40 protein-coding genes and 1 CRISPR repeat array are annotated in these 54,770 nt (G+C 47.1%); of the genes, 21 read left to right on the plus strand and 19 right to left on the minus strand.

Going from position 1 to position 54,770, the window contains the following annotated elements; genetic code table 11:
• Positions 1 to 75 precede the first annotated feature (75 nt).
• The gene (locus QUB12_RS22785; protein ID WP_333308472.1) at positions 76 to 1,251 is read right to left on the minus strand and encodes an FAD-binding oxidoreductase; all 1,176 of its coding nucleotides are present in this window, start codon (positions 1,249 to 1,251) and stop codon (positions 76 to 78) included.
• A gap of 211 nt (positions 1,252 to 1,462) precedes the next feature.
• On the opposite strand from QUB12_RS22785, the gene QUB12_RS22790 reads away from it, so the two are divergent.
• Positions 1,463 to 1,741: a hypothetical protein gene (locus QUB12_RS22790; RefSeq protein ID WP_333308474.1), complete on the plus strand. Its 279-nt coding sequence runs from the start codon at positions 1,463 to 1,465 to the stop codon at positions 1,739 to 1,741.
• 50 nt (positions 1,742 to 1,791) lie between these two features.
• Positions 1,792 to 2,331 carry a DUF2231 domain-containing protein gene (locus QUB12_RS22795; protein ID WP_333308476.1) on the plus strand — a complete coding sequence of 180 codons (540 nt, stop codon included), beginning with the start codon at positions 1,792 to 1,794 and terminating at the stop codon, positions 2,329 to 2,331.
• Between the two features lie 67 nt (positions 2,332 to 2,398).
• On the opposite strand, the gene cutA is transcribed toward QUB12_RS22795, so the two are convergent.
• From cutA to QUB12_RS22810, 3 genes are all read right to left on the minus strand, one after another.
• The gene (gene cutA / locus QUB12_RS22800) at positions 2,399 to 2,719 is read right to left on the minus strand and encodes a divalent-cation tolerance protein CutA (protein ID WP_333308478.1); all 321 of its coding nucleotides are present in this window, start codon (positions 2,717 to 2,719) and stop codon (positions 2,399 to 2,401) included.
• A 452-nt stretch (positions 2,720 to 3,171) separates the two neighbouring features.
• Entirely contained in the window at positions 3,172 to 4,071 is a 900-nt protein-coding gene (locus tag QUB12_RS22805; protein WP_333308480.1) for a pentapeptide repeat-containing protein, read from the minus strand.
• A gap of 254 nt (positions 4,072 to 4,325) precedes the next feature.
• Positions 4,326 to 6,932, minus strand: a complete 2,607-nt coding sequence (locus QUB12_RS22810) for a VIT domain-containing protein (protein WP_333308482.1) — start codon at positions 6,930 to 6,932, stop codon at positions 4,326 to 4,328.
• 248 nt (positions 6,933 to 7,180) lie between these two features.
• Between QUB12_RS22810 and QUB12_RS22815 the strand changes: the two genes are divergently transcribed.
• From QUB12_RS22815 to QUB12_RS22825, 3 genes are all read left to right on the plus strand, one after another.
• Entirely contained in the window at positions 7,181 to 8,137 is a 957-nt protein-coding gene (locus QUB12_RS22815; protein ID WP_333308484.1) for an Rpn family recombination-promoting nuclease/putative transposase, read from the plus strand.
• Positions 8,138 to 8,242: 105 nt separating this feature from the next.
• Positions 8,243 to 9,901, plus strand: coding sequence for a CTP synthase (locus QUB12_RS22820; RefSeq protein ID WP_333143212.1), 1,659 nt, complete (start codon positions 8,243 to 8,245; stop codon positions 9,899 to 9,901).
• Positions 9,902 to 10,358: 457 nt separating this feature from the next.
• The gene (locus tag QUB12_RS22825; protein ID WP_333104639.1) at positions 10,359 to 10,781 is read left to right on the plus strand and encodes a hypothetical protein; all 423 of its coding nucleotides are present in this window, start codon (positions 10,359 to 10,361) and stop codon (positions 10,779 to 10,781) included.
• Positions 10,782 to 11,136: 355 nt separating this feature from the next.
• On the opposite strand, the gene QUB12_RS22830 is transcribed toward QUB12_RS22825, so the two are convergent.
• The 5 genes from QUB12_RS22830 to QUB12_RS22850 all read right to left on the minus strand — a co-directional run bounded on the left by QUB12_RS22830 (position 11,137) and on the right by QUB12_RS22850 (position 16,139).
• Positions 11,137 to 12,024 carry an ROK family protein gene (locus QUB12_RS22830; RefSeq protein ID WP_333308486.1) on the minus strand — a complete coding sequence of 296 codons (888 nt, stop codon included), beginning with the start codon at positions 12,022 to 12,024 and terminating at the stop codon, positions 11,137 to 11,139.
• Positions 12,025 to 12,247: 223 nt separating this feature from the next.
• Positions 12,248 to 12,970: a tetratricopeptide repeat protein gene (locus QUB12_RS22835; protein ID WP_333143210.1), complete on the minus strand. Its 723-nt coding sequence runs from the start codon at positions 12,968 to 12,970 to the stop codon at positions 12,248 to 12,250.
• 153 nt (positions 12,971 to 13,123) lie between these two features.
• Positions 13,124 to 14,347 carry a murein transglycosylase A gene (locus tag QUB12_RS22840; protein ID WP_333143209.1) on the minus strand — a complete coding sequence of 408 codons (1,224 nt, stop codon included), beginning with the start codon at positions 14,345 to 14,347 and terminating at the stop codon, positions 13,124 to 13,126.
• Positions 14,340 to 14,597, minus strand: coding sequence for a hypothetical protein (locus tag QUB12_RS22845; RefSeq protein WP_333040861.1), 258 nt, complete (start codon positions 14,595 to 14,597; stop codon positions 14,340 to 14,342). The genes QUB12_RS22840 and QUB12_RS22845 overlap by 8 nt, the downstream gene beginning before the upstream one ends.
• 1,347 nt (positions 14,598 to 15,944) lie before the next feature.
• Positions 15,945 to 16,139 carry a hypothetical protein gene (locus QUB12_RS22850; RefSeq protein ID WP_333143207.1) on the minus strand — a complete coding sequence of 65 codons (195 nt, stop codon included), beginning with the start codon at positions 16,137 to 16,139 and terminating at the stop codon, positions 15,945 to 15,947.
• Positions 16,140 to 16,915: 776 nt separating this feature from the next.
• On the opposite strand from QUB12_RS22850, the gene carB reads away from it, so the two are divergent.
• Positions 16,916 to 20,227 carry a carbamoyl-phosphate synthase large subunit gene (carB, locus tag QUB12_RS22855; protein WP_333308507.1) on the plus strand — a complete coding sequence of 1,104 codons (3,312 nt, stop codon included), beginning with the start codon at positions 16,916 to 16,918 and terminating at the stop codon, positions 20,225 to 20,227.
• Positions 20,228 to 20,774: 547 nt separating this feature from the next.
• Here the strand turns inward: carB and QUB12_RS22860 are convergent.
• Both QUB12_RS22860 and QUB12_RS22865 read right to left on the minus strand, forming a co-directional pair.
• Entirely contained in the window at positions 20,775 to 21,029 is a 255-nt protein-coding gene (locus QUB12_RS22860) for a DUF6737 family protein (protein ID WP_333046688.1), read from the minus strand.
• A gap of 52 nt (positions 21,030 to 21,081) precedes the next feature.
• Positions 21,082 to 21,684, minus strand: a complete 603-nt coding sequence (locus QUB12_RS22865) for a Uma2 family endonuclease (RefSeq protein ID WP_333143205.1) — start codon at positions 21,682 to 21,684, stop codon at positions 21,082 to 21,084.
• 247 nt (positions 21,685 to 21,931) lie between these two features.
• Between QUB12_RS22865 and QUB12_RS22870 the strand changes: the two genes are divergently transcribed.
• The 7 genes from QUB12_RS22870 to QUB12_RS22900 all read left to right on the plus strand — a co-directional run bounded on the left by QUB12_RS22870 (position 21,932) and on the right by QUB12_RS22900 (position 30,119).
• Entirely contained in the window at positions 21,932 to 22,594 is a 663-nt protein-coding gene (locus QUB12_RS22870; RefSeq protein WP_333143204.1) for a VWA domain-containing protein, read from the plus strand.
• 288 nt (positions 22,595 to 22,882) lie between these two features.
• Complete coding sequence (locus QUB12_RS22875; protein WP_333308488.1) at positions 22,883 to 23,656, plus strand: PP2C family serine/threonine-protein phosphatase; 774 nt, start codon at positions 22,883 to 22,885, stop codon at positions 23,654 to 23,656.
• A gap of 426 nt (positions 23,657 to 24,082) precedes the next feature.
• A complete protein-coding gene (locus QUB12_RS22880; protein WP_333143202.1) occupies positions 24,083 to 24,751 on the plus strand; it encodes a hypothetical protein in 669 nt (222 codons plus the stop codon).
• Positions 24,752 to 24,902: 151 nt separating this feature from the next.
• The gene (locus QUB12_RS22885; RefSeq protein ID WP_333308490.1) at positions 24,903 to 25,595 is read left to right on the plus strand and encodes a hypothetical protein; all 693 of its coding nucleotides are present in this window, start codon (positions 24,903 to 24,905) and stop codon (positions 25,593 to 25,595) included.
• A gap of 351 nt (positions 25,596 to 25,946) precedes the next feature.
• The gene (locus tag QUB12_RS22890; RefSeq protein ID WP_333308491.1) at positions 25,947 to 26,954 is read left to right on the plus strand and encodes a ribonuclease III domain-containing protein; all 1,008 of its coding nucleotides are present in this window, start codon (positions 25,947 to 25,949) and stop codon (positions 26,952 to 26,954) included.
• 33 nt (positions 26,955 to 26,987) lie between these two features.
• The gene (locus tag QUB12_RS22895) at positions 26,988 to 27,704 is read left to right on the plus strand and encodes a Uma2 family endonuclease (RefSeq protein ID WP_333308493.1); all 717 of its coding nucleotides are present in this window, start codon (positions 26,988 to 26,990) and stop codon (positions 27,702 to 27,704) included.
• 282 nt (positions 27,705 to 27,986) lie between these two features.
• Entirely contained in the window at positions 27,987 to 30,119 is a 2,133-nt protein-coding gene (locus QUB12_RS22900) for a DNA-binding protein (protein WP_333308495.1), read from the plus strand.
• Positions 30,120 to 30,397: 278 nt separating this feature from the next.
• Positions 30,398 to 32,916: a CRISPR direct-repeat array (repeat unit 37 nt; unit sequence GCCGCAATTAACCAAACTCCCTATCAGGGATTGAAAC).
• Positions 32,917 to 32,958: 42 nt separating this feature from the next.
• Here the strand turns inward: QUB12_RS22900 and QUB12_RS22905 are convergent.
• Positions 32,959 to 34,059, minus strand: a complete 1,101-nt coding sequence (locus tag QUB12_RS22905; RefSeq protein ID WP_333308496.1) for a precorrin-8X methylmutase — start codon at positions 34,057 to 34,059, stop codon at positions 32,959 to 32,961.
• A 781-nt stretch (positions 34,060 to 34,840) separates the two neighbouring features.
• Between QUB12_RS22905 and QUB12_RS22910 the strand changes: the two genes are divergently transcribed.
• Both QUB12_RS22910 and QUB12_RS22915 read left to right on the plus strand, forming a co-directional pair.
• On the plus strand, positions 34,841 to 36,754 hold the full coding sequence (locus QUB12_RS22910) for a heavy metal translocating P-type ATPase (protein ID WP_333143196.1): 1,914 nt from the start codon (positions 34,841 to 34,843) through the stop codon (positions 36,752 to 36,754).
• 299 nt (positions 36,755 to 37,053) lie between these two features.
• Complete coding sequence (locus tag QUB12_RS22915) at positions 37,054 to 39,120, plus strand: elongation factor G (RefSeq protein ID WP_333308497.1); 2,067 nt, start codon at positions 37,054 to 37,056, stop codon at positions 39,118 to 39,120.
• Between the two features lie 348 nt (positions 39,121 to 39,468).
• Here QUB12_RS22915 and QUB12_RS22920 read toward each other — a convergent pair whose 3' ends face one another.
• From QUB12_RS22920 to petP, 4 genes are all read right to left on the minus strand, one after another.
• Positions 39,469 to 39,873 (minus strand): HEPN domain-containing protein, encoded by a 405-nt coding sequence (locus tag QUB12_RS22920; RefSeq protein WP_333308499.1) that lies wholly within the window; start codon positions 39,871 to 39,873, stop codon positions 39,469 to 39,471.
• Positions 39,863 to 40,540, minus strand: coding sequence for a hypothetical protein (locus tag QUB12_RS22925; protein WP_333308501.1), 678 nt, complete (start codon positions 40,538 to 40,540; stop codon positions 39,863 to 39,865). Before QUB12_RS22925 ends, QUB12_RS22920 begins: the two co-directional genes overlap by 11 nt.
• Before the next feature lie 528 nt (positions 40,541 to 41,068).
• The gene (locus tag QUB12_RS22930; RefSeq protein WP_333308502.1) at positions 41,069 to 42,163 is read right to left on the minus strand and encodes a Get3/ArsA fold putative tail anchor-mediating ATPase NosAFP; all 1,095 of its coding nucleotides are present in this window, start codon (positions 42,161 to 42,163) and stop codon (positions 41,069 to 41,071) included.
• A 259-nt stretch (positions 42,164 to 42,422) separates the two neighbouring features.
• Entirely contained in the window at positions 42,423 to 42,623 is a 201-nt protein-coding gene (gene petP, locus QUB12_RS22935) for a cytochrome b6f subunit PetP (protein WP_172186826.1), read from the minus strand.
• 88 nt (positions 42,624 to 42,711) lie between these two features.
• On the opposite strand from petP, the gene QUB12_RS22940 reads away from it, so the two are divergent.
• From QUB12_RS22940 to QUB12_RS22950, 3 genes are all read left to right on the plus strand, one after another.
• Positions 42,712 to 43,056: a hypothetical protein gene (locus tag QUB12_RS22940; protein WP_333147579.1), complete on the plus strand. Its 345-nt coding sequence runs from the start codon at positions 42,712 to 42,714 to the stop codon at positions 43,054 to 43,056.
• Between the two features lie 225 nt (positions 43,057 to 43,281).
• Positions 43,282 to 44,388, plus strand: coding sequence for a FecR domain-containing protein (locus tag QUB12_RS22945; RefSeq protein WP_333147581.1), 1,107 nt, complete (start codon positions 43,282 to 43,284; stop codon positions 44,386 to 44,388).
• Between the two features lie 388 nt (positions 44,389 to 44,776).
• Positions 44,777 to 46,591: an adenylate/guanylate cyclase domain-containing protein gene (locus QUB12_RS22950; protein ID WP_333147583.1), complete on the plus strand. Its 1,815-nt coding sequence runs from the start codon at positions 44,777 to 44,779 to the stop codon at positions 46,589 to 46,591.
• 392 nt (positions 46,592 to 46,983) lie between these two features.
• Here QUB12_RS22950 and glsA read toward each other — a convergent pair whose 3' ends face one another.
• Positions 46,984 to 47,910: a glutaminase A gene (glsA, locus tag QUB12_RS22955; RefSeq protein WP_333147798.1), complete on the minus strand. Its 927-nt coding sequence runs from the start codon at positions 47,908 to 47,910 to the stop codon at positions 46,984 to 46,986.
• Between the two features lie 517 nt (positions 47,911 to 48,427).
• On the opposite strand from glsA, the gene QUB12_RS22960 reads away from it, so the two are divergent.
• Positions 48,428 to 48,769: a hypothetical protein gene (locus tag QUB12_RS22960; RefSeq protein ID WP_333147802.1), complete on the plus strand. Its 342-nt coding sequence runs from the start codon at positions 48,428 to 48,430 to the stop codon at positions 48,767 to 48,769.
• On the opposite strand, the gene QUB12_RS22965 is transcribed toward QUB12_RS22960, so the two are convergent.
• Together QUB12_RS22965 and pap are read right to left on the minus strand one after the other, a co-directional pair.
• Positions 48,766 to 49,761 (minus strand): YdcF family protein, encoded by a 996-nt coding sequence (locus QUB12_RS22965; protein WP_333147803.1) that lies wholly within the window; start codon positions 49,759 to 49,761, stop codon positions 48,766 to 48,768. The genes QUB12_RS22960 and QUB12_RS22965 overlap by 4 nt on opposite strands.
• A gap of 353 nt (positions 49,762 to 50,114) precedes the next feature.
• A complete protein-coding gene (gene pap, locus QUB12_RS22970) occupies positions 50,115 to 51,602 on the minus strand; it encodes a polyphosphate:AMP phosphotransferase (protein ID WP_333147805.1) in 1,488 nt (495 codons plus the stop codon).
• Positions 51,603 to 52,352: 750 nt separating this feature from the next.
• Here pap and QUB12_RS22975 point away from each other — a divergent pair.
• Entirely contained in the window at positions 52,353 to 53,312 is a 960-nt protein-coding gene (locus QUB12_RS22975) for a GNAT family N-acetyltransferase (protein ID WP_333308504.1), read from the plus strand.
• Between the two features lie 186 nt (positions 53,313 to 53,498).
• Positions 53,499 to 54,647, plus strand: coding sequence for a flagellar assembly protein H (locus tag QUB12_RS22980; RefSeq protein ID WP_333308506.1), 1,149 nt, complete (start codon positions 53,499 to 53,501; stop codon positions 54,645 to 54,647).
• The last annotated feature ends 123 nt before the right edge of the window (positions 54,648 to 54,770 follow it).

Consider the following 54,770-nt stretch of genomic DNA (forward strand, 5'->3'; position numbering starts at 1 on the left):
CTTCCTTCTTCCTTCTTCCTTCTTCCTTCTTCCTTCTTCCTTCTTCCTTCTTCCTTCTTCCTTCTTCCTTCTTCCTTATGCGATAAACCGACTGGGAGACAAAAGCTCGATCGCCCTATCTTCTTCTCCCCCCGCCACATTAGCAAATCGCTCAGCCAAAGCAGGTACAATAGTCAAAGGATTGCTGAGGCCGGAAAAAACGTGCAATCCAGGGCGATCGGCAATCGGCCCCACTACAGGCAAATTATCCGCGCTGAATGCCACACTACACTCGTGCCAAGTTGCCGATAAACCTGCCAAATCAGGCAAAACCTTGCCGATTGCTGCACGAATTGCCGTTTCGCTGGTTTCGCGATCGACTTTAGCATTCAAATCGCTCAAAGTGCGAGACAATTGCCCGATCCGCAAACTGCCATCATTAAACTGAATGGCACCAGAATCTAAAATCGGCGGCTGTAACTCTTTACCAGGTTCATCCCAAAGAAAATCCACCTCATTTCTACTCGATTCAGCTTCCAATTCAAAACGTTTTAATACCGCAGGCATCACCAAAGTCCTGAGTTTCAAATCCACAGGTGCAGTTTCCAAAATCTCGGTGCGAGTAAAATAAACTCCCGCAGAAACACCAGCCAGCTTCAGTAAACTCCGACTCCAACCTCCAGCACAAATAACCGTATTTTCGCAGGTATAAATTTCCTGTACCGTCTGGACTCCCGAAATCCGATTTCCCTCTTCTATAAACCCAATTACTTCAGCAAATTCTATAGTTCCTCCCAACCGCAGAAACCCTTGACAATAAGCTTTATTTGTGGCCGTCGGCGAAATGTGACCGTGACGCACAGTCAGAGCTCCGGCGATCGCACTTTTATTCAACAAAGGTTCCAACTCACCAGCTTCTGCAACACTCAAAAGCTGCGGAACAATCGCAAATTGCGCGTAATTAGCCGCCACTTTTTCGGCATCGGAACCCGCATCAATTGTCAGCAACAAATCCAACTCGCGAAACTCAGTATCACCAGCTAATTCCGCTGATAAATTGCGGTGGCGATCGATACCTTCCCGACACAATTGCCGAGTTAAATCAGTCGTTCCCGACCAATAAGCCAAGCCGCCATAACTAAAACGAGTAGCATTTTGCATGGTAGCATCTCGTTCCAAAAGCAGCACAGCAAAACCTTTTTTTGCCAGTTCGTAACTCAGTGCCGCACCCGTAATGCCACCGCCGACAACAATCCAATCGTAACTTTTCATGGGGAACTCAAAGGGAAGGAAAATATTATGCTTAGATTTTAGCTTAGGTTTTTTCGGAACCAATCGAAAAACCTCTACCTACAGGAAGAGGCTGCCTGCGATCGCCCTAACTGAAACTTCCACCCGTCGGGAGATGTTTAGGTAGAGAGATTTTTCGTTCAATAGTAGGAATTAGAGTCAGCAAAAAATTAGAAATACCAGAGAGGTTTTTATGAGTATCGACAAACCAGGCAAAGATATGGAGCGCACGGTCAATCCGGGCGATCGTATTTCCGACGAACCGCAAACCATCGAAGAAAAAGCCAAGCAACTGGCAGTTGACCACGTGCCGGATATCACGGGAGATGTTGTTACAGTTCCAACTTATGTGATCGTCGAAGAACCGGATGGGGAAAAGAAAGCTTTGCACCACGTCAAAGACGCCGAGGAAATTTCCGACGTAATTCGGCAGGCCCGCGTTGACGAAAATGGCGAACGGGTTTGGGATTAAGTTCAATCCAATAAAAACGGCTTTGTTGTACAAAAGTTATCAGAGAAATCATGGAAACAAATCCCAGAAATAGTACGCCCTATCCCAATCTTCCGCCGATTCTCGAAAGTGACGACGCAGAGTACCGCGACGCCGGCATTACGAGTACGCTTTCAATTGCAGGCCATCCCATCCACCCCATCATCGTCATCTTTCCGGTAGCCTTTTTAGTAGGAGCAGCGGGTACGGACATCGGTTATTGGCTGACAAGCGATCCGTTTTGGGCGAGAGCTTCGGTTTGGCTGATGGGTGTCGGTTTTGCTGCGGGGATTTTGGCCGCAATCACAGGCTTTTTAGATTTTTTCAAAGTTAAAAGAGTGCGCGATCGCAGTGCCGGTTGGTTGCACATGGGCGGCAATGTGGCGGTTATGGTACTTACCCTGATTAACCTGGTGTTGCGACAAGGAAATCCGGCTGAGCCGATCGTATATACAGGTTTAGCAATATCGATCGTCGTGGCAACCTTGCTGGGCATTACAGGCTGGTTCGGCGGCGAACTAAGTTTTCGCCACAAAATCGGCGTCATCGGCCCTACGAGTCATAATTCCTAGGTGTCTGACCATTTGTAGTAGGGACTTCACTCCCTCTTCATTGGATAATTTAGGACTAAAGTGTTGACTACAAACTTAAAGATTGTCCCAGCCAATTGAGATAAGCATCGCTGCCAGCGATAATAGGAATAGCAATAATTTCGGGAACTTCATAGGAATGGAGTTCCTGAACTTTTGTTTTTAAAGCCTCAAATTTAGCCAAATCAGTTTTAATCAGCAACTGCCACTCTGACTCGGCATGAATCTCGCCTTGCCAAGTATAAATAGAGCGAATTGGCGACAAACTCACACAAGCAGCCAGCTTGTGTTCAACTAGAGTTTTAGCAATATTTTCCGCCTCCGCCTCCGATGCCGCAGTTACCAGCACCACCCCAAAATTAATTGTCATAACGATTTTAGATTTGAGATTAAATAATTGATTTGAACAGAAAACCTTGAGCTTAGTCACTTGTAGGGAAACGGCCCAGGCTACCTCCGGCGCGGATATCTGCCACTTTTAATAATTATAGGACTTACGCACCGATGCCGAGAAACCGGGTTTTTCAACCAAAATACTTGGTTTAAACTGAGATATTGCACTATTCTCAATAAGCCTTTTATGGGCGGGCAGGATGCCCACCCCACAAGAAAATTCACTCTTTGTGGAACAGGCATCTTGCCTGTTCTGGAGAAATGTGCAAGATGTAAGTTTAAACCCTAAATCTCGGTAAAAAAACCCGGTTTCTTTGTGCGCGAGAGCGTCGATTGATTTTAAAGCAGTGCGAGCGGGACGCTGACACTCACCTATAATTGCGTAGTTACCAGATTTGATATTCCCAATTACCAATTCCCCATTCCCCATTACCCATTTTTAATTTCCGTAACTTCCCAAGAATTGACTCTGCCCGCCCCAGCTAAAGAAAAATAGCGCCTAGTAGATTCCGGCAAAATAGCTCCAGCCAACAAAGCATTATCTAAATTAGCTCCTATTAACGTCGCCTCGCTCAAATCTGCCGCCATCAAATCTGCTTGACATAGCTTTGCCCAATTCAGATTTGCCCCTCTCAAACAACTTCCCCTCAACTTAGCCCCGGTTAAGTTTGCACCCGCCAACTTCACCCCCCGCAACTGAGCCGCGCTAAAATTTGCACCCGCCAAATTCGAGCCTTCCAAATTAGCTCCCATCAGTTTAGCTTCACTGACGTTAACACCGCTTAAATCTGCACCGCAGAGATTCACCCCTGCCAACTGCGCTCGCCGCAGACTGACTCCGGTTAATTGAGCTCCAAAAAGTTTTGCACTGTTGAGCCTTGCACCGTAAAGGTTGGCCCACTTAAAATTAGCTGCCGTCAGATTAGCGCCAAGCAAGTTAACTAATTGCAAGTCGGCGCTGCACAAATTCGCATTCCACAACACAGCACCCCGCAGGTTTGCGCCAGTTAAAGTTGCGCCGCTTAACTTTACCCTGGGCATTTTTGCTTTTACCAAAAAAGCACCGCTGAGATTGGCTTTTGTCAAATCTGCACCTGAGAGTTGGGTTTCACCCATTTTGGCAAAACTCAGATTTGTTCTGTGCAGCAGTGCACCTTTAAGTGTTGCTTTGGTGAGAAACGCTCTACTGAGGTTGGCCCCGGAAAGATTAGCTCGCGAAAGGTTGACTCCGATTAAGATTGCTCCGCTGAGGTCTTTCCCGCTGAGGTCGGCTCCAGTAAAGTCTCTTTCTCCTTTTTCGTAATTGTTGAGCAGTTCGCTAACTTCCATAGGGCGTGATACCTTCTATGATTGGGGGGGTTTCGATCGAGAAATCTCTAATCTTAAGGTTGTTTCAGAAATTAGACTGTTTCAGAAATTAGACTGTTCCAGCGTTTGCCTCAAACTGTATAAATCCCAATAACATCACTTTCTGTTTAAAGGCAATCTCTTAATAAAGATTTTATATCTTCCACGGGGTAGCGATCGCGCTTTCGGTATTTTTGAATTAAAAGTTAATGTTTCTTGACATAGATACTCGTTGCTTAAGGATCGACCGTTATTCGCAACTTCAGGCGCACCGTGCCCTTGAATCCTGCGGGAGGTTGCCAGGAACTCAGGGCCCTATTGAGAGCCTCTACGGCGTCTGTTGCTTGCAGCGTCGAGGTTTTAGTGTCGATCGCCAATCGGGCAACGCGGCCGTCTTGTACCAATAACTTCCATACCGTTTCACCGCTAACCCCCGCCGGGAGATTAACAGATTGCAGGTATTGAGTCAAAGCCGCGATCGCCCCTGCATCCAACCCTTCGACGCTAACTACTTGCAGGCGAGAAGCCTTTGGCTGCGATGGTTGCAACTCACCGTAACCTCGCGGCGGCGCCATAGCAGGAGCTGGACTCACCGGTGCCGAGTTGCGATTCGAGGTAACGCTGCGAGTGCCGCCTCTAGTTGGCTCTGCCGCTCCCGACTCGAAAATACCCTCATAGCTGACACCCTGCGGCAATTCTACAGGCACTTGCACTCGGCGACGAGTTCCATCGGGTTCGACTCGCACTTCTTCGCTCACAGCCACAAAAGCCGTGTATTCCGACAGCAAACGATAAGTCAGAGCAGTATTAGTCACAGCTTCCACCAGAGATTTAGTCTCACCACCAAACATTTGATTCATTAAATCTTTAATGCGCGATCGCCCCCAAAGTTGAGCTACCGCCGGATTGCCAAAATCCGTAGCGGTTGCGGCGACTGAAGTAGACTCCCGCTGCCGCCCGCCGGATTGAGCAAAATTAACCGGTAAAACTTGCTCGTAAGCTTTGCCGCCGGCAAGAGTGCCGCGGATGCGAAGTTGGCCGTTAGTTCGATCGGTCTTTTTGCCAAACAAAACCAGCGGCTGACTCGCAAACAAGTCTGGGGGTGCGATCGGATAAATCTCCGGTTTTTCCCCCATTCCTTCCCAACTAATTTGAATATTAGTCAATACCGGACGATTAATTTGACTAAAAAACTTTTCTGCTGCTTCGGCTGACGGTTCATCTTGACGAATTACTTGAGACGTGCCTCTTCCCACTTCCGCCAAACGGTTGAGCAAAAACCGATTCACCGAACCGCCGACACCAAAACTATAAAGTCGATTTCCCGGTTTCAGACTCTGCTGAACCAGAGCCAGCACTTCATTTTCATTACCAATGTAACCATCCGTAATTAATACAATACTCCGCAGCCTTCCCGTAGCCGCCGCCGGAAAATTCATCACTGCTTGAATGCCGTTAAGCAGTTCACTGCCTCCGTTAGCCTGCAACTTTTCGATATAATTAATTGCGCTTTGTCGATTTTCTGCCGTATTCGCTAAAGGAGTAGTTGAAAGCGCTTGCGTAGTGTTGGCAAAATCAATAATAGTAAAAGTATCGTTGGGATTCAGTCCTTGGATGAAGCGGCGCATCAACTCCTTAGATTTTGCTAGTGGTTCGCCCTTTTGAGAACCGGAAGTATCCATCAGAAACACGACATCTTTAGGTACAATTTCATTAGTTTGGTAGTTTAATGCCGGAATCAAATAAGTAGCAAAATGACCGCCCCGCTGGTCGGATTGAGTCAAAATAGTTGCCCGTGTATTTTCGCCCGCCACTCGATAGCGCAAAATTAAATCTTTATTGGGAATTGTGTCAGAATTGGCTAATTGGACTTGCACAATATTTCCCCTGCGGTCAGTTGTAATTTGATGGGAAGTAGAGCGGACATCGCCGATCGCAACTCCGGCATCTATTTCTACCGAAACAGCAATATTGTGACCCGATCGCGTTCCTGGAGGCAAGACAGGCGGGTTAATGCGATCGGCATCGGTATTAACCCCCCCCTGCCCCCCCCTTGCTAAGGGGGGGGATTGAGCATCGCCCCCCCTTACTAAGGGGGGGAATTGAGAATCGCCCCCCCTTAGTAAGGGGGGGTTGGGGGGGGTCGAATTTCTCGAAATATAGCGCGGCCCTACCACCATTGGAAACACAAATTCGTAATCGCCGCCGACAAACTTGAGACTTTCCGTGTAGCGAATCGTAACTTCAATTTTTTCTCCCGGTTTGATATTAGCCAGAGACTGAGTAAAAATATTATCGCGTTCTTGTTCCAACAAACCAGCACTCCGGCCTTGCTTTCTGGCTTGTTCGTACATTTCCACAGCTTCCTCGCGGCGTTTGATATCAGCTTTAATAATTCGATCGCCTATTTTAATTTCCATATCATCCACCGCCGCTTCATCGGGCAAAGGAAATACATAAACAGCTTCTATAGATTCGGGAAAAGGATTTTCAAACTTCTGAACAACTTCGACGCGGGAGATATTGCCAGCTATTTTGGCTTTAACTTCCGTCTGCTTGAGAGGAAAGACTTGTTCTGAGGTCGTATTGGGAGTTTTGACGAACAAACCGCCGACAGGACACCGATTTTGTGGCGATCGTCCGCCATTGCAATTAACATCGTTACTAGCGAGGATTTTCGGCGACACAGACGAATAATTTTCCCCAAGAGCCTTGGCCCGCGCCCCATTGGGAGCGAGCCACGCGCCGCACTCGTTAGCGAAGCCCTCGAAGAGGATCGCCGCGATCAATGCGATACCAGCAGAAAGCAACCGTTGAGGGGATAGAACGCAGACAAACTTCATAGCTGTTGTTTTTAGCAGACTTGAGGTGCTTTGTTTACCATGACTTTACCCTTTGCAAAACGTTCCTGAGTTAGCTTTTTGGGAAAAATGAAGAAACGGGCTGCACAAACGAGCAGGTTTGGTCGATCCTCTTCGAGGGCTTCACCAACGGGCGATCGAGCCCAACCTGCAAGATTGTATAATTAAGTTAGACGACAGTTAAATAGCTCTAACCGAAACCCCTGAAACCCTAATAAATTGTAATTACCATGAATTTTATCAACCCCAAAACCGACTTTGCCTTTAAAAAAATATTCGGCTCGGATGACAGTAAAGACATTTTGATTAGTTTCTTAAATGCTCTCCTCTACGAAGCACAGCCCGTTATCGAAGATTTAGAAATTATCGACCCCTATTTAGCTCCAAACATTAAAGGCATCAAAGATACTTACTTGGATGTTAAAGCCAAGATTACTGGTGACAAAACTGTGATTATTGAAATGCAGGTTTTGAATGTAGAATACTTTCAGCAGCGGGTTTTGTATAATGCAACTAAAACTTATTCAATGCAGCTAAGCACAGGAAGTGGCTACAGCAATTTAAACCCTGTGATTGCTCTGACAATTACAGATTTTAAAATGTTTGAGAATATGGACACAGTGATTTCGCACTTCATCTTCAAAGAAAAGACATTTTTAGTAGATTATCTAGCGGATCAATTTGAGCTGGTATTTGTGGAGTTACCAAAATTCAACAAGGGACTAGATGAATTAGAAACCTTGACCGATAAGTGGATATACTTCATGAAAACAGCTCAAGCTTTACAGTCTGTTCCAGAAGAATTGGAAAATGTACAGGAACTGAAACAGGCTTTTAAAATTGCCAATAGAGCGAATCTAAATGCTCAGGAACTAGATGATTTAGAGAAGCGAGAAATCTTCATTCAAGACCAGCGTGGCTCCATTAGTCTAGCTACCAAAATAGCCCTTGCAGAAGGTATCGAGCAAGGTATCGAACAAGGTATCGAGCAAGGTATCAAACAAGGGAATTTGCGATTAATTACTCGCCAGTTGGAACGTAGTGTAGGCGCACTGTCGCCGGAGCTCCAAGCCTGTATAAGTCAGTTATCCGTTGAGGAATTAGAGAGTTTAGGAGAGGCTGTATTAGACTTTGCCACCTTGTCAGATTTGACAGCTTGGTTGCAAGCACATAACAATCGTCAATGATGGGTCAAATGGGTGTAGGGGCAATCCCCCGTGGTTGCCCTTATGGATTACCTATGTCACATTTGAGTCTGACCTGACATTGAAGCATCTAAAGTCGAAAATCCTATGAGCAAATTTGTGTTTGTGACTGGCGGCGTGGTTTCCAGCATCGGCAAGGGAATTGTCGGTGCTTCCTTGGGCCGCCTATTAAAGTCGCGGGACTATTCTGTCTCGATTTTGAAGCTAGACCCCTATATTAACGTTGACCCCGGCACTCTGAGCCCGTTTCAGCACGGAGAAGTCTTTGTCACGCAAGACGGTGCGGAAACTGACCTGGATTTGGGGCACTACGAGCGTTTTACCGATACTTCCATGTCTCGCCTCAATAGCGTCACCACGGGTTCCATTTATCAAGCGGTGATCAACAAAGAACGCCGCGGTGAGTATCAGGGGAGCACGGTGCAGGTGATTCCGCACATCACTAACGAGATTAAAGAGCGAATTCACCGGGTAGCAAAAAATACTAATCCCGATGTGGTGATTACGGAAATTGGCGGAACGGTGGGAGATATTGAATCTTTGCCGTTTTTGGAGGCAATTCGCCAGTTTCGCAAGGATGTCGGCCGGCAAAATGTTGTGTATATGCACGTCACGCTGATACCTTGGATTCCTTCGGCTGGGGAGATGAAAACTAAACCGACTCAGCATTCGGTGAAGGAATTGCGATCGATCGGCATTCAACCAGATATTTTAGTCTGTCGGTGCGATCGCCCCCTGTCTTTGGGCATGAAACAGAAATTGTCGGAATTCTGCAACGTCCCCGAAGAATGTGTCATCACCGCTCAAGATGCTAAAAGTATCTACGAAGTGCCGCTGATGATGGAACAGGAAGGTTTGGCCCAACAAACCCTCAATTTGCTGCAACTCGAACATCGCCAGCCAGATTTGCATCAGTGGCAAACTTTAGTCAACAGGCTTTACAGTCCCAATCACAAAATTGATATTGCTTTAGTTGGCAAATACGTGCGGTTGAACGATGCTTATCTTTCGGTGGTCGAAGCTTTGCGGCACGCGGCAATTGCGATCGGCTGCGACCTGAATTTACACTGGATTAACTCAGAAGATTTAGAATCGGGAAACCTCGATAATTATCTCAAAGGTATCAACGGCATTGTTGTACCGGGAGGTTTTGGGGTTCGGGGAGTTGACGGCAAAATAGCGGCGATCGAATATGCTAAACACCACAAAATTCCATTTTTGGGATTGTGTTTGGGGATGCAGTGTGCTGTGATTGAATGGGCGCGCAACATCGCCCAACTACAGGATGCCAACAGCGCTGAATTTAACCCAGATACAGCAAATCCGGTAATTAATTTATTGCCAGAACAGCAAGATGTAGTCGATTTGGGCGGTACAATGCGACTGGGTTTGTATCCGTGCCGTGTCAACCCAGACACGCTAGCTTTCAAACTTTATCAGAAAGAAGTGATTTACGAGCGGCACCGCCATCGGTACGAATTTAACAACGCCTACCGCAATCTTTTCTTAGAATCAGGTTATGCAGTCTCCGGTACATCTCCAGACGGCCGATTGGTAGAAATGATCGAATTTCCCAACCATCCCTTTTTCATAGCCTGCCAATTTCACCCCGAATTCCAATCTCGACCTAGCGCCCCCCACCCATTGTTTCAAGGGTTTATCCAGGCCGCTAGCATCCAGGGAAAGCAGGATGTTTTAGAAGATGAGGGTCGCGACTTGGTGGCTGGGAAAGTTGTCGCAAACTGATCTCATATCATGTGCGATCGATTAGTTCTGATATATTAGATGTCTGTAGGGGCGGTTCCGAGTAGACAATATTCAAATCGCCCCGACTATCGACATTACAAAACCCACCCAACAGACCAATAGGATTTGATAGGGGTCGCACTTACCGGACTAGATATCGGGCAGCATTCTCAACGAGTGAAAAACCTCCCCCCCAACCCTATGCTAGGGCTGGGGGGCTAGTACCACAAGGGAGAAGGCAGAAGACAGAAGGTAAAAATGCTGATATATTTTTACTTAACTTTTTACGGATTTCCAGGGTGATACCAGTTTCCCCAAAAAATGCAACTTTAGGCAACTTCCCAACCCAGATAGTCATCAGTCATGCCCAATCTAAAATCTACAATCTAAAATCTAAAATGGTAGCAGTTGTCAAACTATCCTAAAATACCAGGAAACACAGGTTTGAGGAGGCTTTGTGGCTTATTGGAGCAAAATTACTTATGAGAAAAGTACATACATAATTGACCTTGACACTATTAGTGCTTTTTCTAGCGAACTGGATAACAAGCGTATCACCTTTTGGCTGCCTAATAGCAGTCAGCCGATTATCCTCAATCCCCAAGGCAATTCGGAGGCTTACAAGCAAGTTCTCGATTACCTAAAAAAAACCATCGATCGCAATTCTAGAGGTTCGTGGATTAAAATTAATTATGACCGCAAAGAATTTGCGATCGATATGAGTCGAATTAGCTCTTTTGCTTGCGAACAGAACGGTCGGCTAAGCTTTTGCCTGCCTGACAGCGCAACTAATATTATTATCCTGCGCCAAAGCAACCCGGAAACTTATCAAGAAATTCAGGAATACATTAAAAATACGACTGGACAATCTCTGCCATGAAGAAGTCATTAGTCAGTAGTCAGTAGTCAGTAGTCAGTAGTCAGTAGTCATTAGTCATTAGTCATTAGTCAGTAGTCATTAGTCAGTAGTCAGTAGTCATTAGTCAGTAGTCAGTAGTCATTAGTCAGTAGTCAGTAGTCATTAGTCATTAGTCATTAGTCATTAGTCATTAGTCATTAGTCATTAGTCATTAGTCATTAGTCATTAGTCATTAGTTTAGAAGCATGAACAATGAAGGAGACTATGTTTAGTAACTCCTCACCTTCCTTCTATTTTTTTTTAGCTAAAGTGCTTAGGTTGCACTCTAATTTTAGTAAAAAAGCGCAGTAAAATGCGCTGCTTTTTTTAATTTTAACTATTGAACAAGCTGCCAAGCTAATTTTGCTGCCCCTACCATCCCTGCTTGATTGCCCAATTCAGCAACCAATAACTGTAAATCTTCGCGAGAAGTCGGCAGTACACGTTGCTGAATTTCTTCTCGAACCTGCGGCAAGAAAAATTCTGCACCTGCACTAATTCCACCGCCGATAATAATAGCTTCCGGCGTCAAAATATAAATTATACTTGCCAAACCGATACCCAGATAGCGCCCGTAATTTTGCCAGAATTCTAAAGCTTTGGCATCTCCAGACTTAGCTAGATTTGCTAATTCTAGGGGTTCCAAACCCGTTTCTCGGCGAATTGCTTGCACCGAAACGTACTGTTCTAAAGAACCGCGATTGCCGCTGTTGCACTCCGGGCCGTCGGGATTTATAGTAATCAATCCTAGTTCTCCGGCCGCGCCTTGATGACCTACAAATAGTTTGCCGTCTAGGATAACTGCGCCGCCGACTCCTGTACCTAAAGTTATTAAAATTAGGTCTTTAAAGTGCCTTCCTGCGCCCAACCAAGCTTCTCCCAATCCGGCACAGTTGGCATCATTTGCTAATATTGTCGGCAGTCCGGTTTTAGCTTCCAACCAGTCAGCTAGGGGGACGTTATGCCAGTTTTTGAGGTTAATTGCTACTCTCGCTATTCGGCCGGCGGCGTCTGCGGGGCCTGGAGTACCGATGCCGATCGCACTTACAGCATTTTCGACCGGATTAAGTTGTAAAATAGCATCGGTCATTGTAGCTACAACGGCTTCTGGCGTTGCGGGTTGAGGGGTGGGAACAGTTAAGGATTGGTGACAAATGCCGTCTTCGCTGAATCTGCCGAGTTTAATGGCGGTTCCGCCTAAGTCAATGCCGATTACTTGTGTCATTCAATTTGGGTTTGGGATGGAAGAATTTGCGATTAATTTTAATAGGATAAATATTTTGTGTTATCCGCCTTGGCACCTTACAAATTCAGTGTTTAGTGAGGACTGAAGTCCTAAAAGTCCTATTTTAGTGTATAATAATTAGCGACGAAAACTGCGCTTAATTCTCAATAGTATCATACCGATCGCAATACGTAGCAAAAATTAGGGAGACAAGCGAGTTCGCCTATTTAATTTCGCCTAACTTACGTTGCGCTACCTCTCGGTTGTGCAAAGCATCGTGATAATCTGGTTGGAGAGCAATTGCCTGGTTATAAGATGCGATCGCCTCTTCAAATCTTCCTAAATTATACTGCTCATTCCCTCTCTCGCACCACGCTTTCGCCTCTACATTAACTTCCGATTCTGCCTCCGCAGCCTCAGCGCCTCTGCGATTCACTTCCCCAGAAAAACCCAAACCATCCCCAACAAACACCGCCTCAATCACCCTCCCCTTTGTATCCTCCTCCTCAACCTCCGGCAGCGGAAACCGTGTCAATATCTCCCGCCCAATTTGCCGCGCCACCTCTGACAATTCCCCGCTGCCAATTCTACCTAACAATACCAGCCGCTGCGCCAATTCCTGAAGCGATGCCACCGCATCCGTAGGGGCGGTGCCCCCGTGCCCGCCCTGCAGGTTTTCCCCCTCTAACAATCTTTGCCCAAACCGTCGCAGCCAAGCAGCCACTTCACCATCTTTAAGGCGTTTTGCGATTAAGAATCCCGCTACATCCCCTCGACTCCAGCCAGCATTCACCCCTTCTAGAATTTCCATGAATTTCGATTCGTATTCCGCGTCAGTTAATGTTGGGCGGATGGCGGTATTTTCCGAAGGCGGGGAGGGTTTGGTTGGGGTTCCGAACAGCCGCTGAATTAGTCGTTTGAAGAATTGCAGAATTTTGTTTAGCATTTGTGGGGTTGGGAGGAGTGGGGTATTTTCTATTTTATAGCAATTATCAAAAGTAGGATTACATCGAGATTGTCGGCGATGTCTGTAGGGACACGGCAGTGCCGTGTCCGGGATTGCGACGCACAACTAACAATCACGTGAAGTAGAATTAATCTACTTTAAAAGCGGATAATACAGTTCTCCAGTTGAGTTGATATAACCGGCCCTATCGCCCGCTAAATCCCCCGTTCCCATAAATACATCAACTCTCCCCGCGCCTTTGATTGCGCCGCCAGTATCCTGATCCAAAACGTACCGATTCACGGCATTTTGTTCGAGTTGTCCCGCCGCATTCGGATAAGGGAGTTTTGTACTAATTAATGCTAGTGCACCGGGTGGCATTAAAGCTTTGTCGGTGGCGATCGACCTTTCGGCAGTTACTGGCACTCCAATGCTTCCTGTGGCTGGAGCTCCATTACTATCCCGGAAGAATACAAAGCTTTCATTTTTAGGCAAATATTTGTTCATATCTGCGGGAAAGTTGGTAAAATATTCCCTTAGTTTCGGCAAAGTTAACTCTTCTAAAGTAAACTTTCCGTCTTTAACTAATTCTCGCCCGACTCCTGTATAACTGTGACTGGTTTTGCCTGCAAAACCGACGGTCATCTCGCTACCATCTGTTAGTTGCAATCTCGCAGAACCTTGGACGTGCACGAGAAATGCTTGGAATCGATCGCGCAACCAAACTAATTCTAATCCTCGCAGCAATCCTTTACTTGCCTGCAAAGCATCTGCGCCTTCTAATTGCAATCTTGTCGGGTGAGGTTTCGGCCAAGATGCCATGTTTGGCGGCATCCGGTACAGGGGATAACGGTATTCGGAATTCGGCGTGCGAGATGCTGCGTAAGTCGGCTCGAAATAACCTGTAAATGCTACTGTTCCTTTGCCGTCTTTGCCCGTGGATTTGTAAAATACAAATTCGCGCTTGACTGATTCCTGAAGTTGTGCTGGCGTTGTGGAACTGACAACTAATTGGCGGAATCGATCGAGGGAACGGCGGACTCGATCGCGCGTAACTCCTGCGACTGGATAGCGGCTGTAAGCGCTGGCGGCGGCCGATGTATTGAGATAGCGGAGGCTGTGGTCGATCGACCTTAACAGCAATTCTTTATCGCCCGGTTTGCCATTTTCGCCCCAGATTTGAGCGTCAAAGGCGATCGACTCCAACCCACTCGCTTGTAATTGATTTACAGTCATTGGTTGCAGCGATGGAACTGCAACGGCGGGCACCGAAAAAGCGATCGCCAAAACGCAACAGGCAATGGCTAATAGCTGATAGCGAAAAATCTTGCTCAATTTCCAATCTTCCCTACTGAATTGATTATTTTCCTTATTCATCGAATCGTTCGACGCTAGAAGTAAATATCGGTTCTACGCGAATTGCGAGAACGCTGGTAGGCCGAACTACCATGTATTCGCCTTGAATATTTTTAATCGGGACATTAAGAAATTCTCTTGAATCTTGTTTCGGCACCAGCGTACTGCTGTACCACTTTTGAAAATCTTGCAGCGTTGCGAAACGTACTTCTTCGCGATGGCCGCCTTCAAGCAGCAGGTGCACGGAATATTCGCTGGGTGTTCTAGGCATAGCAGATGGGGAGAGTTGTTGGAGGACTATCTAAAATCTCAAATCTAAAATTGATGTGGTCGCCCTCAAGCAACAGGTGCAAGGAATATTCGCACTTGTGTTCTAGGCATATCTGTATTTTAGTTTTTTGATTTTAAGCTTTTGGAACGATTCCATATTTTACATCTTCCTCGGCGCATTCCCTCATCTAGTAGGCTGGGTCGAGGGACGGGGAGAGGGAGAGGGGGGAGAGTGGCAGAGTGGGAGAAGGGGAGACGGGCAGGGCTGTTTCATTCTCTTGTAGGGGCAGCCCCCCGTGGCTGCCCCAATCTCTGAAACACGAGCAAATCGTGGATGGGGAGGGTAGGCACGGGGAGTAGGGGTAGCACTACAAGAGTCAAAATCATCGTTTTCTTGAGAATGAAGCAGCCCTGGGGAGAAGGGGAGGGTGGGAGAGACCAGAGAGTTGTTGCAGGAAAATCTCAATCTAAAATCTAAAATCTAAAATCGATTGAGTTGCAGGAGGAAAACCCCAATCTAAAATCTAAAATCTAAAATCTAAAATCGATTGACGGCGGCCCCCCTCTGCGGCTACGCTGTGAAAATAAGGCTGCTTTCCTCAAAGAGGAAGCAGCCCACGTCGCTCAAAAATCTAGTTGCACTGCCCAAAGCTGCTACCAACAGCAATGGACAGCTAACCGCCAAACTGAGTAAGCAGTATGGAGGCTAGTTGAGAATTTTAACACTCTCTGTAGCCGCCCTGCTCTGTGTTAACCTGCGGGGCGGCTGGGTTTTTGGTTTTCTAGGAAAACCAAAAACCAGGAGACCATATTATGTCACAGGAATTCGTACCTGACGTTGACACTCCCCTGGCTGAAGCCGAGGGGATTCTTAATTCAGCGACTGACCTTAAAATGTTCTGTCCTTGCGGCAATTCTTAAACCTTTCAACCGTGGGGATACCACCAATTGATGAGCCTAACTCAGAAACACCCCAGCGGGTCTATCTCCAAAAGCGTACTAGGATACGAGCCTAGAGTTCGGGTATGCCCTACCCTACTTAACAATTCCCAGTAAAAAAGTTAGGTTAGCTGGATTTGGCTGTTTAGAGTGTTCTCGCCGCACTTTGTCCCCCGGTTTATGCCTAAAAGTGTGTCTCATGTCCCGTTTCACTTCGGGCAAGGGAGTTTAACCCTGACTGTTTCAGTTTACCATGCTGTCCTGTCGTGTCCAAAACTTTTCACGAAAGTTTGTGGAATTGAAAAGATGAGATTTTAGATTTAAGACTGGGGTAAAGAGAGCAGGCAGGATGAATCCTGCAACGCCCTTTCATCCCCGGACTGAAGTCACGGGGTTTTCAGGGTATTCCTTATAACTTATCCGCGCGTCCAAATGACGACTCAGCAGTATCGGAACAGGAAGTCGTGCGGATAACGGTTGTCGGTTCCCGCGCAGCCGTGTTAGAAACCATCCACACCTTGTACCGACTGGGATTTGCCGCCGTCGGGGATTGGAGTCCGCCACAGCGAGGCGCACAGCCGGGACAAGTGATAAGCGTACTCATTCGCCGATCGCGCAAAGCCCAAAAATAGGCTGAAATACGCTAGGGACACGACACCGTGCCTTTCGTCGTGTCAACAAACACGTTAAACCCGCAGTCCGACAGGGGTTGAAACCCCTGCCTCAAAACTCAAGTCCTCGCTATGAGGACTCAGAAGAAGACTTTTAAACTCATTAGTCCTCTTGAGAGGACTTTAGCTATTAGACAGGGAATTCATTCCCTGGCGGACTGACGGGCGGGTGGGAGGACTGGCGGACGATGGGCTTAAGTTGACACGCTTTGCACAAGGTATTGCCGTGTCCTCCATCGCCGCGGCTACATGGCTGGATCTGTGATTGTCACATCCTCCGAGGGCGATGGCGTCCCGCCCTCGCCCGTGCTACGGGAAATTTCATCATCCAACCCGGTTAATTTTATCCGTTCCCCCCCACAGTCAACACAAGCCTTGGCCCAAGTCTCTACAATGATTAATCAGGCGGAATACAGGGATTGTGTATTTTAGAACACGATTTGACCGCAACACTTAAAATAGTCTTGATTTACCGATCGACTGCACCCTTTTCTCATCAATATTTCTGGTTAGCTGGGGGTGTCTGTGGGCCGGAGTTCCGAGGTTCTGCTTCCAAAATGCTGAGAATGGTGCACAATTTCAAATTAACAACAAAACTTGCACTTTTTTGAGTAAGCTTTTGGGGGAACAGCTTAGAAACCCTCTTTCTAAGACTGATGCAAAATATCAAATTAATCCTCCACCTTGTCCAATTACTAATTACGAACCTATGCCCCGTCGTCAAGACTTAAAAAAGATTCTTCTTATTGGTTCCGGCCCAATTGTTATCGGTCAAGCGTGCGAATTTGACTATTCCGGGACACAAGCTTGCAAAGCTTTGCGAGAAGAAGGTTTTGAAGTAGTGTTGGTGAATTCCAACCCGGCAACGATTATGACCGATCCGGAAACTGCCGATCGCATTTACATCGAACCTCTAACGCCGGCCATCCTCGAACAAATCATCGCTAAAGAAAGACCTCAAGCAGTTTTACCGACTATGGGCGGTCAAACTGCGCTAAATTTAGCAGTAGCAGTCGCTAAAAATGGCGTTTTAGAAAAATACAACGTCGAGTTGATTGGTGCTAAGTTGCCAGCAATTGAAATGGCAGAAGATCGACTATTATTTAAGGAAGCGATGGCGCGAATTGGGGTCGCAGTTTGCCCTTCGGGAATTGCCAACACTCTCGACGAAGCCAAAGCAATTGGTCACCAAATCGGCAGTTATCCGTTAATTATTCGTCCTGCTTTTACAATGGGCGGCACGGGAGGCGGCATTTCTTACAATCAAGAAGAGTTTGAAGAAATGGCACAAGGCGGGATTGACGCCAGTCCAGTATCGCAAATTTTGATCGAACAATCTTTGATTGGTTGGAAAGAGTACGAACTGGAAGTAATGCGGGATTTGGCAGATAATGTAGTGATTATTTGTTCGATCGAGAATCTCGACCCGATGGGCGTCCACACCGGCGATTCTATCACCGTCGCCCCGGCGCAAACTCTCACAGACAAAGAATATCAGCGCCTGCGGGATGCTTCGGTGAAAATTATTCGCGAAATCGGAGTTGAAACCGGCGGTTCCAATATTCAATTTGCCGTCAATCCTGTCAACGGAGATTTCATCGTTATTGAAATGAACCCTAGGGTTTCCCGTTCCTCCGCCTTGGCCTCGAAAGCAACTGGTTTCCCTATTGCCAAAATGGCGGCAAAATTAGCGGTAGGTTACAGCCTAGACGAAATTTCCAACGATATTACCAAGAAAACTCCGGCGTCTTTTGAGCCGACAATTGACTACGTGGTGACGAAGATTCCCCGATTTGCCTTTGAAAAGTTTCCCGGTTCCGAACCCACTCTGACAACGCAAATGAAGTCAGTTGGGGAGGTAATGGCGATCGGGCGCAGCTTCAATGAATCCTTCCAAAAAGCCCTGCGGGGATTGGAAACAGGCCGCGCGGGTTTCGGCTGCGACAAACCGGAAAAGTTGCCGAGTTTGGAACAAATTCGCGCCGGATTGCGGACGCCAAATCCCGATCGCATTTTTACAGTTCGCCACGCGATGATGATGGGAATGTCGGTGGAAGATATCTTCGAGTTCACAGCAATCGATCCTTGGTTTTTGGATAAAATGCAGGAATTGCTGGAAACTGAGAAGTTCTTGAAACGAACGCGGTTGGAACAGTTCACAAAAGAGACAATGTTTGAAGTAAAGCAGTTGGGTTTTAGCGATCGCCAAATTGCTTACGCCACCAAAACATCGGAAGATCAAGTCCGCGCTTACCGCAAACAGTTAGGCGTAATTCCGATTTACAAAACCGTCGATACCTGTGCCGCTGAATTTGAAGCGTTTACACCGTATTATTATTCCACCTACGAAGCGGGAGCGGCAATTTGGGAATTGGGCGATGAAGAAAAGAAAGTTTCGCCTGTAGGCCACAGTCTCGCGCCGGAGTCGGAAGTTTTGCCTTCTACCAAACGAAAAGTGATGATTTTAGGTGGCGGGCCGAACCGGATCGGACAGGGAATTGAGTTTGATTACTGCTGCTGTCACGCTTCCTATTCCCTAGGAGAAGATGGCTTTGAGACAATTATGGTCAACTCGAACCCGGAGACGGTTTCAACGGATTACGATACGAGCGATCGCCTGTATTTTGAACCGCTAACAAAAGAAGATGTTCTCAACATCATCGAAGCCGAAAATCCCGAAGGAGTAATTATTCAGTTTGGCGGACAAACCCCGCTGAAGTTGGCGCTGCCTTTACAAAAAGCTCTGGAAAATCACCCCGACGTACAAACAAAAATCTGGGGAACTTCGCCGGATTCCATTGATACTGCTGAAGACAGGGAGCGATTTGAAAAGATTCTGCGGAAATTGGATATTCAGCAAGCTGCTAACGGTTTAGCCCGTAGTTTTGAGGATGCTTTAATAGTAGCTCAACGCATCGGTTATCCGGTAGTGGTGCGACCCAGTTACGTATTAGGCGGGCGAGCAATGGAAATTGTTTATTCCGATACGGAATTGGAACGTTACATGACCTATGCCGTGCTAGTAGAACCGGAGCATCCGATTTTAATTGATAAGTTCTTGGAGAATGCGATCGAGGTGGATGTCGATGCGATCGCCGATCTTACTGGCAATGTGACGATCGGCGGTATTATGGAGCACATCGAGGAAGCGGGAATCCACTCCGGCGACTCTGCTTGTTCTATCCCTTACCAAACGCTTTCGGACGCAGCTTTGGCAACAATCCGTCGCTGGACTGTAGATTTAGCAAAATCCCTGAAAGTGATCGGGTTGATGAATATTCAATTTGCGGTTCAAGGGGAAGAAGTTTTCATTTTGGAAGCTAACCCGCGCGCTTCTCGGACAGTACCTTTTGTCTCCAAGGCGATCGGAGTTCCCTTAGCAAAAATGGCCTCGCGAGTCATGTCTGGCAAAACTCTAGAAGCTTTGGGTTTTACTGAAGAGATTATACCCACTCATGTTTCGGTAAAAGAAGCTGTATTGCCCTTTGCTAAGTTTCCGGGAGCTGATACCTTGTTAGGGCCAGAAATGCGATCGACCGGCGAAGTCATGGGAATTGACACCGATTTTGGCAAAGCATTTGCCAAAGCTCAACTCGGCGCGGGACAAATGATGCCGCTGTATGGAACTGTGCTGGTTTCGATGCGCGATCGGGACAAACTAGCAGTTGTACCCGTTGTCAAGGAATTCTTAGAATTGGGTTTCAGAGTAGTCGCAACTCACGGGACACGCAAAGTTTTGCAAGAGCAAGGTTTAGAGGTTGATTTGGAATTGAAACTGCACGAAGGGCGGCCGAATTTGTTGGATTCGATCAAGAATGAGAAAATTCAACTAATTATCACCACGCCTTCCGGCGAAGAATCCCGCGCCGACGGCATCTTTATCCGCCGCACAGCTTTGACTTACAAAATCCCGATTATTACCACAATAGCCGGTGCCAAAGCGACAGCAGCGGGAATTCGATCGCTCAAATCCTACCCGATGGAAGTAAAAGCAATTCAAGACTATTACCCGCAAGCCTAGAGGGCGAAACACCCTATGTTTAGGGTGTGCAGCGCGGACTATTAGTGTCAACTGAAGCTTTTAGTCCGCCAGTCCTCCGGCTGACCCCAGAACTGTTTCATTCTCAGAAAAAGCAGGGTTTTGTAGGGGCGGTGCGACCCCTACTCCCCGTGCCCGCCCAGCCCATAGACGAGCGGGTCGGGGTTTCAGACTATCGGGGCAACCGGGCGTGGGATTGCCCCTACAAGAGAATGAAACCGCCCTGCCGTGCCCGCCCAGCCCATAGACGAGCGGGTCGGGGTTTCAGACATCGGGGCAACCACGGGGGGATTGCCCCTACAAGAGAATGAAACAGTCCTCTCGCTAACCAGGCAGCCCGCCAGGGAATGAATTCCCTGTCTTATAGCGAAAGTCCTCTCGAAGAGGACTGAAGAACTCATTAGTCCTCATAGCGAGGACTTTCGCTTTGAGGCTATTGTTTTAACCCCTGCCGGACTGAGGGTTTAACGTTAAGTTGACACCAATGGTCGCGCACCTTACCCTAAACATAAGGTGCCGCCACCAAAACCTAATCTGCATCGGAATCCAAAACTCCGCTAGACAGCATCAACCTCGGCCAAACTAACAAGAAAAAACCCATCCAAGCTAATAAAGGAATCGCGACTAAAACCGTTATCCAAACAGTTTTTAACAAAAACCAACTACCGGAAATCAGACTCGTGCCTGTCAAAAGAATCGACCAAGGTTGACACCACCAAGGTTTGTAACTCCAAGGACTAATAGCTTTTTGATTAGAAAGTTTTTTATCAGAAATAGATTTCATATTTTCAGTGATTTTTTATGGAGAATAGTCGGGCTAGCTGGATTAACCGAAGTTAAACATTCATCACTTCTTCTGCTGTCAGCGTTAATTCGGGAAAAGTTCGCGACACAATTCGTTCACTGCCTTTAAACACGCTTATTTGATAGTTGCCATCTGCATCCAAAAGGTGAACAAATACAGTTGGAATTTTGGGATTTCCCAGAAATTCCCTGCTGCCAATTGCTAAATAATCGACAATCCAATACTCAGGAATTCCGAGGCGCCGATATTCGTCCAATTTGTCTATATAATCGTCCTCCCAATTCGTCGATGTTACTTCCACTGCCAGTTGAATTGGTTCTTGTAAGGCAGAATAAGCAGAACGGTTTGACCGCCACAAATCGCGATCGATTACGCTGACATCCGGTTTCCGCCCTTGTTCGATTCCGGCTTTAGTTACAGTTCTGATAACGGCGGTATTTTTGACTACATAATTTAAACTTAGCCGTTTAATTTCATCTTTAAATGAGTCAGATGTAAAATCCGCAACATCATCATGATTTCTTGTCGCATTCATCTCTACAATTTCTCCATTTACCAGTTCATAGAGTCCATCTTCTGGACATTCTACAAGGAATTGGTCAAAGGTTAATTTTTGCGTGACTGTTGCAATCATAAGATTCTTCCTTATTTTGCAGTAATACTATTAGTCTATATTACCACAGGCAGGAAGAAATTTGTTTTTTTGACCCCAGACATCCAATTATAAAATCTAAAATCTACAATTAAAAATCTCAAATCGATTCAGGTAAATGGTAAAATACGAGCGCCAGCGGGCAGATTGAGTTAAATATGTCACCTAGTTGCTAGGGTAGAAAGTAACAAACCTAGAAATCGAGCCACTCCCAGGTCAACCCCGAACCATGAGACTAGACGAAGCCGTAGAATTTGCCGAAAACCCAGAGCCGCGCTGTCCCTGCGTCCTCCTGCTGGACACCTCCGGCTCCATGCAAGGCGCACCGATAGATGCCTTGAATGAGGGGCTGGAAATTTTTAGGAATGACCTAATTAAAGACGAACTAGCTAAAAAGCGAGTCGAAGTCGCGATTATTTCGTTTGACAATCAGATCAAAGTCGTGCAAGACTTCGTTACCGCCGACCAGTTCGAGACGCCACTGCTGACAGCTCAAGGACAAACCCACATGGGCGCAGGCATTCAGCTAGCATTAGATACCATTGCCGCCCGCAAATCCGAATACCGCAACAACGGCATTACCTACTACCGCCCGTGGGTATTTATGATTACCGACGGCGAACCTCAAGGTGAATCCGACGATGTTGTGGAAATAGCAGCACAGCGGATTAAAGAGGAAGAAACTAACAAGCGCGTGGCATTTTTTGCAGTCGGAGTGGAAGGTGCTAATATTCCCCGTCTCGCGCAAATTGTCGATCGCACGCCTGTAAAATTGAAAGGATTAGACTTTAGAGAGATGTTCATCTGGCTTTCGGCTAGTATGCAGAGAGTTTCTCACTCAAAAATTGATGAACAAGTAGCACTGCCGCCACCCGGATGGGGAACTGTTTAGTCATTAGTCATTGGTCATTAGTCATTAGTTATTGGTCATTAGTCATTGCTCATTAGTCATTGGTCATTAGTCATTGGTCATTAGTCATTGGTCATTAGTCATTGGTCATTAGTCATTGGTCATTAGTCATTGGTCATTAGTGAGAGTGCCGTAGGGACACGGCAGTGCCGTGTCCCTACAAGGGCTAGTACCTACGAACCCAGAAAAGTGCTGTAATTAGGGATAAATAAACCCGTCCAGACTTTGCATAGTTGTGAATTTACGAAGTTTTGAGTTAAAGAGTTATTAATGCAGAATTCATCCTTTAATTGGCAAGTTGTGGCGGCATCGGTGATAGGTACGAGCCACGAAAAAAGAGCGCAGCCTTGTCAAGATGCCCACTGCTGGCGTCTCTTGCCAAACGGTGTTTTAGCGGCAGCGGTTGCCGACGGTGCGGGCTCGGCAGCACTCGCAGAAGTTGGGGCAAAAATTGCTGTGGAAGCGGTTGTCGAAACGATTTCCCAGCAACAGGAAAGGCTGCCTGAAACTGACGACGAATGGCAGGTATTCTTGACAGCATCACTGCAAGTTGCGCGGGCACAGGTGGAAGCAGAAGCGGCAGTGCGGGAAGTGGCTGCGAGAGATTTAGCCTGCACTTTAATTGCGGTTGTTGCTACACCAGAATTAATCGCAGTTGCTCAAATCGGCGACGGTGCGGCGGTAGCAGGTGATAGTGCAGGAAATGCGATCGCCCTGACAGTACCTCCCTGCGGCGAATACATCAACGAAACTATCTTTTTGATTTCGCCGAATGCGATAGAAACAGCGCAATTTCAGGTACTGCGGGAAAAACTGCCGCACTTAGCCGTTTTTTCCGACGGCTTGCAAATGCTAGCTCTCAAAATCCCAGAAGGCACGCCGCACAAGCCGTTTTTTGCGCCTTTGTTTCGGTTTTCTGGCGAGTGGAAAGAAGAAGAAGATGCGAAACAGCAGTTAGAGTCATTTTTGCGATCGCCCCGCGTTTCCGAACGCACCGATGATGACTTAACATTATTGTTAGCAACTTTTTCGACCAATGTCTAGTCTGTTCAACTTGAGATATTGCACCATTCTCAAGAACAGGCAAGATGCCTGTTCCACAAAAGATAAATTTTCTTGTGGAACAGGCATCTTGCCTGTTCAGAAAAGGCTTATTGAGAATGGTGCAAGATGTGATCTCAACTCCACTTACAAAAAGCGGATAAAAAATTATGACAAATCCACTTTGCGATCGCCCCGCGTTTCCGAACGCACCGATGATGACTTAACATTATTGTTAGCAACTTTTTCGACCAATGTCTAGTCTGTTCAACTTGAGATATTGCACCATTCTCAAGAACAGGCAAGATGCCTGTTCCACAAAAGATAAATTTTCTTGTGGAACAGGCATCTTGCCTGTTCAGAAAAGGCTTATTGAGAATGGTGCAAGATGTGATCTCAACTCCACTTACAAAAAGCGGATAAAAAATTATGACAGATCCACGAATTAGTGCCAGAAGCTTGCTGCGAGAAACATTTGCTACTACGGGGCCTATATACGCTCCCCTGTTGACAATCAATTTTCCCAATTTTATATTGGTCGCGCTCAATAGTTTTGGCAATCTCGGTTCAGCAGGTGTTCTTTTCTTTATCTACTCGTTCGTGGCAGTTCCTTTATTTTCGGGAGCCATGATTTTCTACACTTACCGAAGTTTGACTCGAAATCAAGTAACTGTGGGTCAGGCTTTCAATCAAGCAAGCAGAAGATTGCTGCACCTTATTTTGGCTTATATTTTGTTTGTGGGGGTGGTGTTTGCAGGCTTCATTGCACTAATAATTCCCGGTCTTTATGTATCATATCGCTTAACATTTTCATTGTACGCTACCGTCATTGATAACTCTTCGGCGGTGGACAGTCTTAGCAGCAGTTGGAAATTAACTAAAGGGCGCTGGTGGTTGCTATTTCGAGCGATTTCTCTGATTGTTTTGCTTGTTTTTGTGCCAATAATATTGATTTCCCTATTAATCGATCCGACGGCCAAATCCGTAGGATATCAGCTTACAAGTAATCTACTCGGATTTTTAGCCGGGCCGTTGATGAATGTTTATTTGGTTTTATTGTACCTGCGCCTGCGGGAATCGGCAGCAACTATTCAATAGACATCTCCGAAAAATCAAGTCAAGGGCTGTCAGGATACCTACCCCACAAAAATTGTTAGCGCTGTCTCGCGAGCGGTGAAAATTTGGCGCGGTTCTATAATAAAATCGAGGTGTCAACAATTTTGCTTTAGTTTGTACAGTAGGTCGTCATTTGCAAGCACAAGAGATTAAGGATCGGCTCAACTCCCTAATTAGCGACGCAGATCTAATAGATCCGAGTTTAGCGAGAAGATTGGATGAAATCAATCGCTGGGTGAAAGATATTAAACCCGGTTCGCTAACTGCTAAAAAATTTGTGATGGCTTTTTTGCTGCAGCTTATCCGAGATTCTCAGGTTTGGCTGGCAGTTCAATCTCTACCTTCGGAAAGAGAACAGCAAGCCGCGTTTGAGTTAATGACGCCGGGAGAAAGGTATTGGTACAGCTATCTATTTCCTAAATGGCTGAGCGAAAACGATCGCAAATTTTACATCTGGAAACAAAAACTCAAGGCCGGCCAATTCGATCCGGGAGATGATCTCGTGATTCGTGCGATCGCAGCCCGAATTGTCGATCGGCAAGGCACTGTTTTGTATCGATATGTTGCAGATCTTTCTATGGCAACCGATTCCATCGTTAGCAACCGCCAACAACAGCCCCTCTGCATTCAAGTCACTACTCTTTCGGATGAGTTTTCTGAACTAAAATATCAAAATTGGCAACAAACTCTTCAAGCTTGGGGGATTGACAGAGGATTATTCTTAAGTTATGATAAAAACGATGCAAATTTCCTGAACCAGTTAGTTAACATTGCATTATATAATAGTGATAATTTGCCCGCAGGTCGTTACCTCAAGTTCCCGTAAATCAAGCAGATATGCTGCTGAGAATAGTTCGACTGCTCCAAACTCCGTGAAAAAAAAAATTTGACTAACTCACATATTGCACAATTCTCGACAATGGCAAAAGCCTAGTCCCCAGACAGCTTCCCGCAAAAGGGAAGGCGGAGCAAGATTCTTCCTCCCCTTTTCTGGTTCCGGGAGGGGTCTGCCAGACGGCGACAACAGGTGCTTGATACCAAGGCTAAGCAGGGAAGATTTACCGCAGCAATCAATCTTGTTAAATAACTAGCAACTCGGCCTAAATTGAATTGAGATTTGATTTAATCGCCGTGGAATTGTGGGAAAAAAAATCAAATTACATCAAAATCAAATACTATGACTGTACAAGGTACGAGCATCGTTGAAAATAACTTGCAAAAAGTCTGGGAAGAACTGGAAGCAGCCCGAAAAATGCAGGATGACTGGATGAATTACGGGGTAGATTTTGTGGATTTGTACGTGGAAGATGCTGGCGGGGAGTGGTTGGAAAAGTGGGGAAAATGTGAAGAAGAATTAGAGCTAATAAAAAATAAAAAGGTAGATATTGAAGCAGTCAAAGCAGCGATCGACCTTTCCAGCTTTCAGCAGACAAAACTGCTGGAAATTGCCTTGAATTGCCGTTACTCTACCAGCTATTACTCCGATCGCCCCCAGGAGTCTCCCGCTTGGCAAGAGGTTAAGTACAAACGGCTGTCACTCTTAGGCGCAGCGATTTTCGGTGCTGTTGTTACCGATTACCTCTACCGCGAATATCCAGAACTCGATCCCGATGCTATCTCAACCTTAAAAGCTCGTTTAGCAGATCCGAAAAAACTTGCGGATTTTGCACAAAATCTGAAATTAAACGAACTCGGTTGGCGCGTCTGGAATGGGAAAGAAGCAGACAAAAGCGAGCAGACTAGGAATTTTTTGGAGGCTTTTGAAGCTTTGTTTGGCGCGATTTACTTGGAGTTGAATCGCGATTTTTTCCGTGGGGGAAACTGGCTGATTCAGCACTTGATTGAACCAAACATTAGCCAGCATCTGGATCTAACTCAGCCGCGACAAGTAGGGCCAGAAAACGAGGTGAAACGGCGGGAAATGCTGGGTGCGGCTATTCTAGATGCGATCGCGATCGACTATTTGTACAACCGCTTTCCCGAACGCAACGCCAGCCAGCTAACTCGCTGGAAAAATATGTTAGTGGCCAAAGAGATTTTCCCCAAAGACTTTAAGGCAAAACTAGGCAGTCAGTACCTGGAATTGAGAAGCAATTTCTCGCGTACCCGCGACTGGTTGGTGGATAACTTTATCCAAACCGCAGTTGACGAACTGGAAGAGGAAACAGGCGATCGACTAAAATAAAATCAACTTGTCAAAAAAATTGGGGAAACAGCAATGGTTACACAACTGCAATCTCCCGAAAAATCAAATATCATCTACCCCGACGATAACGGCGAACCGATGTCAAACAATACGGATCAGTTTCGATTAATTGTTTGGATTAAAGAAAACTTAGAATTGCTGTTTGCCGATGATCCAAATGTTTTCGTAGCAGGTGACTTGCTTTGGTATCCCGTGGAAGGAAATAATAAACTTTGCCAATCACCAGATGTGATGGTAGTTTTGGGGAGACCAAAAGGATATCGAGGTTCCTACCAACAGTGGCATGAAGATAATATTGCACCGCAAGTCGCGTTTGAAATTTGGTCGCCGGGAAATCGTCTGACTCCGATGATTGAAAAATTCAGATTCTACGAACGCTACGGCGTGGAAGAATACTATTTGTACGACCCGCAAACATTAGAACTGACAGGATGGTTGCGGGTTGAGTCACAATTAGAAGCGATCGAACAAATGGACGGTTGGGTAAGTCCGAGACTGGGAGTGCGGTTTCAATTATCAGAAACAGGACTCGAAATGTTCGGGCCATCTGGAGAACCGTTTAGGAGTTTTGTGGAACTCGATCGACAGATCCAGCAAGCCGAGGCGCGGGCCGAACAAGAACGGCTGCGGGCCGAACAGGCAGAAATGCTGCTGGAACAAGAACGATCGCGATCGCAAGCTTTGGAATCAAGACTCCGAGAAATGGGCATCGATCCCAATCAATTGTAAGCACAACTGCAAAATTGAACTATTGTGGAACAGGCCCTCGTAGCCTGTTGTTGAGTTTTCCAGGGCGGGCTCTCCTGCCTAACCCACAATAAAATAGAATTATCGTGGAATAGGCCCTCGTAGCCTGTTGCTGAATTTTCCAGGGCGGGCTCTCCTGCCCAAGCCCTACTCCCCACAATAAAATAGAATTACGGATTTATCAGTGGGGTAGCTTTCTTTAATCTAAAATCCAAAATCTAAAATCTAAAATCGATTGATGCCCCCATACCCTAAGCGAATTCTATGCAGTTGCAGCGCCAATTTAGCGGACAACTGATTGCGATCGACACCAAAACCGCGATCGCCAGCGGGGGTGAAGGCCGCATCTACCCGATCGCCCAAGACTCGTCCCTTGTAGCAAAAATCTACCACAAACCGACAGACGAAGACGGCGACAAACTCACAGTCATGTTCAGTATGCCGCCGGATGCGCCGATCGCGGAACCGGGGCACGCTTCCATTGCTTGGCCGATCGATTTGCTGCATACTGTCGGCGGGCGAGAAAAAATCGTCGGTTTTGTGATGCCGCGCGTCAACAAAGTGATGCCGGTACACACTTTCTACACACCCAAAACCAGGCGCGAACAAAAACCGCTATTTAGCTATCTTTACCTCCACCGTACCGCCAGAAATCTCGCCTCGGCTGTAAACGCCCTCCACGTCAGGGGTTACGTCATCGGCGACGTAAACGAGTCGAACATTCTCGTGACGGATACGGCGTTGGTAACGCTGGTAGACACGGATTCGTTTCAAGTCCGCGATCCTTATACCGGTTACGTTTATCGGTGTCCCGTGGGGAAACCAGAGTTTACGCCGCCGGAGTTGCAGGGGCAGACTTTCCGCGATATCGATCGATCTCCAGAGCACGATTTGTTCGGTTTAGCTGTATTAATTTTTCAATTGCTGATGGAAGGTACACATCCGTTTTCGGGAGTTTATCTCGGTAGCGATGAACCGCCGTCTTTGGAAGCGAGAATTCGATCGGGCCATGTCCCCGGATGCAGTAGGGGCGGTGCCCCCGTGCCCGCCCGCTACCGCCCGATGCCCGCTGCGCCTCCTTTCGAGATGCTACATCCCCGGCTGCGGCAGATGTTTATCCGCTGTTTTGAGGAAGGGCACGGCAATCCTGCGGCGCGCCCGGATGCGAAAACTTGGGTGAATGCGATTCGGGAAGCCGAAGATGCTTTGGTAACTTGCAGCAAAAACAGTCAGCATAAGTACGGAAATCATCTCAGTCGGTGTCCTTGGTGCGATCGGGCAAAACTCCTCAAAGGCCGCGATCCGTTTCCTTCGCGGCAAGCAGTCAGCAACGGATTGCACTTGCAGCCTGCGAAAATCAAGCGTAAAAAGCCCCAACCACCGCCTGTCGTACCCCAGCCCGCAGTGCGCCGGCAACAGCCCGCCACGGGGCTGTCGCGCCCAATCGGCCAGTACGCAGTGCCGTTGCTACCGATGCCGATGTCTTCTCGGAGTCGGACTCCTGCGCCTCAGCTTCCGGTGGGCAAGTTTGAGCGCATTGTTCAGGATGCTGCTTGGGGAGGTGTTTGGGGTAGTTTGTGTTTGGCGGCGATCGGGGGGATTTATTCGGTAATAGCTGAGGGCGGCGGCGCTATTTTGGGGGCGATTTTTGTTGGTACGATTTGGGGCTGTTTTTTTGGGATGATGTGGGGCGTTTTTACTTTGCCGCCGAATCAGATTTGGCGGAAGTGGGGCGGAGTTTTGGTGGGGGCGTCTTGGGGGGCTTTTTTGTTGGCGGCGATCGGCGGTGCGGTGTTTGGGGCAATTAATAGCACTCCGGGAATCGGGGAGCGGATTTTGGCTGGGGCGGGGGTTGGTGCTGTCTGGGGCTGTGTTTGGGCGAGTTTTCGGCCTCCTCTGGCGCTGCCGGCGGGGAGGGTGTGGGGCCGGCGGGGAGGGTATTTGGGGGCCGTCTGGGGCTCGTTTGTGGGGACTCTGGCTGGTGTTTTTTTGGGGGCTGGGCTGGTGGTTTGGCAGCAATACGGTGTCCAGATGCGGCCGGTGGATGAGTTTGCGCGTTTGCTGCTGGGTGTGGCGATCGTGGCGGCTGGTGTCGGTTCTGTTGGAGGTGTGGTTTCTGGGGGTTTGTTGGGTTTTTGCGGGTTTGCGCCGAAGTTGCCGATTTCGTTTCAGCCTTCGGGGGTGAGGGGTGGGGCTTTGGGGGCGATTTGGGGCAGTTTTTTGGGGACTTTTGCGGGTGCTGTGTTGGGGGCGGTTGTGTCTGCGATGTTTCCGGCTGTTAGCGCTGGAGTGCCTGTGGAGTTGGGGCCTGTGGCGGGGGCGATCGTGGGGGCTGGTTTGGGGGCGATTTGGGGCGTGGTTTCGGGTACTGTTTGGGGGGCTTTGGGTAAGTGGTGATTCGGTTGATGTCTGTTTTTGGGTGGAAAATGCGTCTATGCCTAGGTGTAAAAATCGAGGGGTTAATTTTTGGGGCTATAATGTATATGCTCTAAGGGTTTGAGGCAGTTCAAGCAATAAAATGGTAGACGCAATCGCTGGAATCTATGCAGGACAAGGGTTTGAGGGCTGTCTGAAAAGTTGGGTATTGACAAGTCGAAGGCTGAAATGGTACTTTTGTTTTATGCAGACGCAAATGAACGTTGAAAACCAAATACAGCAAAGCTTCTGGAACGGGCGCCGCAATTAACCAAACTCCCTATCAGGGATTGAAACGCCCGTTCTCTTTTCCTGTCGCAACCAAAATAAGCCGCAATTAACCAAACTCCCTATCAGGGATTGAAACACAATATAAAAAGCGGTCAAAAATTTGACCGCTTTTGCCGCAATTAACCAAACTCCCTATCAGGGATTGAAACACAAGCATCATATCAGCTACCTCTTTTTTGTACCTATGTCGCAATTAACCAAACTCCCTATCAGGGATTGAAACAAATTGTTTTGCTGCCAAAGCTTAGAAGCCATCGGCCGCAATTAACCAAACTCCCTATCAGGGATTGAAACCTAAATGCCTAAGTGATACGTAAACAATTAATCGCCGCCGCAATTAACCAAACTCCCTATCAGGGATTGAAACGTCAGTTTTCTTCTGGGACGCGCTGGAGTAACACTTGCAAGCCGCAATTAACCAAACTCCCTATCAGGGATTGAAACTTTTGCGGACACTGGAACTACTTACCCATTCCCGCCGCAATTAACCAAACTCCCTATCAGGGATTGAAACGACGAACTTGAGCGCGATCGCCGCGAATTACTCGCGGCCGCAATTAACCAAACTCCCTATCAGGGATTGAAACCATCACCTTCTGCTTTCGTGAAGTAAAGATTTGGGTGGCCCGGCCGCAATTAACCAAACTCCCTATCAGGGATTGAAACTCTAGTCCGCATTGCTGCCACGGTTTGCAGAATTTTGGCCGCAATTAACCAAACTCCCTATCAGGGATTGAAACATAACACTCGTTGTGTGGACTCTCAAACCAACCTACGCCGCAATTAACCAAACTCCCTATCAGGGATTGAAACCTAAATCCCCCGCCGACCGACTTTCAATCAATAAGGCCGCAATTAACCAAACTCCCTATCAGGGATTGAAACTTTGATATAAATATAGGGGTAGATGCAACCCCACAGAGCCGCAATTAACCAAACTCCCTATCAGGGATTGAAACCGCTTCGGCAAGCTTCTTGTATCTGAAGAGTGTTATGCCGCAATTAACCAAACTCCCTATCAGGGATTGAAACTACGATCTGCTTTTTCGCGACACAGACCCCACAACCAAGCCGCAATTAACCAAACTCCCTATCAGGGATTGAAACACGGCGACACAAAGTGGCACGGGAGTCCGAGGTGGGCCGCAATTAACCAAACTCCCTATCAGGGATTGAAACCTGCTACTTCCCCAGACTTCCTGATCACCTTCCTGCCGCAATTAACCAAACTCCCTATCAGGGATTGAAACCAAATTGTATTTGTGCTGCATTAACTGCAAATCTTGAGCCGCAATTAACCAAACTCCCTATCAGGGATTGAAACTATGATTCTGGATCTTTGAATTGGCAGTGCCAGTGCCGAGCCGCAATTAACCAAACTCCCTATCAGGGATTGAAACAAAATTTCTGTTCCCGTGTATAAGCGTGATAAGTGGGCCGCAATTAACCAAACTCCCTATCAGGGATTGAAACTTATCTAGTAGGTGGCGAAAAATGCTTTTACTCGATCGCCGCAATTAACCAAACTCCCTATCAGGGATTGAAACAAACTGCTGGAGCAGCGGTAGCAGGCTTTACTACTCCGAGGCCGCAATTAACCAAACTCCCTATCAGGGATTGAAACAAACGACCATCATCAGGCGGTTATTCGGACGAAAAAGCCGCAATTAACCAAACTCCCTATCAGGGATTGAAACAAATTCTTACCCAAAGCCGGAGTCTGCAAGCACGGCGCCGCAATTAACCAAACTCCCTATCAGGGATTGAAACGCATTCTATCAGTCCATCGCTCTTAAATTCTGGGGCCGCAATTAACCAAACTCCCTATCAGGGATTGAAACTTATTATCCTTGCCATACAAGTTTTGAGCCGTTTGCCGCAATTAACCAAACTCCCTATCAGGGATTGAAACTCCAGCGATCGCTTTTACAGAGGGGCGATCGCTTGCCGCAATTAACCAAACTCCCTATCAGGGATTGAAACAAGCTTCACACAGATTACATATATCGCGGGCGCGGGGCCGCAATTAACCAAACTCCCTATCAGGGATTGAAACTCAATCGCAATCCCTTTGGGCGGCTTCTCCCGGTTGGCCGCAATTAACCAAACTCCCTATCAGGGATTGAAACATTCTCCTGAGCCAGAGATTTCATGCGATCGCCAGCCGCAATTAACCAAACTCCCTATCAGGGATTGAAACAGTTGCGATCGGATTTCCAACCAATCCTATTTTATCAAGGCCGCAATTAACCAAACTCCCTATCAGGGATTGAAACTAATGGCTTCTTTAGTACAATTAGCAATTGCTGTGCCGCAATTAACCCAACTCCCTATCAGGGATTGACGATTATTTAGCAGCGGTTTAAAAGCAGCAATGAGAGCCGCAATTAACCAAACTCCCTATCAGGGATTGACGACGAATTAGATAAATGCCGAGACACAGTAACAGGAGCCGCAATTAACCAAACTCCCTATCAGGGATTGACGATGAAGCGTCAAGAATCACCGCTGCTTTAGCACGGTAAGTATTTCAATTGAGATGACAGTGACAATTCGGCTTTTCAATCAAAGACTCAACCAAAGCATTCAAAGCAACCGCCGCCAACAATCCGCCGCCAAAAGTTCCCACAGTCGTAATATAAGCAACGCCCGATCGCACTAACCGCCGTTTCGCCACCGGAGAATGACTAAAACCGATCGGCATTCCAACTACCAAAGCCGGTTGCAGTTGCCCACACTCGATCGCCTCGCAAACCGCCATCAGCACAGAGGGCGCATATCCTATCACTAATATACATCCTTTTTCCAGTTTCAACAACTTTTCAAACCACTCACCCTGCCGCCAGAATTCCTGTTCCGCTTCCGCCGCAGCATTGATGTGCGGGTCATCAATTAAAGTTGCAATACTTGTTCCCAAATGTGCCAATCTTGTCCCATCCAAAGCCGCAAAAACAGGAGGCACATCAGCCACAATTTGACACTGATTTTTCAAAGCTTCCCGCGCCGATTTAATCGCCGTTTCGCTCAACTTCACAAACGGCAGCAGCGAACAATCTCCGCAGGCTAACACCAGTTTAGAAAGCAAGTCTACCTCAATTTCCGAGCGATCGGCCAAATCCGGCAACAAATGCTGCAACGACTCCCCAAAAACCTCCGGGTGAGTGTGCGCCCCCGCATCCCAACCCTCCCAAAATTGTTCCAACTCATCCAACCCCCCCTCAGTTTCCGCCTGCAACAGCCTTAATTGCGCCAATGCGTCCGCTTGCAGCGCTTGACAGGAAATATCCCGTCCCAGCAATCCTTCCAGCGCCGAAGCCGTTTCTCTGAGGCGAACAATTTGCTGAATAACCGACAGATATTGCCGTTGCAGAGTCGCCATCAGCGCGTCAGGCGAAGCATCCGCATCAGTTTCTAACAGTTTGCGAATGTGAGACAGTTGAAAGCCTTGCTGCTTGAGTGCCACTATTCTTTGCAGTCTTTGTACATCGCTGCGGGTGTACAATCTGTAGTTAGAGGTCGATCGTACAGCCGGAGATAGCAGCCCCAAAGCGTGATAATGTCGCACCATCCGAGGGGTAATTGTGCCTTTTACCGCTTCTGTAAGTTGTTTGATTGTCAGGTATTCTTGCATTGGATTTTGGGAATTTTGGGATTGTATATTTGGCTTTCTGATTCACCCGCAATCCTAGGAGTGAATCAATTCCCACGCATTCACCCACAGTCCGCCGGGGATTGAAATCCCCGTCTCATAGCAGAAGTCGGTTAAAACCGACTGAAACATTAAATTTAATTCTCAACTATCTTCAGTCCTCTTTCAGAGGACTTACGCTATGAGACAGGGAATTCATTCCCTGTCGGACTGTCGGATGTAACGAATGACAAGTTGAGGGCGAGGGCCTTGAGATTCACCCGCAGTCCTAGGAGTGATTGAAATCCCCGTCTCATAGCAGAAGTCGGTTAAAACTGACTGAAACATTAAATTCAATTCTCAACTATCTTCAGTCCTCTTTCAGAGGACTTACGCTATGAGACAGGGAATTCATTCCCTGTCGGACTGTCGGATGTAACGAATGACAAGTTGAAGGCGAGGGCCTTGAGATTCACCCACAGTCCTAGGAGTGATTGAAATCCCACGCATTCACCCACAGTCCTAGGAGTGAATGAATTCCCCGTCTCATAGCAGAAGTCGGTTAAAACCGACTGAAACATTAAATTCAATTCTCAGCTATCTTCAGTCCTCTTTCAGAGGACTTGCGCTATGAGACAGGGAATTCATTCCCTGTCGGACTGTCGGACTCTGGTACTCAACGAGGGGCGAGTTGATGCTGGATTTATTTTGGTTTCACTCTTGACATTGACACTAATGTCAAGGTTTAGGGTAAAGGAGTCATCTACCAAATCAAATTTCCCCCATGACTCCCAATTCCCTCCCCAATTCTCGCCTCTGGCGCCTCGCAGAAGAACATCCAGATGCTGTGACTGCCGCCCTGTGCGGAATTCTAGTAATCTTGGGTTCGCTAGCCCTGCAATTCGGCTGGCTGGGTGTAGCCGTGTTAATCTTACCCGCAGCTTATGTTATCGGCGGCTATTCCAGTACCCGCGAAGGCTTAACAACCCTTTTTCAAGAACGCGAATTAGATGTAGATTTGTTAATGATTGTCGCTGCTTTGGGCGCGGCCGGTTTAGGGCTATGGCGGCAAGAATATCATTTAATTGTTGACGGTGCGGTGTTGATTTTAATCTTTGCAATTAGCGGCGCCCTTGAAGGTTATGCTATGCAGCGGACTGAACGCAGCATCCGCAGTTTGATGAGTTTGACTGCGGATACTGCTAGAGTGGTAATGTACGGCGGGGAACGGGAAGTTGCGATCGACAAATTGGAAATAGGCGATTACATTTTAGTCAAGCCCGGAGAAATCATCCCCACAGATGCGATAATTATAGAAGGCTACAGTGCGATCGATCAAGCCTCGATTACCGGCGAATCGATGCCCGTGGAAAAAACCAGCGGCGATGAAGTCTATGCAGGTACAATTAACGGTGTCGGCGCGCTGAAACTCGAAGTTCATAAAACTCCAGAAAGCAGCTTGATTCAGCGAGTGATTCGGCTGGTTCAAGAAGCGCAAACAGCAGCGCCGCCTTCTCAAATGTTTGTGGAAAAATTCGAGCGCGGTTATGCTAAATTAATTGTAGGTTTAGGCTTGCTTCTCGCAACTTTGCCGCCCTTTGTTTTGGGCTGGAATTGGGAAGAGACAATCTATCGGGCGCTGATTTTCCTAGTAGTCGCATCCCCCTGCGCGCTGATGGCTTCGATTATGCCGGCGCTGCTTTCGGGAATTGCTAATGGGGCGAGACAGGGGATTTTGTTTAAAAGTGGCGCGCAATTAGAGATGATTGGTAAAGTCAGGGCGATCGCCTTTGACAAAACCGGAACTCTCACCACCGGAAAACCCGAAGTTATCCAAATTGTACCAGCAGCCGGATATACTGAAACAGAAGTTCTGCAATTGGCTGCAGCCCTAGAAGCTCATTCCGAACACGCGATCGCCCACGCAATTGTCAGCGCCGCCCAGCAGCAACAGTTACAATTGTCAACCGCTACCGACGTACAAGCAAAAATCGGCCAAGGAATTGTCGGCAAAGTCAACAATCAAATCATTGCCATTGGTAAAGCCGAATTTGTCGAAGCAACCTCCGAATTGACTCAAATCAGCCAGCAGTTGCAAGCCGAAGGTAAAACCGTTGTTTGGGTAGCAAAGAACGATCGGCTTTTGGGAATCATTGCAGTAGCAGATACCCTCCGCCCCGAAGCAGCAGCAACAGTAAAACACTTGCAAAAATTAGGCGTAGAACATATAATTATGCTAACCGGCGACAACGAGAAAACAGCTCAACACATCGCCCGTCAATTAGGCATCAAAGAAGTCTACGCCGAACTTTTGCCAGAAGACAAAGTGCAGGCAATAAAACAACTGCAAACCCAGTATCAAACTGTAGCAATGGTAGGAGACGGCATCAACGACGCCCCCGCCCTCGCTCAAGCTTCCGTCGGCATTGCGATGGGAATTTCCGGCAGCGACGTTGCTTTAGAAACTGCTGATATAGTATTAATGGCAGATAAATTAGAGCAACTAGCTAAAGCAATTAGTTTAGGCCGCCGCGCTCAAAAAATTGTCAAACAAAACATTGTTTTTGCACTCAGTTGCATTATAGTGTTACTGGCTGCCAATTTTCTCGGAAACATCACCATGCCTTTCGGCGTAATCGGTCACGAAGGCTCTACAGTAATAGTCACATTAAGCGGTTTGCGACTGCTCAGAAATTAGACCAATCGAGACAGAGGAAGAGTGATATCAAATCCGCTCTTCATCGGAATTATTAGTCTCTCTCTTCTCTTCCTCTGCGTTCTCTGCGTTCTCTGCGGTTAAAAAATCCAAATATTAAGAAAAACTACAATTTTTGTTTGCGTCACTCAAAACACGCTACCGTCAAAAGTATAGAATCATACCAAAATCGGAAATTGCTCAAAACTGCAAGAAAAATTAACCTAGAAAAAGTCTAGAAAATGGTATAGAACTGATTGCACCAAGAGCAATAGAAAACAAGTTTTCTGTTGGAGGCTATTATGAACCACAAAGTCCTTGGGGCCACGCGGAACGTTGCAATTGTTGGCCCTTATTTAAGCGGAAAAACCGCACTGCTCGAAAGTTTGCTGTCGGTGACAGGAACAATTACCCGCAAAGGAAATGTCAAAGATGGCAACACAATAGGTGATAGTTCGCCCGAAGCACGCGATCGCCAAATGAGCGTAGAAGTAAACGCCGCCACCGCTGAATATGAAGGCGTCCGCTTCACATTTCTCGACTGTCCGGGCTCGGTAGAATTTGCCCAAGAAACTTACAATGCGCTGATTGGTGTGGATGCGGCGATAATTGTTTGCGAACCCGTTGCCGATCGCACTTTAACCCTCGCACCCCTGTTTAAATTCCTCGATGATTGGGAAATTCCCCACTTAGTTTTCATCAACAAGATCGATCGAGCTTACACAGACGAAACGACTTGCGGCACCAACTTCACCGAGGTGATCGACGCGCTCAAATCCGTTTCCAGTAGACCGATCGTACCTCACCAATATCCGATCGGCAAAAACGAACAAATCATCGGTTTTATCGACCTAGTAACCGAACAAGCTTACCACTACCATCCGGGCGCCGCCGCAGATCCCGTCCCGCTTCCAGAACACCTCAAAGCACAAGAAAGCGCAGCGCGGCAGCAAATGCTCGAAGAATTGGCGAATTTTGACGACCATTTACTCGAAGAATTGCTCGAAGAAATCAATCCCGACGCCGAAGAAATTACCCGCGATTTAAAGATGGAATTAGGCGCAGATTTAATTGTGCCAGTATTCATCGGCATCGCCGAACAAGATTTCGGCGTGCGGCCTCTGCTGGAAGCTTTGCTGAGGGAAGCGCCGACACCGGAAACAACAGCCGATCGCCGTGGCATTATACAAAGTGAAAACAAAGTTCTAGCTCAAATCCTCAAAACCTATTACACACCGCAAGGAGGCAAACTATCGTTAGTGAGAATGTGGCGGGGCACGCTGGCAGACGGAGCAAATTTGAACGGCGTTCGAGTTAACGGTTTGTACCGCTTGACCGGCCAGCAAACGCAAAGTTTGCAGTCTGTCAGCGCCGGGGAAATTGTGGCTTTGGGAAGGCTAGAAGGCTTGAAAACAGGCGATACGCTGGCGCAAGACCGATCGGAAGAATTGCCAAAAGCCGAAATCATCCCGCCTGTCTACGCACGGGCGATCGTCCCAGAAAAGCGCAACGATGAAGTTAAGCTGAGCTCCGCTTTAGCTAAATTGCTAGAAGAAGACCCATCTTTAGTCTGGGAACAGCACGGCGACACTCACGAAATTATACTTTGGGGTCAAGGCGAAATCCACCTGAAAGTTGCCTTAGACAGGTTGCGCCGCAAGTATAATTTGCCGATGGTAACTCACTTACCGCAAGTGCCGTACAAAGAAACCATCCGCAAACCAGCATCTTCCATCCACGGGCGCTACAAACACCAAAGCGGCGGGCACGGACAGTTTGGCGACGTGTACCTCGACATTCAACCGCAGCCTCGCGGAGAAGGTTTCACCTTTAGCGACAAAATAGTCGGCGGCGTCGTCCCAAAACAGTACATTCCCGGCGTGGAAGTGGGAGTGCGCGAGTATTTGGATCGCGGCCCGCTGGGTTTCCCGGTGGTAGACGTAGCGGTGACGCTGACGAACGGTTCCTATCATACCGTTGACAGTTCCGAACAAGCTTTCAAGCAAGCGGCGCGTTTGGCGATGCAGGAGGGAATGGCCAAGTGCGAACCGGCATTGCTGGAGCCGATCGCCAAAGTTGAAATTTGCGCTCCGAACGAGTGTACATCAAAGGTGTTGCAGTTGGTCAGCGGACACCGGGGCCAAATTCTCGGCTACGAAGGTAAAAAAGAGTGGAAGGGATGGGATGCAGTTTCTGCCTATTTGCCGATCGCAGAAATGCAGAATTTGATCGTAGAATTGCGATCGCAGACAATGGGAGTCGGATTTTTTAATTGGGAGTTCGATCGACTGCAAGAAGTGCCGGAACCTTTAGCTAAGCGGGTTTTGCTAACGACTGGCGGCAATGGAAACGGTAACGGTAAAAGTTAGGTAATTGTCTTAAAAAACCCGGTTTCTTCAATAAACCGGGTTTTTGCACGAGTTGCCATTTAAGTTTATTGCGATCGATTCCCATTTACCTCACATCTTGCACCATTCTCAAGAACAGGCAAGATGCCTGTTCCACAAAGAGTGAATTTTCTTGTGGAACAGGCCGGAAAGCCTGTTCATAAAAAGCTTATTGAGAATAGTGCAACATCTCAGATTTATCGGTTGCACCATTCTCAAGAACAGGCAAGATGCCTGTTCCACAAAGAGTGAATTTTCTTGTGGAACAGGCCGGAAAGCCTGTTCATAAAAAGCTTATTGAGAATGGTGCAACATCTCAGATTTACCGGATTATTCAGTTAAGTTACTTAACGCTGAAATAATATTCTGAGCTAGCATTAACGCAGTTTTCACTTCTCTTTGTAAGTTAAACATAGTATCGTCATAATCAGCTTTATTCCTAAGTTCTCTCAATCTGCTTAAATTTTCACCTATTTTGACCATGTTTTTCTTTTTAGTTGGGTGGTAGATAAATTCTTCTGCTACATATTGATGTTCGTTGATATCGCGATTCTTACGAAAAAGTCTTGGGTCTTTTTCAATGTCGCGCAAGTAATTTCGCGCTAGGCAAAATGTCGAATAGTATGCTCTACTTATCGCCGATCGCAACTTGGCTTCCCTGTTAGGTGAACTTTCACTATTGGTGGCTGCTAACTCTTGAGCTAAATTCAAATATTCAGACCAATCAAATCTCATTTGACTCCCATTCAAGGCTAATATGTAAATCATTTTTGGGGGCAGCTATTTTAGCTTCGAGCCACCAACTATCATCAAGGATGTTTAACTTTGCAAAAGCTTCCTCGACTTCGAGTTTAGTGTAGATAGCAATCCACAGCGATCGCCAGTTGGCAATTTCTGGATCGGTTTTCACTTCCAAGCCTAATCTTTCCGTAGGAAATAGCGCTCGAATGCGATCGTAACCTTCCAGAATCAAAGGTGCGATCGCTTCTTGTTCCATGATGATTTGAAAACTTTCTAGGGGGTTTTCAACCGCGTACAGGCTTTTGATTTTATTAAAAGATGCAATTAAATTGTCAAAGGCTTTAGCTATTTCAGAGGGATTTTCCATTTCTTCAGGCGGCTGAGGAAAGGAAGGGCTTAAATTTGCAGCATCCGTGCTGTAAATGCTGTCACTTGTCGGCTGGTATCGTTTGTCTTTTGATGTTGCTTGGTACTTATCTTTTAATTCGAGGCGTTCTTTTGTGTAAATTTCGTTCAGAGTGTTGTTTTGTTCGGCTAATTTTTCTAAAGCCAATATCTGACGACTTATATTCTCTTCCAACTCGCCAAGCTGGACAGATGAATCTAGTTTAGCTAAAGCAGCGCCAAGGGCTTGCAGACTAATAATATCTCTTGCTTTCATAAGAGTCGATGGTTTGGAAGTTAGGGATTAACTTTACCAGTAATCGTGAAACCTGTCTGGATATTGTAGCAGATTTGGCGGTTAAATGTGGGAGCATCTCATATTTGTAAAAACACTTATTATGGCTCCTTCCTTCTTCCTCCTTCCTTCTTCCTTCTTCTTCTTTCCTCCTGACTCCTGACTCCTGACTCCTGGCTCCAATTTCTAGCGGAGGGCTGCATAAGTGAGATGCTCCCTTGAATGTACCTTTGGTTCGTAGAGGCGGGTTCACCAACAATATATAACGATGACCAACAATCTATATAAACCCGCCCCCACCCCACGGTAAATCTGAATGTAAATTTCGATTTACCGTGGGGAGAGGGCGGGTTTTCGAGATTGTTTTTTCCCGGCGATTATGGTTTGTGAAACCCGCCACTACGATCGCAGAAATTACACAACAACGAATCAACGAGACATGATATTAGAGAACTCGATAATTCATCCGTGTATCCGTGTCAAAATCCGTGTCGTGCCTTCTTCCTTACCCTAAAAAGAAATAATCAAGTAACCATTCAGGAACTTAGCACCCGTAACAGATTTCCCAGTTAGCGCCGGAGGCAGCAAAATATTGCGCCGCTGATCGCCCGCTTCGATCGTCACTTCCGGCCCGGATTGAATCAATTTAATTTCTTTCTTGTCAAACCCAGGCAAAAACAAACTAACTTGACGCTGTGCAATGTTTATGTTAATCGGTTTGGGAGCTTTTGCCGCCTCAGAAAAATCTGGCAAAGCATCAATTAGCGGCTGCCAATTATTGTCACTGTGCGCCGGAACCGAAACAGCCGTCAAAGGATCAAACTCGGCAGTAATAGCTTCTGTAACCGGTGCTTGATTAACAATGACACCGCCCACAGTCAAACTAACTTGTTGAGAACTTCCCCAAAGATAACGGGCAGTTGCGATCGCACTTGCATCTCCAGTCGTCACCAAAAAAGCGGCCGTGCGGTTCGGATCTGCCAGCGCTTCCTTACCCTTATCCAAAAGATTATCGACTTGCTTAGTAGATTGAAAAGCATTGTCTCCCGACAAATCCACCGTCAACACGGTACTCACAACCGGTTGAATAAAAGGTGAAAGCGCTTTCCCCAAATCCGAATCTACCAAAGCTTGACGGAACCTGCGGATGTACCAACTCAGAATTTCCGGCATTCCCAGCATCCGCAGCGTATCCATGCCGCCATTGCCGTCATAAACAATTACATCGTATTGTTTGCTGTCGTCGTATTCCCGAAGTTCGTTCAACGCCAGCGCGCTGTCCATTCCCGGCAACACCCCTAATTCTTGACCGTAAATCTGCTTGAAAAACGGAGTACGGACATATTGAGCTTCTAGTTGTTTAACTTCGTCCCACCTGCGTTCTAGCAGCGGCGCGCTTTGCACCTGAACTGCTTTGAGGTTGGGGGCGATTTCCTGGGGGCTGAGAGTCAGAGGAACCCCTAGCAGAATACCCAATGCAGGGCCCGGATCTTGGCCAAGCAGCAGAACTCGCTTGCCTTGAGCCGCGTATTTTTTAGCTGTTGCGATCGCGATCGTACTGCGGCCAGTGCCGCCTTTGCCCAAAAATGTCAAAATCAAAGCCATTTTCTGTTCTCACTGCCAAAGCTTACTCTTTAACATTTAAGCGCAACCTTCAGCCAGAGTGGGGGAGGGGGGAGAGTGGAGGAAGAGGAGAGTGGGAGAGTGGGAGAGGGGAAGAGGGGGAGAGTGGAGGAAGAGGGGGAGAGGGGGAGAGGGGGAGAGTAGGAGAGGGGGAGAGTAGGAGACGAAAGGAAACACAGTTAAATTCAATCCGTGTATCCGTGTCCGAATCCGTGTCGTGCCCCTCTTCCTTCTACATCTGTTAAACGGGTTCTAGCTCATCTTCAAAGAACCAAGTCGCAAAACCGTCAAACTTGACAACCACGCCTACTCCGCTACCGTCAACCATTCTGAATCCGTCAACAGTGCCTACTGGATTCTCCTTTATCTTGCCCACTATATTTGCAGGTATCCGATCTCTGAGACGGCGCACCTTAACTCTCTGACCTACTTCTATTGCCACTGAAATTGTTCTCCTGCTCTATACAACCGTTTATTTTACAGTTTGGCGTCTACTTCGGAACAGCAACACCAGCAGCCGATCGCTCCCTATGATTTTCCATCGAAATTTCCACCAACTTTCCCTAAAAGACGGTATTCTAGTCGGAGTGCGTCGATCGTCTACCCTGATTCGCTTGGGTTTGCTTCATAAGGTTTCACAGCGGCAAGCTCCACTGGCAGAGGCTGTTCACCACTTAGATAATTATTTTTTATTGCTTCGCAAAAAGAAGTTTTTTATTAATTGCCACAACTACAGAATTTATCCCAAATTAGTCATCCTTCAGGCAGAAGCCAAAAGGCATTCAAAAGCAGTAATTAATTTTATGTTGGCTATATATAAATCTGCCCTCTCTGATGTTGACAGCGGCGAAACTTCATGCAGCAAAGGACTTTGAGTCGGGTTGGCAAAATTTCCCGAAGCTCAGATTTTAGTAAAATGCCATGTTGTAACAGTTTACTAAAATCTGACCAAAAAAAGAATTTTTAATGCTAAACTTTCAGGCTGATAAAGTTTATTTTTGCTGCTGTGTTACGGCATAAAAAATGGAACGATTGCCGGATTTAAGGAGTCTAATAGAGGAAAGGAAGTCAAGGAACTTCAAGATCACAAAACTGAAATTATGAATAAAATTTTTACCTGTGGGCGATCGACCAAAATTCCGCTCCTAAGTTTGTCCTTGGCTGTGCTGGCGAGTCTGTCGCCCTTTCGTGGGACGATCGCCAGTCCGCCCTCTCCATCCCCCAAACAGCCCTCGAACCCTACTAAAATTGTCTCACTCGCTCGACCGCCAGCACTGCCAGCCGGCTCAAAATCTCCCAAAAATCCGGCAACAGTGGCGGCGAATTTATCCCCAGCAGAGACGATAAAGGCTCAGGGAACAGCGACTGGGCGATCGCTCGAAATAGAAGAAATTCGGGGTACAGTCAGCTTTAAAGGGCGGCCAGCGGTCGTGGGCGATCGGCTACTCGCCCCCGGAGACGAAATCATCACCGGCCCCGATTCCACAGCCCGTTTAGGCATCGACAACAACATCGGCGTCGTGGAAGTTGCCGAAAAAACCGCAGTCAGAATATCCAATTTGTCAAGCAGTGCAGGTGGTGAAAAAGACACAGCCATTTTTGTCAGCAGGGGGCGAGTCAGGTTGTCGATCGGCAAAACTGCTGCGACAACTCCCGCAGCCAACACCTCAACAATTATCCCGCCGAACCAAATAGTCGCCCTCAATACCTTCAGCGGACTCGGCAAATCCAGTCAAATTGCCCAAAAAACCCGTTCTGCCAAAAGGGCCCCAGTCAGGGTTGAAACCCCAGAAGGCGTTGCCGGAGTCCGCGGTACCTCCTTTGGCGTCAGCGTCGGCGGCGGCAAAACCGCAGTCGAAACTATTGAAGGTCAAGTCGTAGTATCCGGCAACACCGACTCGGAAGTAGTTCTCAACAGCGGCAACTCCACGACTATTTTCCCTCAAACCCCGCCCGTGGCGCCCTCAGCCAGCCCTCGCCTAGCTCAACTCAAAGTCCGCAGTTTGTTGAGACTCAGCGGCAATATCTATAGCCTCAGCGGTCAAATTAACCCGATCGACACAGTTTATGTCCACAACGAAGAAATTAAGATCGATCGAAAGGGCAACTTCAAAATCCAAGGAATTTTACCGCCAAGCCGCCGCCTCAAAATCTTAGTGCGAGGCCCGTCAGTCACAGAAAGGCATTACAGCTTCGCAGTTCGCTAAACAACCTATCGTCGCGAGTAATATACGCGGGCAGTCTCTGAGGACGTGAGTTATATCCTAAGTCCTATCTGGGTTGATTATTTTGTGTAGGTGCGAAGCATTTTGCGGTGAAACTTGGTAGTCAAAATAAATAAATTTTGCCCCCACCCTTCGCCCTTACGGTCTCGTAAAACTTCATGACCGAAAGCATCCAGGATACAAGCCCCCGGATTCATTCCTTCGCAGACTCAGGACCCACAAATAAAAAACCTGTATCCGATGAAACTTGTCCCCCGAATTTATCCGTGGGGTCGCCTCTAAAATCTAAAATCTAAAATCTAAAATCGATTGACTCCCATTCCTCTCGAAGTTAGGACTCGAATGTCAATGATTGCGTCAAATTAATTGCATGAAGTTCAAAAAATGGATCGATCATCTCAAACAAAATCAACTGCTCTGCCTGCGGCAATATATAGCAACAAACCCTCCCTGGCTCACAGGAGCAGCAGTAGGTATAATGTCTGTCGCCATGCTGCACTTTGGAATGTGGAAACCCCTTGAATATTTGGGATACAAAACCCTATTTCAAATTCGAGAATCGGGAATTTTGCCAAATCCCGGATGGGATGAGAGAATTGTGGTAATTGCGATCGAACGGCATTCCTTGCAGGAATACGGTCAATTTCCTTGGCCTCGCAACCGCTACGCCCAACTGCTGGAAGCGCTGAAAAAATCCCCCCCTACAGCAGTTGGTTTTGACATTCTTTTCCTCGATCCAAGTCCGAAAGATGATATTTTAGCCGCTGCGATCGCCGCCAACGGCAAAGTTGTACTCGCTAGAACCACCAAAGAAGAACCCGTAGCATCTTTAAAAGCCGCCGCCGCAGGTGTCGGCCACATCGGCCAGGAACCCGATAGCGACGGTATTAGCCGCGAGTCAAAAATCTTTCTCAACGGGATTCCTAATTTCGGTTTAGCAATGATTCACAGGTACAATGCTGCTAATCCCCAAGATCCAGTATTGCTCCCACAGTCCAAAAATAAGCAGGAAAAAAAAGTCTGGGTTAACTGGCCGGGGAAAACAGAAAATCTACCTACCTATGCTTTTGTTGATGTCGTAGAAGGTAGAATTCCCGCAGATGCTCTGACTAATAAGTTAGTTTTAGTGGGCATAGTTGCTACCGGTTTCGATCCGATATCTTCACCTCTCGACAAGACTACGGCTGGGGTTTATTTATATGCAGCGTTGATTGACAATTTGCTCAATCAACGCTTGCTACGGCGGCTGCCGATACTGCTAGAAATTTTGTTATTGTTGGGGATTGGCCCGCTTACGGCCTTGGTTCTGGGCAACCGAGGTGTTAAGGAGAGAATTGCGATCGCTCTCGGTTTGCCTATAATTTGGATTGGGGCTGGTGCTTTGTTATTTGGCTTCTTTTTTTGGTGGGTTCCGATTGCCGCACCTATCGGCACCCTCATTTTATCTGGCACTGCTTTGCAACTGCGGGAACAGTACGAAAAGCAGCAGTTGATGAGGTTATTTGAAAAGCACGTCGCTCCAGAGACAGCTCAGCTTATTTGGGAACGCAAAGCGGAGATATTTGAACAGGGAGAACTGGAACCTCAAGAACTTACAGCCACGGTGCTGTTTATGGATATTCGTAGTTTTACTTCGATTTCAGAAAAAATGCCGCCGCGAGATTTACTCACCTGGTTGAACAATTATTTGGAAGCGATGACTAACTGTATTATGGATCACGGCGGCGTTGTAGATAAATACATCGGTGATGCAATTATGGCAGTTTTTGGAGTGCCTTTTTGCCATACCGAATATCGAGAAATTCAACAAGATGCTTTGAATGCAGTTGCGGCTTGTATTGCGATGCACGAACGGCTGCACCAACTTAATCAGCAGCTTAGAATTGAACACAAACCTTTAATTAAGTTTGGCATCGGTTTGCATACCGGACAGTTAGTTGCTGGTAGCGTGGGCGGTTCCCGGCGTTTGAATTATTCTGTGATCGGCGATGCTGTCAACGTTGCTGCTAGATTGGAGGCGATGAATAAGGAAATTGTTTCTGACAGTCCTTTTAATTTGTTGGTGACGGCGAGGACTTTTGCTTACGTGCGCGATCGCTACGAAGGCCAAAAAGTAGGCTCGATTCAATTGCGCGGCAAAAAAGAAGAGACTGTGGTTTATGCTATTTTGGGCGAAAAGCATTAGTTATCGGGCATGGGGCATGGGGCATGGGGCATGGGGCATGGGGCATGGGGCATGGGGCATGGGGCATGGGGCATGGGGCATTAGTTGTGAAATTATGTGCTGTTAATTATGCCCAATTACTTCATACTGGGGAATTAAAATATTGGTTGTGGGGGCGGGTTTTTCGACAATCTACGCCTCAAACAAATAATCTCAAAAACCCGCCCCCGCCCCACGGGAAATCGAAATATACATTTTTTCAGGCGATCGCCCCTGTTGGTTGATGTACATTATTAGCAGTGTGGGGGCGGGTTTATAAAGCGTGTTTGTACTGATTAGATATTGTCGTAAAACCCGCCACTACGGAATTATATTGTTTCCCAATTCCCAATTCCCAATTCCCAATTCCCAATCTAATCAAATACGCTTAGCCGCAGAGTTTTAGCTATTTTTTCTAACAGAAATAAGCCACCGATAGAATTTCCGTCTTTATCCAGGGGCGGACTGTAAAAGCCGATCGCACCTTGACCCGGAATTACCGACACCAAAGCCCCGCTAACTCCCGACTTAGCCGGCAGTCCCACCCGCAGCGCAAAGCGGCCCGATGCTTCATACAAACCGCAAGTCGCCATCAGCGCTTTGACAGTACGGCAGTTTTCCCCCATTGCTCGATCGCCACTATTTACCAAAACCATCCCCAGCTTAGCTAAATCCTCCACAGTTCCCGACAAACAGCAGATGCGATTGTAGGTTTCTAAAGCAATTTCTGCATTTTGAATATAACCCGATTCTACCATTTTCAAGGCGAGATTCCAATTATTTTTATTCGGGTTTTCCTTCACTGAATCGAGCATTAACTCGTCAACAAATAACTGACTGTTTGCCTGTTGATTCAGCCAAGTTCGCAAGTTTTGACAGCGCGACACAGCATTTTGACCGGGAATCAAAGACGCTAGGGCGATCGCCCCGCTATTAATCATCGGATTTCTCGGCTTCCCTTCGTCTATTTCGAGTTGAGTTAGGGAATTGAAAGGCAGTTCCGAAGGCTCGCAGCCAACGCAGTCAAATACCGTTTTTTCGCCGACTTCGCACAGCAAATAAAGCAGCACAAAAGGCTTGACTACACTCATCAGCGGGAATGTTTGAGCAATGCTACCCCAGCTCATAATTTGCGCGTCAATTGCCCGAATTTGCACGGCAAACCCTTGTCGATCCGCTTGCGCTAGGAGAGGTATGTACGCAGGGATTTGACCGGATTTACTGCGATTAATTGCCTCTTTTGCCCAAGCTGCCAGTTGTTCGGGTTGCAGGGAAGATAGTTGGCTGGTGGATATATTCACACTCGATTATTTCGATCATTTTAAATTTTAGATTGGCATTCCTGGCGCGCTATTGAGCCATAAGCCCCCTTTATTAACCGAATTGCGTCACTTGGGCCTGCTGCGGGAAGAAACTGGGTTTCTTAGGTGAGATAAGGCAAGCTCATAATTTGATGAAATTTTTGTGTGGTGTCCCGTCTGCCCGAAAAATACAACGCAAGATGCGGGACACCTTATTTAAGGCTGTTGACCTTTGGGCCTGCCGGGAGCAAATAAATTTTTCATAAAAAACCTGTACTCTGCATAAAAATCTTCCCTTCACCCGGATATATAAGTAGCAGCTTCAAGGCAACGCTGCTATCTAAAACAAACCAGCACTAGCTGGAAATGCCTTCAGATTCTTATATTTAAGCCCCAGCAAGGGGCGGGGTGCATATTTAACTTAATTCTTTCAGAGTTCGCCAAATCCTGTCCGGAAAACCCCCGAACCTTTAAGAATGTACTATCCAACCGGATTCACCAAAACCAGGATAAAAAAATGGCAGACGAACCGAAAGCAGAAGCACCAAAGCCCGCTCCCATGATTTTTAAGGGTGTGTGCAACGACGGAGTTCTCAAAGGCAAAGAAATTGAAGGCAAACTAGACATCAAAGTCAACGTTGAATCTGTCAAAACCCCTGAAGCAAAGCCCACAAAATCCCCGTGGGAGCCAGTTATCTTTTGGGTTTTGTTTGCATTTATGGCAAACTTGATTGTCGGCGACCCCGCCGGAATGAGAAAAAACAGCTCCCCACAAAGGTCTCATTCTCATCAGATTTTAAACCAATCTGGGGAGCAGTCGCTGTTGCCTAAGAAAAACACCAGCAACTTGCCACTTTAGGCCCTGGGAGCTTGCCAGCCGCGCAAATAGTAATAGAAAGACCCGAAATATTCATCGAATACTCGCGTCGTAGTTACCAAAGCTTCTGCACTAGGCAAAAAATCTCCCGCGTCTAAGCGGAGTCTACTGGATTTCCCTCCTGATGTGGGTTGAAAAGTGTAGAAGTCGGTAGCCCTAGGAATCACCTGGATTCCCATATTCGCAAAAGCGAGGCTGGCACGGCGCATCTGAATCGCAGATGTTACCAGGATTACTTTGCGCGGGGCGCCACGGGTGTCGAGTATCTTTCTCACCTCTTGGGCGCTGGTGCGTATGTTGCTGCCGTTATCGTCGAGAACGATACTGCTGCGCGGCACGCCCATGTTGTTTGCCAGCAAAGTCTCGATATCCTTAGCTTCGCCAACATAACCCTCCAACTCTGGTCTGGGGCCAGCGGTAACGATGACCATCGGTGCCACTTTTTGGCGGTACAAAACTGCTGCATAGGGCAGGCGATTGCCTGTATCTGTCAGTTGAATCGCTACTCGGTTGGGGATGTGAGGCTGAGTGGTTCCCTTGCCCAAGAGGACGATCGCCGCTGCGGTTTCATCGCAGCAAGCTGTGCGGACGGCTGCAGCGGCGTCCCGTTCTGCTTGCTCCGCGAACCAGTAAGCGACAACTGGCATACTCGAAAGGATCAAAACTAGCAGGGCTGCCAAAATCATTCTCGGCGCCGGGTTGCGGATGCCCCCGTTCGTGATCAGCGCCGATGCAATCACCAGCAGAGTGATGGAAAAACCCAGCGGCTTAAAGAAGAAGGCTATGAGCCCGAAAATCGCTGCTCCGACCGGGGTGTCTGGTGCAAAAAAAGCTAGGATCAAAAGGCTGATCAGCAGCAAAACGCGCAGCCGGTCTAATAAGGGATTGTCTTTGCCTCCTGATTGATCCCACCACGATTTGATCAGTGAGAACAGGAGGAATAGAAATAGAATGCGAGCTAACAGTTCTGGCATCTTGCAATATTCTGTGTCTTCATAAATTAGTACAGAAGTTTGGAAACGAGCGCGAATTTAGCTGCGGGAGGAAATACGGGCATCGGTGGGTTTTTAACTTTCGCGAATAACGCAGTCCGATCGCATTTATCCTGATGCTCGCTTCCGGTCAGCTATCAACTATTGGCTGCAGGGTGAAGCCCGCTACTTCCAGTCACAGATTGCTGACAGTTAATTGGTAATTGATAACTGGTAATAGTTGATTGGTAATTGGTAATGGATCGAGCACGCCGTAGGTGGAATTGACAATTCAAGCCTGCTTTGTTCTGCCTACTTTTTTCCCCATTACCTGTTACCGATTCACCAATCCCAATTTATCGGCGCTTCAGTTGATTCCGAATTGCCTGCGTTACCGTTTGAATTACTTTAACACGAGCATAATACTTGTTATCGGCCGCAATTAGCGTCCAGGGAGCAAGCGGCGTGCTGGTGCGCTGAATCATTTGATTCACCGCCACTTCATAATAATTCCACTTTTGGCGATTCCGCCAATCTTCCTCGGTGAGTTTGTATTGTTTAAATGGATTGTTTTGCCGCTCTGTAAACCGCTTTAGTTGCTCGTCAGGACTGATGTGCAGCCAGAATTTAACTAAGACACAACCGAAACTGGTGAGTTGCTCCTCAAATTCGTTGATTTCCTGATAAGCTCGGCGCCATTCGGGTTCGGTGGCAAATCCTTCGACTCGCTCGACCAGCACTCTACCATACCAACTACGATCGCAAATGCTGATTTTACCAGCCGTTGGCAGCCGCCGCCAGAACCGCCACAGGTAGTGATGCGCTTTTTCTTCGTCTGTCGGCGCCCCAAAGGCATTAACGATGTAACTGCGGGGGTCTAATATGTCCGTCAAGCGTTTGATTGCTCCTCCTTTACCGGCGGCGTCCCAACCTTCAAACAGCACTAACACGGGGATTTCCTCTTCGTAGATGCTTTGTTGCAGTTGGCCAAAACGGGTTTGTTCCTCGCGAAGTTGCTGTTTGTATTCGTCGGGCGACAGCGATTGAGTTAAATCTACTTGGGCCAGCAAGTCTGGTTCGGTGGGTTGCAAGCTTTCTTGAGGTGGCAATTTCACGGGTGCAGATTGCGTCGGCAGTCTGTCTAAGGCTTCTGTAATTGTCGCTGCCATTTGGGTCAAAACTTTGACTCTTGCCCACCGTTGACAATCGCCTTCTACTAGCGTCCAAGGTGCCGGGCCCGTGCCGGTTTGGGCTACCATTTCTTCGGCAAAAGTTGTGTATTCTTGGTATTTTTTGGCTTGTTTCCAATCTTCGGGCCGCACTCGCCAAGCTTGTAAGGTGTCGTCTTCTAGTTTTTTGAGCCGATGCTTGAGCTCTTTTTTGCTCAGGTGAATCCAAAATTTGGCAATTGCGGCGCCGTCATCTACCATCTGCCGCTCGAAGGCGTTGATTTGCCTGATGGCTGTCGGTACTTCTGCGTCGGAGACTCGATCGAACAATCGGTCTTCTAAAATGTGAGTGTACCAACTGTGATAAAAAAAGCCAATTTTGCCACGGGCGGGGAGTTTCTGCCAAAATCGCCACAGGAAAGGATACCCTATTTCTGCATCTGACGGCGGCCAAATCGGGTGTACCGCAAACCCGCGCGGGTCCATGTACCCCACCATTTTTTTGACCAGCGCGCCTTTACCGGCGGCGGCCCAACCTTCGAGGACGATAATTGCGGGCAATTTTTTTTCCCTGCAGGCCAGTTGGAGCGATCGCAACTGTTGCATTAAAATTTCTATCTTGGCATCATAGGTTTCTTTATCCAGGGAAATATCTAAATCGAGGTTGTCGAGCATATTTACCTCATATTAATCAGTAAAAAACAGTTTAACGTTAGTTTAACGTTTGGATAAAATTAAATCCTCGATTCAGGGGAAAACGTTATAAAAATTACAATTACGGCTGGTTAAAAGCCAGAGCGCTCCTGCAATCAAATGCCACCCTCGTTAATACTAGCAAGAATCCCTCGCTTTCAAACTTGCAAAAAAAAACAGCTCAGGTTATAGTTGAAATAGGGAACTTTTAAATAAGTTCAAATTCTCCCCTCCCCCGATCGGGCGAGTTAACAGGAGGAGCCAAAAATCCCTGAAAAAGGATTTATTGTAAAACAGAGCAAAAGTAAAAATCAACTACCCGCTGGGGGTGACAACTTCTTTACTTAGCTGTAGAAACTTTATTCAAACAATAGTAGTTATTTAAGCACCAAGCTTGGTAACGAAAGAGAGCGCGACTCATCGACATCCAGCCATAAACTCCAATACAAAACTAGCCCAAAAGGGCAAACCAATTTTTATGATTGCGCTATGAGATAAAACCTGAAAGCCTGGGTGATATAAACAGGTTTCTGAGTTTTATCGACACCATTCTCAAATACTAAAAGCGGTTTAGGTGCGGGCGCGCGTGCCCGCCCCACAAGAGTATTTATTTCTTGTGGAACAGGCCGGAGTGCCTGTTACTGACGTTTGTCCAAAATGTCTGAATTACTGTACTTGTTTGCCCATACCAATTAAGAGGAACAGTCCGAAATTACGGATTGCAAGTTTTTTATGAATATCTTGACAACACGCTCCTACAAAGGCGAAACTGACTGGTGCGCGATCGCAAATTTGATCGATGCTTGCGAAGCAGTGGATAGACTCGGCGAAGAAGTCTCTGCAACTGAACTCAAGCTAATACTTGATGCCCCCAAACTCGACCAAGCCCGTGACGTGCAGTTGTGGGAAGATGGTAATTACAAACTGATCGGTTTGTCACTCCTAGATATGCCCGATTCGCCAGAGGAAATAGACGCTTGTCTCTGGTTTTACGTGCATCCAAATGTCCGTAGCGAAGGTTTAGAAAAAGACATAATTAAGTGGGGAGAAAAGCGGCTGGGCGAAGTAGGAAAAGAACGCAATTTGCCGGCAAAATTGCGTACCTACAGCCGGGAGGACAAAACCGATGAGATGCGGCTGTTAGAGAAACAGGGCTTTGAGGTCGATCGCTATTTTTGGAGAATGGCCCGATCCCTCGCCGAACCCATACCAACACCGGAATTTCCCGCAGATTTTGCACTGACACACGTATCAGGAGAACAAGACATCCAACCCTGGGTAGAGATGTTCAACCAGTCATTTATCGATCACTGGAATCACCACGATTTAACTGCGGAAACCGTGCGCTACTGGATGCAAGACGCCAATTATCAGCCGGAATTAGACTTGATTGCTGTTTCGGGCGAGCGCAAATTTGCAGCTTTCTGCGACTGTCAAATCAAACCCCAAAAAAACGCCCGCAGCGGCACAAAAGACGGTTGGATTGAATTGTTGGGTACGCGGCGCGACTTTCGGAAAATGGGTTTAGGAAAAGCGATGCTGTTAGCTGGTTTGCATAAGTTGAAAGCAGCGGGTGCAAACACAGCTAAACTCAGCGTTGATGCTGACAGTTTGACGGGGGCGACAAAGCTTTACAAATCAGTCGGTTTCCGCCCGATGGAAACTTGGATCGAGTGGGCTAAGACAGTGTAAATTCGTTAGGGTGGTCAGAAACCGGGTTTTTGCGAAAATACTGCGTTACAGCCGGCCGATTCGGTAAAAAACCCGGTTTCTTGGGTTTTGATGCGAGATCCCTTTTGGATCGAATGGGCGATCGTACTTTTATTATGTCGCGCACATTATGCTAGGATTAACTGATCAAAAATCATCCTAATTTCTATGACGCGATTCATTCACGATCGCTTTGCTAAAGAATACCTAGAAGAACTGCTTTCACCCATCGGAACAGTTAAGGTCGGTCGCGATGTGACTTCGGAAGTCCGAGAAATCGATGTTTATTTCACTCCAGGTACCGCAATTCCCGAATACTCATCAAGCCTGGGATTGTTGGGAAAAATGGCTGACACAACTGCAATTTTTGAACCGTTTCGCAATCCGGTAACTGTCAGCGAAGTCTTGAGCTGCATGAGTAAGTTATGGGATTTGCGAGGTGAATTGGAGCGGCAGGCGAGAAGAGAAAATACTCGCTATGATGAGGATCTGTTGCCCCGAATGTGGATTTTGACACCCACAGCATCGAAAGCGCTGGTGGAGGGTTTTGGTGGGATACCAAACCCTGAGAATTGGATCGAGGGAATCTATTTTTTCCCGGAGCACTGGCGAGCAGCAATTGTGGCGATTCACCAGTTGCCAGAAATCCCAGAAACCCTGTGGTTGAGGATTTTGGGGAAAGGGAAAGTACAGCAAAGGGCGATCGGGCAATTGAGTGCTTTAGCAACGGACGATCCGTTACGGATTATTGCGCTAGAATTATTGTATCGTCTACAGTCACATTTAGTAGTCGAAACCCAACAGGAACCTGAGCCAGAAGAGCGGGAGTTAATTATGGCGATTGCACCACTTTTTCAACAACAAATACAAGCAGCACAGCAACAAGCTAGAGAAGAAGGACTAGAACGAGGACTAGAACGAGGACTAGAACGAGGACTAGAACGAGGACTAGAACGAGGCAGACAAGAACAGCAGCGCTTAATCTTAGAAAATTTTCTGCGAGTTAGATTTGGAGAATTAAGCCAGAGAATGACAGTATTTTTATCTCCAATATCCAACTTGCCGGCTGCGGAATTTACAGTGTTGTTGCTGGCAATATCGATGCTAACAGTTGATGAAGAAGGGCGGGAACAAGCTGTAAGATTATTGGCAGAAAATGTCTTGAGAATGTACCAAAATGAATTGGGTGATATTCTGCCTACAGCCCTTACCAATTTACTAGCATTGCCTGTGGCAGAATTGACATTGTTGGTAGAACAACTGCCGCAGTTATCGGCTGATGGATTGAGGGAAAGGTTCGGGAAAATCCCTGAATAAACCTGTTTGAGTAGCTATAGAGTGCGATCGCCCTTTTTTACTCAAGGGGCGATCGTACTTTTCTTGATTTCCTAAATCAACCGGAAATTAGCGGATGTAATCGCATTGGCACTCACTCCAATC

Source organism: Microcoleus sp. B7-D4, assembly GCF_036705125.1.
Lineage (GTDB): Bacteria > Cyanobacteriota > Cyanobacteriia > Cyanobacteriales > Microcoleaceae > Microcoleus.

Coding starts and splice junctions, on each gene's coding strand:
- QUB12_RS22910 (WP_333143196.1), top strand. CDS start 34,841: ATGACTCCCAATTCCCTCCCCAATTCTCGCCTCTGGCGCCTCGCAGAA.
- QUB12_RS22960 (WP_333147802.1), top strand. CDS start 48,428: ATGGCAGACGAACCGAAAGCAGAAGCACCAAAGCCCGCTCCCATGATT.
- carB (WP_333308507.1), top strand. CDS start 16,916: ATGCCCCGTCGTCAAGACTTAAAAAAGATTCTTCTTATTGGTTCCGGC.
- pap (WP_333147805.1), bottom strand. CDS start 51,602: ATGCTCGACAACCTCGATTTAGATATTTCCCTGGATAAAGAAACCTAT.
- QUB12_RS22895 (WP_333308493.1), top strand. CDS start 26,988: ATGGTTACACAACTGCAATCTCCCGAAAAATCAAATATCATCTACCCC.
- QUB12_RS22900 (WP_333308495.1), top strand. CDS start 27,987: ATGCAGTTGCAGCGCCAATTTAGCGGACAACTGATTGCGATCGACACC.
- QUB12_RS22870 (WP_333143204.1), top strand. CDS start 21,932: ATGAGACTAGACGAAGCCGTAGAATTTGCCGAAAACCCAGAGCCGCGC.
- QUB12_RS22840 (WP_333143209.1), bottom strand. CDS start 14,347: ATGAATAAGGAAAATAATCAATTCAGTAGGGAAGATTGGAAATTGAGC.
- QUB12_RS22880 (WP_333143202.1), top strand. CDS start 24,083: ATGACAGATCCACGAATTAGTGCCAGAAGCTTGCTGCGAGAAACATTT.
- QUB12_RS22795 (WP_333308476.1), top strand. CDS start 1,792: ATGGAAACAAATCCCAGAAATAGTACGCCCTATCCCAATCTTCCGCCG.
- QUB12_RS22815 (WP_333308484.1), top strand. CDS start 7,181: ATGAATTTTATCAACCCCAAAACCGACTTTGCCTTTAAAAAAATATTC.
- QUB12_RS22860 (WP_333046688.1), bottom strand. CDS start 21,029: ATGAAATCTATTTCTGATAAAAAACTTTCTAATCAAAAAGCTATTAGT.
- QUB12_RS22865 (WP_333143205.1), bottom strand. CDS start 21,684: ATGATTGCAACAGTCACGCAAAAATTAACCTTTGACCAATTCCTTGTA.
- QUB12_RS22845 (WP_333040861.1), bottom strand. CDS start 14,597: ATGCCTAGAACACCCAGCGAATATTCCGTGCACCTGCTGCTTGAAGGC.
- QUB12_RS22975 (WP_333308504.1), top strand. CDS start 52,353: ATGAATATCTTGACAACACGCTCCTACAAAGGCGAAACTGACTGGTGC.
- QUB12_RS22810 (WP_333308482.1), bottom strand. CDS start 6,932: ATGAAGTTTGTCTGCGTTCTATCCCCTCAACGGTTGCTTTCTGCTGGT.
- QUB12_RS22875 (WP_333308488.1), top strand. CDS start 22,883: ATGCAGAATTCATCCTTTAATTGGCAAGTTGTGGCGGCATCGGTGATA.
- QUB12_RS22805 (WP_333308480.1), bottom strand. CDS start 4,071: ATGGAAGTTAGCGAACTGCTCAACAATTACGAAAAAGGAGAAAGAGAC.
- cutA (WP_333308478.1), bottom strand. CDS start 2,719: ATGACAATTAATTTTGGGGTGGTGCTGGTAACTGCGGCATCGGAGGCG.
- QUB12_RS22915 (WP_333308497.1), top strand. CDS start 37,054: ATGAACCACAAAGTCCTTGGGGCCACGCGGAACGTTGCAATTGTTGGC.
- QUB12_RS22820 (WP_333143212.1), top strand. CDS start 8,243: ATGAGCAAATTTGTGTTTGTGACTGGCGGCGTGGTTTCCAGCATCGGC.
- QUB12_RS22905 (WP_333308496.1), bottom strand. CDS start 34,059: ATGCAAGAATACCTGACAATCAAACAACTTACAGAAGCGGTAAAAGGC.
- QUB12_RS22980 (WP_333308506.1), top strand. CDS start 53,499: ATGACGCGATTCATTCACGATCGCTTTGCTAAAGAATACCTAGAAGAA.
- QUB12_RS22830 (WP_333308486.1), bottom strand. CDS start 12,024: ATGACACAAGTAATCGGCATTGACTTAGGCGGAACCGCCATTAAACTC.
- QUB12_RS22785 (WP_333308472.1), bottom strand. CDS start 1,251: ATGAAAAGTTACGATTGGATTGTTGTCGGCGGTGGCATTACGGGTGCG.
- QUB12_RS22925 (WP_333308501.1), bottom strand. CDS start 40,540: ATGAAAGCAAGAGATATTATTAGTCTGCAAGCCCTTGGCGCTGCTTTA.
- QUB12_RS22890 (WP_333308491.1), top strand. CDS start 25,947: ATGACTGTACAAGGTACGAGCATCGTTGAAAATAACTTGCAAAAAGTC.
- QUB12_RS22790 (WP_333308474.1), top strand. CDS start 1,463: ATGAGTATCGACAAACCAGGCAAAGATATGGAGCGCACGGTCAATCCG.
- QUB12_RS22850 (WP_333143207.1), bottom strand. CDS start 16,139: ATGAGTACGCTTATCACTTGTCCCGGCTGTGCGCCTCGCTGTGGCGGA.
- QUB12_RS22965 (WP_333147803.1), bottom strand. CDS start 49,761: ATGCCAGAACTGTTAGCTCGCATTCTATTTCTATTCCTCCTGTTCTCA.
- QUB12_RS22945 (WP_333147581.1), top strand. CDS start 43,282: ATGAATAAAATTTTTACCTGTGGGCGATCGACCAAAATTCCGCTCCTA.
- QUB12_RS22940 (WP_333147579.1), top strand. CDS start 42,712: ATGATTTTCCATCGAAATTTCCACCAACTTTCCCTAAAAGACGGTATT.
- QUB12_RS22920 (WP_333308499.1), bottom strand. CDS start 39,873: ATGAGATTTGATTGGTCTGAATATTTGAATTTAGCTCAAGAGTTAGCA.
- QUB12_RS22930 (WP_333308502.1), bottom strand. CDS start 42,163: ATGGCTTTGATTTTGACATTTTTGGGCAAAGGCGGCACTGGCCGCAGT.
- QUB12_RS22835 (WP_333143210.1), bottom strand. CDS start 12,970: ATGCTAAACAAAATTCTGCAATTCTTCAAACGACTAATTCAGCGGCTG.
- QUB12_RS22950 (WP_333147583.1), top strand. CDS start 44,777: ATGAAGTTCAAAAAATGGATCGATCATCTCAAACAAAATCAACTGCTC.